58 protein-coding genes, 1 tRNA gene and 1 riboswitch (1 of these 60 only partly in view) are annotated in these 56,436 nt (G+C 60.2%); of the genes, 24 read left to right on the top strand and 35 right to left on the bottom strand.

What is annotated here, in order from left to right; translation table 11 throughout:
* Positions 1 to 261, top strand: partial view of an FAD-binding and (Fe-S)-binding domain-containing protein gene (locus tag VR71_RS18070; protein ID WP_045686030.1) — the final stretch only. Its footprint begins 2,670 nt before the window's first position; 261 of the gene's 2,931 nt are visible here — the last part of the coding sequence; its start codon lies off the left edge, out of view; its stop codon occupies positions 259 to 261.
* 19 nt (positions 262 to 280) lie between these two features.
* A complete protein-coding gene (locus tag VR71_RS18065; protein WP_045686029.1) occupies positions 281 to 946 on the top strand; it encodes a GntR family transcriptional regulator in 666 nt (221 codons plus the stop codon).
* 47 nt (positions 947 to 993) lie between these two features.
* Here VR71_RS18065 and VR71_RS18060 read toward each other — a convergent pair whose 3' ends face one another.
* Genes VR71_RS18060 through VR71_RS18020 form a run of 9 tightly spaced genes read right to left on the bottom strand, consistent with a single transcriptional unit; the run spans position 994 to position 9,838 of the window.
* The gene (locus tag VR71_RS18060; protein ID WP_296430560.1) at positions 994 to 2,100 is read right to left on the bottom strand and encodes an FAD-binding oxidoreductase; all 1,107 of its coding nucleotides are present in this window, start codon (positions 2,098 to 2,100) and stop codon (positions 994 to 996) included.
* Positions 2,097 to 3,119 carry a histone deacetylase family protein gene (locus VR71_RS18055; RefSeq protein ID WP_045686028.1) on the bottom strand — a complete coding sequence of 341 codons (1,023 nt, stop codon included), beginning with the start codon at positions 3,117 to 3,119 and terminating at the stop codon, positions 2,097 to 2,099. The genes VR71_RS18060 and VR71_RS18055 overlap by 4 nt, the downstream gene beginning before the upstream one ends.
* On the bottom strand, positions 3,116 to 3,595 hold the full coding sequence (locus VR71_RS18050) for a GNAT family N-acetyltransferase (protein ID WP_296430558.1): 480 nt from the start codon (positions 3,593 to 3,595) through the stop codon (positions 3,116 to 3,118). Before VR71_RS18050 ends, VR71_RS18055 begins: the two co-directional genes overlap by 4 nt.
* Positions 3,596 to 3,598: 3 nt before the next feature.
* Entirely contained in the window at positions 3,599 to 4,525 is a 927-nt protein-coding gene (locus VR71_RS18045) for a 3-keto-5-aminohexanoate cleavage protein (protein WP_009816684.1), read from the bottom strand.
* Positions 4,525 to 5,877, bottom strand: a complete 1,353-nt coding sequence (locus VR71_RS18040; protein ID WP_045686027.1) for an aspartate aminotransferase family protein — start codon at positions 5,875 to 5,877, stop codon at positions 4,525 to 4,527. Before VR71_RS18040 ends, VR71_RS18045 begins: the two co-directional genes overlap by 1 nt.
* Before the next feature lie 4 nt (positions 5,878 to 5,881).
* On the bottom strand, positions 5,882 to 6,952 hold the full coding sequence (locus VR71_RS18035) for an ABC transporter ATP-binding protein (RefSeq protein ID WP_009816686.1): 1,071 nt from the start codon (positions 6,950 to 6,952) through the stop codon (positions 5,882 to 5,884).
* A 56-nt stretch (positions 6,953 to 7,008) separates the two neighbouring features.
* Positions 7,009 to 8,151 (bottom strand): extracellular solute-binding protein, encoded by a 1,143-nt coding sequence (locus VR71_RS18030; RefSeq protein WP_045686026.1) that lies wholly within the window; start codon positions 8,149 to 8,151, stop codon positions 7,009 to 7,011.
* Positions 8,152 to 8,186: 35 nt separating this feature from the next.
* The gene (locus tag VR71_RS18025) at positions 8,187 to 8,972 is read right to left on the bottom strand and encodes an ABC transporter permease (protein WP_045686025.1); all 786 of its coding nucleotides are present in this window, start codon (positions 8,970 to 8,972) and stop codon (positions 8,187 to 8,189) included.
* Positions 8,972 to 9,838 (bottom strand): ABC transporter permease, encoded by an 867-nt coding sequence (locus VR71_RS18020; protein ID WP_009816689.1) that lies wholly within the window; start codon positions 9,836 to 9,838, stop codon positions 8,972 to 8,974. Before VR71_RS18020 ends, VR71_RS18025 begins: the two co-directional genes overlap by 1 nt.
* Positions 9,839 to 9,938: 100 nt before the next feature.
* Between VR71_RS18020 and VR71_RS18015 the strand changes: the two genes are divergently transcribed.
* The 5 genes from VR71_RS18015 (at position 9,939) to VR71_RS17995 (ending at position 16,758) form a co-directional block, all read left to right on the top strand.
* Complete coding sequence (locus VR71_RS18015; RefSeq protein ID WP_009816690.1) at positions 9,939 to 10,907, top strand: LysR family transcriptional regulator; 969 nt, start codon at positions 9,939 to 9,941, stop codon at positions 10,905 to 10,907.
* A gap of 132 nt (positions 10,908 to 11,039) precedes the next feature.
* A complete protein-coding gene (locus VR71_RS18010; protein WP_045686024.1) occupies positions 11,040 to 12,701 on the top strand; it encodes a Na/Pi cotransporter family protein in 1,662 nt (553 codons plus the stop codon).
* A 164-nt stretch (positions 12,702 to 12,865) separates the two neighbouring features.
* Positions 12,866 to 14,422 (top strand): NAD(P)-binding protein, encoded by a 1,557-nt coding sequence (locus VR71_RS18005; protein WP_296430555.1) that lies wholly within the window; start codon positions 12,866 to 12,868, stop codon positions 14,420 to 14,422.
* Positions 14,423 to 14,463: 41 nt separating this feature from the next.
* A complete protein-coding gene (locus VR71_RS18000; RefSeq protein WP_045686022.1) occupies positions 14,464 to 16,242 on the top strand; it encodes an adenylate/guanylate cyclase domain-containing protein in 1,779 nt (592 codons plus the stop codon).
* Between the two features lie 129 nt (positions 16,243 to 16,371).
* Positions 16,372 to 16,758: a DUF3307 domain-containing protein gene (locus VR71_RS17995; protein WP_009816694.1), complete on the top strand. Its 387-nt coding sequence runs from the start codon at positions 16,372 to 16,374 to the stop codon at positions 16,756 to 16,758.
* Between the two features lie 27 nt (positions 16,759 to 16,785).
* Here VR71_RS17995 and tenA read toward each other — a convergent pair whose 3' ends face one another.
* The 8 genes from tenA to thiD are packed head-to-tail and all read right to left on the bottom strand — an operon-like array spanning position 16,786 to position 22,704.
* Positions 16,786 to 17,469: a thiaminase II gene (gene tenA / locus VR71_RS17990; protein WP_045686021.1), complete on the bottom strand. Its 684-nt coding sequence runs from the start codon at positions 17,467 to 17,469 to the stop codon at positions 16,786 to 16,788.
* On the bottom strand, positions 17,466 to 18,398 hold the full coding sequence (locus VR71_RS17985; RefSeq protein WP_045686020.1) for an ABC transporter substrate-binding protein: 933 nt from the start codon (positions 18,396 to 18,398) through the stop codon (positions 17,466 to 17,468). The genes tenA and VR71_RS17985 overlap by 4 nt, the downstream gene beginning before the upstream one ends.
* Positions 18,395 to 19,378, bottom strand: a complete 984-nt coding sequence (locus VR71_RS17980) for a HesA/MoeB/ThiF family protein (protein ID WP_045686019.1) — start codon at positions 19,376 to 19,378, stop codon at positions 18,395 to 18,397. Before VR71_RS17980 ends, VR71_RS17985 begins: the two co-directional genes overlap by 4 nt.
* Positions 19,375 to 19,971, bottom strand: a complete 597-nt coding sequence (locus VR71_RS17975) for a thiamine phosphate synthase (protein ID WP_045686018.1) — start codon at positions 19,969 to 19,971, stop codon at positions 19,375 to 19,377. The genes VR71_RS17980 and VR71_RS17975 overlap by 4 nt, the downstream gene beginning before the upstream one ends.
* Complete coding sequence (locus VR71_RS17970; protein ID WP_045686017.1) at positions 19,971 to 20,741, bottom strand: thiazole synthase; 771 nt, start codon at positions 20,739 to 20,741, stop codon at positions 19,971 to 19,973. Before VR71_RS17970 ends, VR71_RS17975 begins: the two co-directional genes overlap by 1 nt.
* 1 nt (position 20,742) lies before the next feature.
* Positions 20,743 to 20,940: a sulfur carrier protein ThiS gene (gene thiS / locus VR71_RS17965; protein ID WP_045686016.1), complete on the bottom strand. Its 198-nt coding sequence runs from the start codon at positions 20,938 to 20,940 to the stop codon at positions 20,743 to 20,745.
* Entirely contained in the window at positions 20,924 to 21,913 is a 990-nt protein-coding gene (locus VR71_RS17960) for an FAD-dependent oxidoreductase (protein WP_045686015.1), read from the bottom strand. Before VR71_RS17960 ends, thiS begins: the two co-directional genes overlap by 17 nt.
* On the bottom strand, positions 21,910 to 22,704 hold the full coding sequence (thiD, locus tag VR71_RS17955; protein ID WP_045686014.1) for a bifunctional hydroxymethylpyrimidine kinase/phosphomethylpyrimidine kinase: 795 nt from the start codon (positions 22,702 to 22,704) through the stop codon (positions 21,910 to 21,912). Before thiD ends, VR71_RS17960 begins: the two co-directional genes overlap by 4 nt.
* 45 nt (positions 22,705 to 22,749) lie before the next feature.
* A riboswitch (TPP riboswitch) is annotated at positions 22,750 to 22,851 on the bottom strand.
* A 111-nt stretch (positions 22,852 to 22,962) separates the two neighbouring features.
* Here thiD and VR71_RS17950 point away from each other — a divergent pair.
* A complete protein-coding gene (locus tag VR71_RS17950) occupies positions 22,963 to 24,345 on the top strand; it encodes an MmgE/PrpD family protein (RefSeq protein WP_254656374.1) in 1,383 nt (460 codons plus the stop codon).
* Positions 24,346 to 24,428: 83 nt separating this feature from the next.
* On the opposite strand, the gene VR71_RS17945 is transcribed toward VR71_RS17950, so the two are convergent.
* The 4 genes from VR71_RS17945 to VR71_RS17930 all read right to left on the bottom strand — a co-directional run bounded on the left by VR71_RS17945 (position 24,429) and on the right by VR71_RS17930 (position 27,247).
* Positions 24,429 to 25,544: a site-specific DNA-methyltransferase gene (locus VR71_RS17945; protein ID WP_009816704.1), complete on the bottom strand. Its 1,116-nt coding sequence runs from the start codon at positions 25,542 to 25,544 to the stop codon at positions 24,429 to 24,431.
* A gap of 100 nt (positions 25,545 to 25,644) precedes the next feature.
* Complete coding sequence (locus VR71_RS17940; protein WP_045686102.1) at positions 25,645 to 26,265, bottom strand: ribonuclease HII; 621 nt, start codon at positions 26,263 to 26,265, stop codon at positions 25,645 to 25,647.
* A 76-nt stretch (positions 26,266 to 26,341) separates the two neighbouring features.
* On the bottom strand, positions 26,342 to 26,824 hold the full coding sequence (locus VR71_RS17935) for a hypothetical protein (protein WP_009816706.1): 483 nt from the start codon (positions 26,822 to 26,824) through the stop codon (positions 26,342 to 26,344).
* A gap of 27 nt (positions 26,825 to 26,851) precedes the next feature.
* Positions 26,852 to 27,247: a hypothetical protein gene (locus VR71_RS17930; RefSeq protein ID WP_296430553.1), complete on the bottom strand. Its 396-nt coding sequence runs from the start codon at positions 27,245 to 27,247 to the stop codon at positions 26,852 to 26,854.
* Between the two features lie 193 nt (positions 27,248 to 27,440).
* Here VR71_RS17930 and VR71_RS17925 point away from each other — a divergent pair, with 193 nt between their 5' ends.
* Positions 27,441 to 27,674: a hypothetical protein gene (locus VR71_RS17925; protein WP_009816708.1), complete on the top strand. Its 234-nt coding sequence runs from the start codon at positions 27,441 to 27,443 to the stop codon at positions 27,672 to 27,674.
* A 24-nt stretch (positions 27,675 to 27,698) separates the two neighbouring features.
* Positions 27,699 to 28,403 carry a histidine kinase gene (locus VR71_RS17920; RefSeq protein ID WP_045686012.1) on the top strand — a complete coding sequence of 235 codons (705 nt, stop codon included), beginning with the start codon at positions 27,699 to 27,701 and terminating at the stop codon, positions 28,401 to 28,403.
* Between the two features lie 6 nt (positions 28,404 to 28,409).
* Here VR71_RS17920 and VR71_RS17915 read toward each other — a convergent pair whose 3' ends face one another.
* Positions 28,410 to 29,282: a LysR substrate-binding domain-containing protein gene (locus tag VR71_RS17915; RefSeq protein WP_045686011.1), complete on the bottom strand. Its 873-nt coding sequence runs from the start codon at positions 29,280 to 29,282 to the stop codon at positions 28,410 to 28,412.
* A 96-nt stretch (positions 29,283 to 29,378) separates the two neighbouring features.
* Between VR71_RS17915 and VR71_RS17910 the strand changes: the two genes are divergently transcribed.
* The 4 genes from VR71_RS17910 to VR71_RS17895 all read left to right on the top strand — a co-directional run bounded on the left by VR71_RS17910 (position 29,379) and on the right by VR71_RS17895 (position 33,766).
* Positions 29,379 to 30,395 (top strand): D-cysteine desulfhydrase, encoded by a 1,017-nt coding sequence (locus tag VR71_RS17910; protein ID WP_009816711.1) that lies wholly within the window; start codon positions 29,379 to 29,381, stop codon positions 30,393 to 30,395.
* 111 nt (positions 30,396 to 30,506) lie between these two features.
* Entirely contained in the window at positions 30,507 to 32,906 is a 2,400-nt protein-coding gene (pheT, locus tag VR71_RS17905; RefSeq protein WP_045686010.1) for a phenylalanine--tRNA ligase subunit beta, read from the top strand.
* Positions 32,907 to 32,923: 17 nt separating this feature from the next.
* Positions 32,924 to 33,370 carry a YtoQ family protein gene (locus VR71_RS17900; protein ID WP_009816713.1) on the top strand — a complete coding sequence of 149 codons (447 nt, stop codon included), beginning with the start codon at positions 32,924 to 32,926 and terminating at the stop codon, positions 33,368 to 33,370.
* Between the two features lie 147 nt (positions 33,371 to 33,517).
* Positions 33,518 to 33,766, top strand: a complete 249-nt coding sequence (locus VR71_RS17895; RefSeq protein WP_045686009.1) for a type II toxin-antitoxin system Phd/YefM family antitoxin — start codon at positions 33,518 to 33,520, stop codon at positions 33,764 to 33,766.
* Between the two features lie 105 nt (positions 33,767 to 33,871).
* On the opposite strand, the gene VR71_RS17890 is transcribed toward VR71_RS17895, so the two are convergent.
* Positions 33,872 to 33,948 (bottom strand) — tRNA-Arg (locus VR71_RS17890).
* Between the two features lie 147 nt (positions 33,949 to 34,095).
* Between VR71_RS17890 and VR71_RS17885 the strand changes: the two genes are divergently transcribed.
* The 5 genes from VR71_RS17885 to pnp all read left to right on the top strand — a co-directional run bounded on the left by VR71_RS17885 (position 34,096) and on the right by pnp (position 39,990).
* On the top strand, positions 34,096 to 35,121 hold the full coding sequence (locus VR71_RS17885; protein WP_009816715.1) for a LacI family DNA-binding transcriptional regulator: 1,026 nt from the start codon (positions 34,096 to 34,098) through the stop codon (positions 35,119 to 35,121).
* A 107-nt stretch (positions 35,122 to 35,228) separates the two neighbouring features.
* The gene (locus tag VR71_RS17880) at positions 35,229 to 36,176 is read left to right on the top strand and encodes an NAD(P)-dependent oxidoreductase (RefSeq protein ID WP_045686008.1); all 948 of its coding nucleotides are present in this window, start codon (positions 35,229 to 35,231) and stop codon (positions 36,174 to 36,176) included.
* A 90-nt stretch (positions 36,177 to 36,266) separates the two neighbouring features.
* Positions 36,267 to 37,253 carry a calcium-binding protein gene (locus VR71_RS17875; protein ID WP_296430552.1) on the top strand — a complete coding sequence of 329 codons (987 nt, stop codon included), beginning with the start codon at positions 36,267 to 36,269 and terminating at the stop codon, positions 37,251 to 37,253.
* 154 nt (positions 37,254 to 37,407) lie between these two features.
* Entirely contained in the window at positions 37,408 to 37,677 is a 270-nt protein-coding gene (gene rpsO, locus VR71_RS17870) for a 30S ribosomal protein S15 (RefSeq protein WP_009816718.1), read from the top strand.
* A gap of 171 nt (positions 37,678 to 37,848) precedes the next feature.
* Positions 37,849 to 39,990 carry a polyribonucleotide nucleotidyltransferase gene (gene pnp, locus VR71_RS17865; RefSeq protein ID WP_045686006.1) on the top strand — a complete coding sequence of 714 codons (2,142 nt, stop codon included), beginning with the start codon at positions 37,849 to 37,851 and terminating at the stop codon, positions 39,988 to 39,990.
* A 325-nt stretch (positions 39,991 to 40,315) separates the two neighbouring features.
* Here the strand turns inward: pnp and VR71_RS17855 are convergent, their stop codons facing one another.
* On the bottom strand, positions 40,316 to 40,834 hold the full coding sequence (locus VR71_RS17855; protein ID WP_045686004.1) for a glutathione peroxidase: 519 nt from the start codon (positions 40,832 to 40,834) through the stop codon (positions 40,316 to 40,318).
* A gap of 122 nt (positions 40,835 to 40,956) precedes the next feature.
* Between VR71_RS17855 and msrB the strand changes: the two genes are divergently transcribed.
* Genes msrB through VR71_RS17840 form a run of 3 tightly spaced genes read left to right on the top strand, consistent with a single transcriptional unit; the run spans position 40,957 to position 42,886 of the window.
* Entirely contained in the window at positions 40,957 to 41,406 is a 450-nt protein-coding gene (gene msrB / locus VR71_RS17850; protein WP_045686003.1) for a peptide-methionine (R)-S-oxide reductase MsrB, read from the top strand.
* Positions 41,403 to 41,915 (top strand): peptide-methionine (S)-S-oxide reductase MsrA, encoded by a 513-nt coding sequence (msrA, locus tag VR71_RS17845; protein ID WP_045686002.1) that lies wholly within the window; start codon positions 41,403 to 41,405, stop codon positions 41,913 to 41,915. Before msrB ends, msrA begins: the two co-directional genes overlap by 4 nt.
* A gap of 50 nt (positions 41,916 to 41,965) precedes the next feature.
* Positions 41,966 to 42,886, top strand: a complete 921-nt coding sequence (locus VR71_RS17840) for a DMT family transporter (RefSeq protein ID WP_009816724.1) — start codon at positions 41,966 to 41,968, stop codon at positions 42,884 to 42,886.
* Between the two features lie 2 nt (positions 42,887 to 42,888).
* Here VR71_RS17840 and VR71_RS17835 read toward each other — a convergent pair whose 3' ends face one another.
* The 5 genes from VR71_RS17835 to VR71_RS17815 all read right to left on the bottom strand — a co-directional run bounded on the left by VR71_RS17835 (position 42,889) and on the right by VR71_RS17815 (position 48,196).
* Positions 42,889 to 44,214, bottom strand: coding sequence for an FAD-binding oxidoreductase (locus VR71_RS17835; protein ID WP_045686001.1), 1,326 nt, complete (start codon positions 44,212 to 44,214; stop codon positions 42,889 to 42,891).
* Entirely contained in the window at positions 44,211 to 45,026 is an 816-nt protein-coding gene (locus tag VR71_RS17830; RefSeq protein ID WP_009816726.1) for an ABC transporter permease, read from the bottom strand. The genes VR71_RS17835 and VR71_RS17830 overlap by 4 nt, the downstream gene beginning before the upstream one ends.
* Positions 45,023 to 45,913, bottom strand: coding sequence for an ABC transporter permease subunit (locus VR71_RS17825; RefSeq protein ID WP_045686000.1), 891 nt, complete (start codon positions 45,911 to 45,913; stop codon positions 45,023 to 45,025). The genes VR71_RS17830 and VR71_RS17825 overlap by 4 nt, the downstream gene beginning before the upstream one ends.
* Positions 45,914 to 45,917: 4 nt before the next feature.
* Positions 45,918 to 47,042 carry an ABC transporter ATP-binding protein gene (locus VR71_RS17820; RefSeq protein WP_045686101.1) on the bottom strand — a complete coding sequence of 375 codons (1,125 nt, stop codon included), beginning with the start codon at positions 47,040 to 47,042 and terminating at the stop codon, positions 45,918 to 45,920.
* Positions 47,043 to 47,110: 68 nt separating this feature from the next.
* Complete coding sequence (locus VR71_RS17815) at positions 47,111 to 48,196, bottom strand: polyamine ABC transporter substrate-binding protein (RefSeq protein ID WP_296430550.1); 1,086 nt, start codon at positions 48,194 to 48,196, stop codon at positions 47,111 to 47,113.
* 144 nt (positions 48,197 to 48,340) lie between these two features.
* Between VR71_RS17815 and VR71_RS17810 the strand changes: the two genes are divergently transcribed.
* Positions 48,341 to 49,036, top strand: a complete 696-nt coding sequence (locus VR71_RS17810; protein WP_045685998.1) for a GntR family transcriptional regulator — start codon at positions 48,341 to 48,343, stop codon at positions 49,034 to 49,036.
* 85 nt (positions 49,037 to 49,121) lie between these two features.
* Positions 49,122 to 50,519: an aspartate aminotransferase family protein gene (locus tag VR71_RS17805; protein ID WP_045685997.1), complete on the top strand. Its 1,398-nt coding sequence runs from the start codon at positions 49,122 to 49,124 to the stop codon at positions 50,517 to 50,519.
* A gap of 7 nt (positions 50,520 to 50,526) precedes the next feature.
* Here the strand turns inward: VR71_RS17805 and VR71_RS17800 are convergent, their stop codons facing one another.
* The 6 genes from VR71_RS17800 to soxC form a co-directional block, all read right to left on the bottom strand.
* A complete protein-coding gene (locus VR71_RS17800; protein WP_045685996.1) occupies positions 50,527 to 51,591 on the bottom strand; it encodes a YeeE/YedE family protein in 1,065 nt (354 codons plus the stop codon).
* Positions 51,592 to 51,692: 101 nt separating this feature from the next.
* Positions 51,693 to 52,124: a DUF302 domain-containing protein gene (locus VR71_RS17795; protein ID WP_009816733.1), complete on the bottom strand. Its 432-nt coding sequence runs from the start codon at positions 52,122 to 52,124 to the stop codon at positions 51,693 to 51,695.
* A gap of 37 nt (positions 52,125 to 52,161) precedes the next feature.
* Positions 52,162 to 53,430, bottom strand: a complete 1,269-nt coding sequence (locus tag VR71_RS17790) for an NAD(P)/FAD-dependent oxidoreductase (protein WP_045685995.1) — start codon at positions 53,428 to 53,430, stop codon at positions 52,162 to 52,164.
* 28 nt (positions 53,431 to 53,458) lie between these two features.
* Positions 53,459 to 54,163 carry a c-type cytochrome gene (locus VR71_RS17785; RefSeq protein WP_045685994.1) on the bottom strand — a complete coding sequence of 235 codons (705 nt, stop codon included), beginning with the start codon at positions 54,161 to 54,163 and terminating at the stop codon, positions 53,459 to 53,461.
* 9 nt (positions 54,164 to 54,172) lie between these two features.
* Positions 54,173 to 55,240 carry a c-type cytochrome gene (locus VR71_RS17780; protein WP_045685993.1) on the bottom strand — a complete coding sequence of 356 codons (1,068 nt, stop codon included), beginning with the start codon at positions 55,238 to 55,240 and terminating at the stop codon, positions 54,173 to 54,175.
* Positions 55,224 to 56,436 (bottom strand): sulfite dehydrogenase (gene soxC / locus VR71_RS17775; protein WP_045685992.1); only part of this gene is annotated, 1,213 nt, incomplete at its 5' end. The genes soxC and VR71_RS17780, both read right to left, overlap by 17 nt.

The following is a 56,436-nucleotide window of genomic DNA, read 5'->3' as shown; positions in this document are numbered from 1 at the left end:
AAGACCATCGAGAGCAGTTGTTGCGGCATGGCGGGGGCCTTTGGCTATCAGGCCGAGACGATCGATATCTCGCTCAGGATGGGGGAATTGACGCTCTTGCCCGCTGTGCGCGCCGCTGCCCCCGATGACCTTTTGATTGCCAATGGCACCTCTTGTCGTCACCAAATCTTTGACGGGACCGAACGTCGCGCGCTGCACATTGCAGAAATCTTCGACAGAGCGTCGGAAACTACTGTAAGGGAGGGCCGAAATGATGGATGACCATAGTCAAGAGCCCCCCATGACCGCCCTCAAACCCGATCCAATCGGACGAACAGCGCTTGCCGTCGAGATTTCCAACCGCCTGCGCCAGATGATCCTCGAGGGTCAATTGCAGCCCGGTGAGAAGATCAACGAGAAAGTTTTAACCGAGCAATTTGGCGTATCGCGCACGCCGCTGCGCGAGGCGCTAAAGGTGCTGGCCGCCGAAGGTCTGCTCGACCTCATCCCGCATCGCGGCGCGGTCATCACCCGGCAGAGCGAGGCTGAACTGGCCGAGGTATTCTGCGTGCTGGCCGCTCTGGAAGGGCTGGCAGGGGAATTGGCGGCCGAGCACGCCAGTGAAGACATCCTTCACGAGATCGCAGATATGACACGGGCGCTGCGCCGCACCTTTGACGAGGCAGACCGCCCCACTTATTTCCGGATCAATCAGGCAATCCACAAGACGATCCTCGCTGCTGCGGGCAATGATATGCTGCTGCGCTCGCATGAATTGCTGGCCTATCGCGTGCAGCGGGCGCGCTATCAGGCCAATCTGACTGCGGAACGCTGGCGCGCGGCAGTCGAGGAACATGAGGCCATCCTAGAAGCGCTGAGCAGGCGGGATGCCGAACGCTGTGGCAAGCTGATGAAGGACCACCTCTTGCGCAAGTTCGCCTCGATCAAGGCCAAGACGCAAGGATGAGCGCAAAGTGTTTGAGGGGGAGCGATGCCTGCGCGCCACTTGCCCCCTTAGGCCGATCTGAACCGTCCCGGCGCCATGGCTGCCAGAACATGATCCGGCACCTCGGGTGCGTTCCCTGCAATCAACGCCGCCGTCAGCCGTGAGAGCGCAGGCGCGGTCTGCACACCGTAGCCGCCCTGACCCGCAAGCCAGAAAAACCCGTCCGCCTGCGGATCAAACCCCACCACCGGCGTGCGGTCTGGGGCAAAAGTGCGCAGGCCCGCCCAACTATGTTCAACCCGTGTCACCGGCATGCTGACCGCCTGCTCGAACCGATAGAGCCCCTCGGCCAGCACCATGTCATCAGCCCAGGCATCATGGGGTTCGACCGGGTCTTCATCGGCGGGGGACACCATCAGCTTGCCGGCCTCGGGTTTGGCATACCATGTCTCTGCGATAGAGCCGAAGATTGGCCAATGTTCTGTTGCATATCCCTGAGGTGCCGGAATGATCGCGGCTGAGCGCCTGTAGGGTTGCAATCCTGCGCGCGGCACCCCAGCCAAGGCTGCCACCTCATCCGCCCAGCCACCCGCCGCGTTGACGATGATCGGCGCGCAATGCTGTCCCTGTGCGGTTTCGATCTGCCATAACCCGGCGCTCTGCGACAGGGCTGTGACCTCAGCGTTGGTCACGATCTGTCCGCCCCGCGCCCGCAGCATGCGCGCATAGCCTTGCAACAAGAGGTCCACGTCGATGCCACGCGCGCCGCGTTCGATCATCGCACCCGCGATGCGGTCAGCGCGCAGAATTGGGACGATTTCGGCGGCCTCTTTGCCGGTCAGACGGTCGATGCCGGTCGAGCCGTCGAGATAGGCGTCGAGGATCGGCAACTCTTCCTCGGTGGCGACCATCAATTCGCCGCGTGGGCTGAGTAAAGGTTTATCGCTGATCTCGCCCGGCTGCTCGAAAATCGGTTCGGCCACGGCGTTGAGTGCGCGCAGGGTGGCATTGCCGTAATTGCGGATAAAGATGGCGGCAGAGCGGCCAGTGGCATGATAGCCAATCTGCGGTTCCATCTCGAGCACGAGCACAACCGCACCGCCGCGCGCAAGCTCTGCCGCCGCGCTGATTCCGGCGATGCCACCGCCGATCACGATCACATCGGTCACGGTCACGCCCCCTCAAAGCCTGTCAGGACCGAAGTCAGATTCTGACCCAGCTCCGCGCAGAGATACCCGCCCTCTTGCACAAAGAGGGTGGGCAACCCAAGCCCAGAAATCGCCGCGCCAATACGCCCAAATCCGGGCGTGGTGATTGCCAGTCCCTGAAACGGATCGCCCTCATAGGCATCAAGACCAAGGGCCACGACCACCACATCGGCCCCGAAATTCGCCACCCGCTCCAGAGCGATGTCGAGTGTCTGCAGATAGGCATCGTCATCGGTGCCACGCGGCAGCGGCAGGTTGAGGTTATAGCCCATGCCGCGTCCCGTGCCGCGCTCGTCCGCATGACCCCAGAAAAAGGGATAGAACCGCGCCGGGTCGGCATGGATCGAGACGGTCAGCACATCGTCGCGGTCGTAAAAAATGCCTTGGGTGCCATTGCCGTGATGCACATCGACATCGAGGATCGCCGCGCGCAGGCCATATGCGCGCAACCGCTCTGCCGCGATCCCGGCGTTGTTGAGAAAGCAGAACCCCCCTGCCAGATCGCCAAAGGCATGATGCCCCGGTGGGCGGCAGAGCGCATAGGCGGACCGCTCTCCGTCGACCAGCAGATCCGCACCAGTGACAGCGGTTTGTGCCGACCAGTATGCAGCCTCCCATGTGCCTGCCCCAATGGGGCAGGCGGTGTCAGCCTGATGGTAGCCCGCCTGCCCTACTGCAGATTTGGGGTAATTATCGCTGCGGTTGGCGGGATGTATGTTGGGGATCACCTCTTCTCCCGCGCCGTCGATATGCTGCCACCGCGTGTGGATGTTGCGCAGGAAGGTAACATACTCGGGCGAATGGATTGCCGCGATGGGGCCAAGCCCGGCATCGTCGGGCAACACAAAGTCACAGCCAGCCGCCTTGGCCCCGTCCGTCAGGCGCGCGATGCGCTCGGGCTGTTCCGGGCTGGGTTTGATTACTCCGTTGGCCATGAAATGCTTGGGATCGTGCTGCCATTGCCGCGCGTCAAAGATTGCCTTCATCCGTCCTCTCCCATCAATCTGCGCATGGCCGCCTGTGGCAGGCGCATCTGTGTCACGTGATCTTGTGCTTCGAAGCCCAGCCGTTCGTAGAACCGGCGCGAGGCGGGCGTATGGGCATAGACCGCCAGCATCATCCATTCCGCGCGCCAGAGTGCGCCCGCGCGGCGCGCCACCTGAGATAGGAGTGCGCGGCCCAACCCCTTGCCGCGCACTGCCTCCGTAACCCAGAGGTCAGAGACATAAACGCCCGCCGCCCCGCGTACGGTGGAAAACATCGGACCAAAGAGGGCCGCGCCGATTAGATCGTGCTCTAGCGCAAGCAAGCCGTAAGCCGCCGGAATCTCGCCCGTCAGACCGGCGCTTAATGCCTCCAGCCCAGCGCTATGCGGGTCGCCCAAATCCGCACTCAGTTCGCGCAAGGCCGCGTCCAGCAAGGCCAGATCATTCTCAGTTTCGACCATCCGAAATTCTACCATTGCTCAGATCGCCACCCGGTCAGCGCCCTTGAGGCCCAGCAGCGCGCGCGCCTCGTCGGGGCTAACCACTACCCGGCCCAACGCCTCGACGATCCCGCGCACCTTGGCGACCTGTTCGGCGTTGGAGCTTGCCAGAGTGCCACGCGCAATGGTCAGGCTATCTTCAAGCCCCACACGCACATGCCCGCCCATTGCTGCCGCCTGTGCCGCCATAGGCATCTGATGCCGGCCGGCGGCCAGCACGGAAAACATATAGTCGCGACCAAAGAGCTTGTCCGCGATGCGCACCATATGCGTGAGGTTCTCAGGGTCCGCGCCCATGCCGCCCAGAACGCCAAAGACGAATTGAATGAAATAAGGCGCGCGGATCAGCCCGCGATCCGCGAAATGCCGGAGCATATAGAGATGGCTCAGGTCGTAGCATTCAAATTCGAACCGCGCACCGCGTTCCTGGCCCAATTCGGTCAGAATTCGGGCGATGTCACGAGGGGTGTTCTTGAACACGAGATCGTCAGAGCCTTCGAGAAACGGTTTCTCCCAATCATACCGCCAGTCCGTGATACGTTCGGCCAAGGGGTAGAGGGCGAAATTCATCGTGCCCATGTTGAGTGAGGCCATTTCTGGGGCTGCTTTCTTGGGTGCTGCAAGCCTTTCATCGAGGGTCATTGTCGCACTGCCCCCGGTCGAGAGGTTTAGCACCGCATCGCAGCCCTGCTTAAGGCGAGGCAGGAAGGCGCGAAAATGCTCGGGATCAGCCGAGGGCCGCCCGGTCTGAGGATCACGGGCGTGCAGGTGAAGGATGGCCGCCCCGGCCTCGGCCGCCTCGATCCCGGCACGGGCGATTTCGTCGCCGGTGATCGGCAGGTGTGGCGACATGGAGGGGGTGTGGATCGAGCCTGTGAGCGCGCAGGTAATTATGATCTCGCGCATTACACGGCTTGCTCCAGCGCGGGGCGGATTTCGTCGGTAAACTCTGCCAGCGAGGCATCCAGCATTTCGGTGATCTCGTCCAGATGCGTCTCGGTCACGATCATCGGGGGGGCAACGATGATGTGATCCCCCTCAATCCCGTCACGGGTGCGCCGCGCATAGACGATCAGTCCCTTGTCATAGGCGATCTGCACAAAACGGTCAAAGGCGCGCAGGGATTTGGGCAGAGGGGCCTTGGTGCCGCGATCCGCCATGAATTCGAATGCCGTCAGCAGCCCCTTGCCGCGCACGTCGCCGATGATGGCATAGCGCTGCATCAGGCCGCGCAGGCGCTCTTGCAGCTGGTCCCCCATGCGCGCGGCATTGCCCACCAGATCCATGCGCTCGATCTCGTCTATCACGGCTAGACCGGCGGCGCAGGCCAGCGGATTGCCAGCGTAAGTAAAACCATGCAAGAAGCCGCCCGCGTCCAAGACCGGCTCGACCAGTCGCTCATGCGCCACCATCGCGCCAAGCGGCACATAGCCAGCCGCAAAGCCCTTGGACATGACGACGATATCAGGGGCGAGGTTCCAATGCTCTGAGGCGAGGAACCTGCCGGTGCGCCCGGCCCCGGTCATCACCTCGTCCAGAATGAAGAGCACGCCGTATTTGCGGCAAATCTCCTGCACCCTTTCCATATAGCCGCGCGGCGGCACCAGCGCGCCCGTTGAGGCACCGCCGATGGGCTCAACCACGAAGGCCAACACGCTGTCGGGGCCTTCCTCCAGTATCTTCGCTTCCAGCATGTCTGCGTAATGATGGCCAGTGGCCTCATCCTCGGGGTCCAACCCATCAAGGTAAGCGCGTGGCGCGGGGACTTTCGGCATCGCCTGCATCATTGGCGCGAAGGGTTCGGTCAGTGGGGCGTAGGAGGTGATGGCGAGCGCGCCGAGGGTGCAGCCGTGATACGACGGTGCGCGGCTGATGATTTTCCAGCGGCTGCCTTCTCCGATTGCCAGCGCATATTGCCGCGCCAATTTGATCGCCGATTCCACCGCCTCGGACCCGCCCGAGACAAAGAATACCCGGTTCAGCCCCTCAGGGCAGAGTGCGGCGGTCTTGGCGGCAAGTTTCTCTGATGCCTCGGTCTCGAAATGCAGGCGGTAGCCAAAGGTGGATTTCTCCATCTGGCGGCGCATCGCCTCGAGCACATTCTCATTCGAATGCCCGATGTTGCAGACCATCGCGCCCGATGACCCGTCCAGATAGCGTTTGCCATCCACGTCCCACATATAGACGCCGCGCGCCTGATCGAGCACCGGCTTGCGCTCGCGCCCCTGATAGAAAAGGTGTGAGGGTTTCACGTTCATAATCTTACCCCGGTAACGCCGCACAATCCTGCGGGCGCAAATGCAGATGGACCGCCTCACCCGCTGCAAACGGGTGGTCGTCGATCATGTTGATGGCTTGTAACTGCACCTCACCCGCGCGCACGAAATACCGCACCGCCTGTCCCTGATAATCCACCGTTTCCACGGTGGCGGGAACAGAGATTACACCCGCAGGTGCGGGCGCTTTTGAAAGCAGAAGCTTTTCAGCACGCACCACCAGCTTAGCCTTGCCAGTGCCGGTCAGGTTGGGGGCCTTGGCGGCAGGGACGGTGACACGACCAAAAACGGCATCCTCAACCACGATCGTCGCGCCGTGCTCGATGCAACGTCCCTCGGAGATGTTGGATGCGCCGAGAAAGTTCGCCACGAATTCCGAGGCGGGGGTGTTGTAGACCTCTTCAGGCTTGCCCACCTGTTCGACGCGCCCCTCGGACATCACGACGATCAGATCGGACAGTGCCAGCGCCTCGGATTGGTCATGGGTGACAAAGACCGTGGTCACGCCGATGCGTTCCTGAATGCGTTTGAGTTCTACCCGCATATCCTCGCGCAGATTGGCATCGAGCGCCGAAAGCGGTTCGTCCAAGAGCAAAACGTCTGGCTCGATCACGATGGCGCGCGCGAGTGCGATGCGTTGTTGCTGCCCGCCCGACAGTTCCTTGGGGTAGCGGTCGCCGACATGGGGCAGTTGCACGAGGTCGAGGGCGTCGCGCACCTTGGCCGCAATCTCGGATTTCGTCACATTGCGGTATTTGAGGCCAAAGGCCACGTTCTCGGCCACGGTCTTGTGCGGGAAAAGGGCGTAGTTTTGAAAGACGAGACCCAGATTGCGCTTGTGGATGGGCACATCGTTGACCCGCTTGCCGCCAATGAGGATCTCACCTTCGGTGGGATCGAGAAGACCGGCGATCATCCGCAGATTGGTCGTCTTCCCACAGCCAGAAGGGCCCAAAAGCGTGACAAATGCGCCCTCCGGGATTTCCAGCGTGGTGCGATGCACGGCAGTAAAGGTGCCGAACCGCTTGACGATGTTCTTCAGGGTGACGGCGCTCATTGGCGGGGTCCTTTTGAGTCACGGGCCGCGCCCCGATAAAGGGGCGCGGCAAGGGGTTAATACCCGCGTTGGACGCGGCTGAAGGTTTCGGACCATTCGGCCTCGTTGCCATTCCAATAGGCCGGGTTGGCAAAGGTCAGCGACGCGAGTGTGCCGGTGGGGTCATAGGCGGGCAGGGTCGGGATCTTGGTTCCCAGATCGACCTTGGTGCCGTCGAGCGCAGGTGGATAATTCTGTCCCTCGGCCACGGCGATGGAGGTCTCGGGGGCGAGCATGAAGTTCAGCAACTCCTCGCAAGCCTCGACCGGGCTGCCTTTGAGCACGTGCAGGCATTCTTGCCACGCGAAGCTGCCCGGCGCGTCGTAATAGCCGATATCGTGGCCTTCCTGTTGCAAGGCGGCGATGCGGCCCGACCAGCCTTCGGTGACGTAGATTTCCTCTTCTGCCAGAAGGCTCATCAACTCTGCGCCCGAGGACCAGTATTTCAGTGCCAGATCGCGGTGACTGCGGATCGCATCCCAGACCGCTTCCATATCCTGAATATTGTTTGGGTCTTGCCCGGTCTGCAACGCGCCATACCAGACCCGCGTGCGCCAATCCGTCCAGCCGCCGATCTTGCCTTTGTAGGCCTCGTCGATCAGGATCTTGGCACCCTTTTCCTTCATCTCTTCGTCGGAGATATACTTGCGGTTATAGGCAAGACCTGTGGTGCCGTAGTCGTAGGGCACCGCCGAGAGGTAGTCCGGCGTGACGCCGCGGAACGCGTTGGTCAGCGCATCCATCACCAGCGACATGTTGGGAATGTTGTCGAGGTTCAACTCGACCGTCAGGCCGAAATTCACATAACGGGCATAGTCGAACACGCCCGACAGATGCGCGATGTTGTACTCACCCTCCTGACTCGAGCGGACCTGGGCCAGATATTCATCGCCGCCTGCAAATGTGCCATCGACCACGGTGATCCCGGTCTCTGCGGTGTAGGGGTCAAACGCATATGTACGGAATGCTTCGGACACGACACCGCCCCAGCCGTCAAACCGGACCTGTTTCACATCCTGTGCATGGGCGAATTTGGCAAAGGGCGTCTGCACGCCGTAAGCAAGGCCCGCAGCACCGATCAGGCCCAGAAAATTGCGCCGGTCCAGATCACCATTGCGAAAGCGATCCAGCAGTCGTTCGTAACGTTTGGTATTATCCATTTCTCAGGTCTCCTTGTTGAATGTTGGGGCGGTTCTCAGGTGCCGCCTTTCATGGCGAGTTTGCGGGCTACCGCTGCTCCCAGCAGCGGCAGGCCCACGGTCATCACGATCATCACCGTGCCCAGCGCGTTGATTTCCGGGCTGATCGAATTGCGCAGCATCGAGAAAATCTGCGTCGGCACGGTCTCGACCCCACCGGGTTTCCAGAAGAGTGTGCCGGTGATGTCATCAAAGCTGATAGTAAAGGCAAAGAGTGCGCCTGCCGCGACGGCGGGCAGCATAAGCGGCAGGGTGATGGCAAAAAAGGTCTGTACCGGCGATGCGCCGAGGCTGAGCGCGGCCTCTTCCACATCCCGCTTGATGCTGACCAGCCGCGCTTGCACCACGAGGATCACGAACGGCAGGGTGAATATCACGTGGCCAGCGAGCAGCAGCGCAAAGCTCTTGCCGATGCCCAGCCAGTTGAGAAAGAGTAAGAGCGCCACCGCCAGAACCACCTCTGGCACAAGGATGGGCGCGATCAGCAGCGTGGTGATCGCGTTGCGGCCGGGGATGTTGTAGCGCACCAGAGCAAGGCTCGCCAAAATCCCCAGCGTGGTGGAAATCACCGCCGTCATCAGCCCCAGCACAAGCGAGGTGCGAAAGGCGCGCATCACCGCGTCATTGTTCCACAATTCCTGAAACCAGTGCAGCGAGACGCCGGTCATCGGAAAGCTGCCGAACTGATTGGCGTTGAACGACAACAATACCACCACTGCCACCGGCAGGAACATGAAGCCATAGACCACAATGGTCCAGGCACGGATGATCTGCCAGCCCATCAGCCTAGTCCCTTGGCCAGTTGCGCCATGCCCAGGTAGCGGTTGTAGATCGCCACCAAGAGGCCCAGCACGATCAACAGCAAGAGTGACAGCGCCGAGCCGAGTGGCCAGTTCAATTGTGTGATGATCGCCTCGAACACAAGATTGGCGAACATCGCATCGCGCGGCCCACCGAGGATGACGGGCGTGATATAGGTGCCCGCGCCCAGCACGAAGCACAGCAATCCTCCAGCCGCGAGACCAGGTAGAGACAGGGGCAAGGTGACTTGGGTAAACGCCTGCCACCGGGTTGCCCCGAGGGAATTGGCGGCATCCTCAAGGTTGGTGTCGATGCCCTCAAGGCTGACGTAGACATTCAGCACCATGAAGGGCAGCAGGAAATGCACGAGACCGAGGATCACCGTGGCCTCGTTATAGAGCATCTGGATCGGCTCGCTGATGATCCCAAGAGACATGAGCAAGGAATTGAGCGCACCCGACGTGCCCAGAATGTTGATCCAGCTCATCGTGCGGATGATATAGCTGATCCAGAACGGCAGCATCAGCAAGAGCAGCAACACCATCTTGTTGCTGCGTGACCGGGCGATGAAATAGGCCGCCGGATAGCCCATCAGGGCACAAATCACCGTGGTGATCGCCGCTATTTTCAGGGTGTTGAGCAGGATGTCCCGGTAAAAGCGATCGGTGAGCGTCTTTTGCCAGTTGTCGAGGTAGAACCCAACCGTATCTGCGCCCATGGCCGAGCGGAGCCAGAACGAATAGACCACGATGAACATCAGTGGCACGAGCAAAAGCAGCGCCACCGCACCTAAGGCGGGTGACAACAGAATCCACGGCTGCCTCGCTTCGCGGGCCTCGACCGACATGCATCGTCCCTTCACGCTTTGCCCATGATGTCCGGGCTTGCGAGCAGGGTGCAAAGCAGGCAATCATTAATCAAATAGATAATAGGAATTGTGACAATAGATGCAGCCTATAGAGGATCGCAACAGCCCCGAACGCATCATGCGCGAGATGGATTGGAATCTCTTGCGCACCTTTGTCGTGCTGGCGCAGTCCACCTCAGTCACAGACGCCGCGCACCGCTTGCGTCTCACGCAGCCTTCTGTGTCTACGGCGTTGAAAAGGCTAGAGGATCGGGTGGGTAAGCGCCTTATCCATCGCGCGCCGGGGCATTTCGCCCTGACCGAGGCAGGCGAAGTTCTGTATCGCGAGGCGCTGGATATCCAAGGCTCTATCCTGCGCCTTTCGACCCTCATGCGCGATATGACGGATGAGGTGACGGGTCACGTGCGGCTGTCGTTGGCCTCTCACGTGATCTGCCCGGTTTTTGATCAAGTGCTGGCGGAATTTCACGCCGAGAACCCGCGCGCGACGCTCGCCATTGAGGTGCATTCCTCGGCGCAGGCGATTGAAACGGTGTCGGCGCGTTCGGCCTCCTTTGCCATCTGCCTCGTGCATCAGCGCAATCCCAAGCTGGAGTACATGCGGCTTTATCGGGAGTTCTTTGGCCTCTTTTGCGGGCCGCGCCATGCGCTCTTTGGCCAGCGCGATCTGACGCGCGCAGATCTTGCCGGGCGTTCTGCGGTCAGCTTTGAGACGGACCGTTTGCAGGACGCGCTGAAACCCGTGACCCTGATGCGGGCGCAGGCGGAATTGGGGGATCAGATCATCGCCACCTCCAGCCATCTGGAGGAAGTGCGCCGCATGATCATCGCGGGGATCGGTGTGGGTCCGCTACCCCTGCATGTGGCGGCCCGCGATGTTCAAGACGGGCTCTTGTGGCAATTGCCGCCCTATGACCAGACGGCGGCGGTGGATGTGCATGTGGTCTGGAACCCGCGCGCCGTGCTCAATCGTGCGGAACAGAGCCTGCTTGACCGCCTGCTGGCCCGGATCGACGCGACGCCCATAGAGGATCGGACCTATCGTTGATCGGCCATCTGTCATAAAAAATTCACAAAACTGTCACACTTCACGAATCCTGCCCAGCGCCCCCTTGCGCCGCTTGGCCTCACAGGTCACTCTCGGTGCTTTCAGAGTCCAGCCGGAGCATGAGCCACAGCCGTGGAAGATCCCAACCTTACGCTTTTCTTTCTTCAGATCGCCGGGGCGGCGGCGCTTCTGATTTGGTCTGTGCGCCTCGTCCGCACTGGCGTGGAACGTGCCTTTTCCGCTCAGTTGCGCCTTTGGCTGCGCCGTTCAGGTCAGAGCCGAATTCTTGCGGCCTTGACCGGCTTGACCTCGGCCATGGCTCTGCAAAGTTCGACCGCCGTTGCCGTTCTCACGGCCAATTTTGTATCCTCAGGCGGCATCGCTGTAGCGGCAGGGCTGGCAATCCTTTTGGGCGCTGATCTGGGCTCGGCCTTGGTCGCAAAGCTGCTTTTGGTACGCCAGACTTGGCTCATCCCGGTTCTCTTGCTGGCGGGAGTGGTGATGTTCCTGCGCGGGCATCAGAAACGTGTGCGACAAGGTGGACGCATCCTGATCGGGCTGGCGCTGATCTTTGTCTCGCTGGACATGCTGCGCGCTGCAACTGAGCCGTTAACCGAGAGTACAGCAGCGGTCGCAGCCATGCAGTATCTCGGGCGCGACACACTCACCGCTTTCGTAATCGGCGCTATTTTCGCGTGGATCGTCCATTCCTCAGTGGCCGCCGTGCTTCTGTTTGTAACCCTTGTGCTTCAAGGGCTGATGCCGACCTCTGCCGCGACCGCGCTGATCCTTGGGGCAAATCTTGGCGGTGCCTTTATCGCCTTTGCGTTGACACTTGCCGCCGATGTCGAGGCGCGTCGGTTGATCCTCTGCAATCTTATATTGCGCGGTGGGGGTGCAGCACTGACGTTGGCTGCCCTTACGGCCCTTCAGCCACCGATGGGCTGGCTCGGGGCAACTCCGGCAGCGCAGGCTATTCACCTGCATATCCTGTTTAACCTTGCGCTGCTTTTATTGATCCTGCCGTTTACAAGCACAGCTTCGCGGGCAATCGGTGCATTTATTCCCAACCCAAGCACAGCTTCAGCACTTGATCACATCACCGCGCTTGATCCCGGCGCGCTTGGCGCCCCGGACCGAGCCCTGTCCTGCGCCACGCGCGAGGTGATCCGTATCGGCGAGTTGGTCGAAGCGATGCTACGACCGATCCCGGCACTCTATGCGCAGTGGGACGACACCACAGCCGAGGCCATCACCGAAACCCATGGTTCTCTGCGCAAACGCCACTTCGACACCAAACTCTATCTTGCGCAACTCAACCGCAACGGTCTGAACGAGGAGCGAAGCCAACGCTCGATGGACCTTTCTACGATCGCCACCAATCTTGAAGCTGGGGGGGACGCCATTGCGACCACCATGTTGAGCCTCGCCCGTCGCCTGAACAGCGAAGGCGTGCAATTCTCGCGCCCCGGATGGCAAGAAATCTGCGATTTCCACGACCGGGTTCTGGCCAATGCACAGCTCGCGCTCAGTGTGATGATGACCCAGCATCCTGACGATGCCCGCGAATTGGTGGCCGAAAAGGACAGTATCCGCACGCTCGAACAAGAATTGCAACGCGCCCATCTCGGCCGCCTGCGCGAAGGCTTGGCCGAGAGCATTGAAACCAGCAATATCCATCAAGAGACGTTGCGCGCGCTCAAACAGGTGAACACCAGCTTTACCATGGTTGCCTATCCAATCCTGACAGAAACGGGTGATCTGCTCTCCAGTCGGATTTCCTCGCGCGGATGATCCTTTCTCCTGACCCGGAAACTCCGGGGCCACTGCCGCCTGACGATGCACGCGGAAAAGGCGTGGTCAGCAAAATTGATTCAACCAATTGGAAAATTGGTGTACGCTTCGACCTGCCCCTTATTCCGGGGATACGATCCATCACCCAATTCAGGAGACCGGTTTTGAACCCAGATAAATCCCCCGGCACACCGGTCACCCTAACCCTGTCGATTGACGGGGCCGCGCCCACGACGAAGACCTGTGATCTTCTGGTCATTGCCTGCGAGCCGCGTAACCTGAGCAGTATCTGCGATTACACCGCGACGGAACAAGCCGTGTTTGGAAAGCTGTGCAATTTCACCTTTCACACCACGTTGGTGCGCGTAACGGTCCCCAATCCTGCCCCGACGTATGGCATCATCCTCGCCCCCACGGAAATTAGCGCGATGGCGGGACATGTCAGCGGCTTTCGTAACGAGACAGCCAAGCAATTCTCGCTCGAGACCGCAAACTCCATGACCGAGAACCTTGTCACCGTCTATCAGTTGCAGGGGCCTACCGATACGCCGATGACCGAAGCCGAGTTTCTCGCAAATCTGGAACAGACCCTGCCCACACTCGACTGGTGGCCCTATCCCGATTTCGAGATCGTCACCGACAGCGCGGGCGCGACGGTTGATCTGCGGACGCCCTATTTCGACCATTTCGACATTGATGGGCTGCGCGCGGGCGGGCCTTGGAATTACCTGAGCCTTCAGGGCAAGAACAACACCCTCTTTGTGCATGGCTCGACCTGTTTTGAATCCGTGCTGCAATGCTGGCAGTACGGCGGGCTCTTACTGGATCACCAGGAAAAGCTTGGCTGGTCGCTACCCACAGACAAGACGGCACCGATCATCGTGCTGGGGGCCGGTCCCTCTGGGATGATGTTCGCGCATCGTCTGCAAGGGTTGGGATACACCAATGTCGAAATCCTCGAGTCCTCAGCGCGTTTCGGTGGTAAGACGCACACTGTCACTTTTGATGCCCCCTCGCCCGATGGTCAGCCGACGGCCTGCGAATTAGGCACCTGCTATCTCTCGCCTGCCTATGATCATATGGCGGCAGATTTCGCCGCCAGTGGGTTCATGGAGGGCAATATCCGCGAGGGCATGTATCTGACCGCCGACCATCAGGACCCGGCGGGCCACACCATCCGCGCCATGGTGACGACCGGACAGTTTCCCGGCGTGCCTGCCCCGGCGACGTTGATGGATTATGACGAGTACACCCTGCTCAAGGGGTATTACGAGGCCAATCAACCGTTTGCCGATCCCGAAACCTGGATGGCGGGGTTCGATGCGGACAAGGTCAAGGCCGAGATTTTCGTGCGCCTCGCGGAATATGACGTCTTGCTGGCGCTCTATCGTGGCCTGACCCTGCCGATGCCGCTGAGCGCGCCGACCGAGTTGCTACAGTACGACAGCTTTTACGACTTTCTCGCCAAGAATGATCTGCTCATCCTCACCGGCATGTTGGAATACGCCTATTCCGTTCAGGGATACGGCCCGTTGAAACAGATTCCTGCCTATTATGGTATGATCTGGATTTCACTTCCTTTGACGCTTGGGCTGATCTTTAGCGACAAACCGGCCGTAACCGTCCTGTCAAAAGGTTGGCTTGATATCTGGACTCAGATGGCACCCACACTAGCTATCACTTTAAATGCTCAGGTGACAAAGATCACCCGCATGGCCTAGAGATAGGACGCGGAAAGGGCACCGCGACAAAGGGGACAAAGGTGAAGACGCTGGAGCGCAGGGCGACAACCATCGCTGCCGCTGATGTGGTGGGGTTCTCTCGTCTTGTTGCGATGGACGAAGATGCGGTATTTGACCGCCTTCGGCGGCTGCGTCAGAACATAATCGACCCGGCTATTGCCACGCATGGCGGACGCGTCGTCAAATCCATGGGTGACGGTCTGCTCGTTGAATTTCCGGGTCCGACCGCTGCGGTATATGCCTCTCTTTCGGCACAGCGTGCGATTGCCGCACATGAGCTGACTCAGTCAGAGGATCTGCGCATTCGTTTGCGGGTGGGCATCAATCATGGCAGCGTTCTGATAGACGGATCTGATGTCTTGGGCGATGTGGTCAATATTGCGGCCCGGCTCGAAACACTGTCGTCCCCCGGCGGCATCTGCGTGTCACGCACGGTGCGCGATATGCTGGCTCAAGATGCCAGTCTGAGCATCACTGGACAGGGCATGCAATATGTCCGAAACATCCCAACACCAGTCGAGGTCTGGCATATCGCCACAGGGGTCGAGGCAGAGAGCCGCAGCACCGTAACCCAGAGCGCTGATCGTCCTTCGGTCATCGTCCTGCCGTTTGATAACTTGTCGTCTTCCGTCGAGGACGGCTTTCTCGCCGATGGGATCGCCGAGGATCTGATCAATGAGCTGTCGCGCTTTCGTTCGCTCTTTGTGATCGCTCGCGGGTCCTCCTTTGCCTACAAGGACCGGGCACAGGACATGCGCCAGATCGCGCAGGACATGCGTGTGCGTTACGTGGTCAAAGGGTCCGTGCGCCGCGCGGGCGCTCGTCTGCGTGTCACCGCGCAACTGATCGAGGCCGAGACAGGCCATCAGATCTGGTCTGATCGTTATGACCGTGACATGGCCGATCTCTTTGCGCTTCAGGATGACATCACGCGCTGTATCGTCACCGGACTTACCCCCGAAATCGGTGCGCATGAACGCGCAATGTCCCGCGCCAAACCGACCGAGAGCCTTTCGGCCTGGGAAATGTGCCAGCGTGGATTGACCGAGATCGACATGCGGACCACCGGCGGCATTCGCAATGCGACCGCCCTTTTTCACGCTGCAGCCGAGGCCGATCCGACCTATGCGCTGCCGCATGCGTTGATTGGTCGGGTGCATGCGGTGCGCATCTATTCCGGCCGGAGCCGCAATCCCCGCGAGGATGTGATCAAGGGTATGTATCACGGCAATCGGGCCATCGAACTCGATGATCGGCTTGAACTGGGCCACATCACCCTAGCACAGCTCTTGACCCTACAAGGGCAAGAGAAGGACGCCCGCGACGCCCTGGCCCGCGCGCGCGCCCTCAATCACAATGACGCGCTGGTTTATAATGCGCAGACCTTTATCAACCTCTTTCAAAAGACCCCCGACACCGCAGAGATGGAAGAGGCTGGGTTGGAGGCCATTCGCCTCAGCCCGCAAGACCCGATGCTCTGGTCGTTTTACTGGATGCTCGCCGTTGCGATCTGGATGCGCGACATGACCTTGGGTGAGAACATGCGCAAATATCTCGAACCAGCGGCGCGCAATCCAGGGGCCGAGGCCTTTGTGCATTCGGCCTATGCCGTCCTGTCCCTGCGTGCGGGCGACCGGGGTACCGCTCAACGAGCCTTGGAGCAAGCGCTCACTGTGCGTCCTGATTTCACACTTGAGGTGATCAAATACGGTTTTCACTTTCCAAAGTGGCCCGCGCTGGTCGCAGGTATCAAGACCGATTTGGAAACCCTAGTCGCCATGGGACTCCCGCGGCGTTGATGCATCAGCCTGTACGATGTGCTAGACTTTCGGAATTACCGCTCGACCCAATTTGGTTCAAATCGCGTTTCTGTCGGAGAACCGTTGCACTGATAGCTCCGCCTACACGCCCGCGCCGCCAGGTGTCACATGACGAGCATTTTCAACCTAAGTCTTTTTTTGATCTTGTTTCAGATCAAGCATTACCTTGCCGATTTTCAGCTTCAGACCGGGTGGATGGCTGCCAACAAGGGACGCTATGGTCATCCTTCCGGTGTCCTTCACGCCGGATTGCATGGCGCATTCAGCCTGCCCATCCTGCTCTGGTTCGGTCTGACTTGGAAATTTTCTCTTGGACTCGCAATCGCGGAAACGGTCCTGCATTATCACATCGACTGGGCAAAATCCCGCGCTGTTCGCCAGAACGGTGTTGATGATGCTGACCCGCGTTTCTGGCATTACCTTGGTCTCGATCAGGCCGCGCATCAGCTCACTTATGTGGCGCTCTTTGCCATCGTCGCCAGCCGCGCAGCCTGAGCATGTCAGGCCGCGCGGCAGTCGAACTTAGTGGCCAAAGGACAGACCCATATCCCAGAAACTCACCTCAAGCCGCGTGGCGGTGGTGAAGCGTTGGCAGAGGCGCGCCCAACCCGGCGTGCTCTGCGCTCCTGCACCCAGACGGCGGGCCACAGCCCCATCGAAAAGCGCGCCCGCATCACCGCACACCTGTTGATAGGCGTCGCCTGCATAGGTGTTGATCCACTCGGCATAGGGATGATCCGCCGCAACCGGACCCACCCGCGTGCCAATCTCGCCGTAACCCATGACACAAGGGGCAAGCGCCGCCAGCAGATCGAGGAAATTGCCGGAATGCCCGGCATCGAGCACATAGCGCGTATAGGCCAGATTAGCGGGATGCTCTTCGGCGCTATAGAGGTCTGCCTCGCTCAGCCCCGCCTCGGCACAGGTTTTCACATGCAGGCTGAGTTCGTGATTGACCAGCGCATTCACCGTGGCGGCACAGGCGCGCATTTCCTCGAGAGCATCAGCCTTGGTTACGGCCAAGGCCCAGGCCCGGGCGAAATGGATGAGAAACACGTAGTCCTGCACCAGATAGCCCAGAAACGCCTTGTGCGGCAGCGTGCCCTCGCGCAGCCCCTCGACAAAGGCGTGATGGGTGTAATCCTGCCAAACCGTGCCCGCCGCATCGCGCAGGCGGGGAAAGGTCACTCCGTATCCTTGGGTCATTCTGCGTTCAGGTCCATGGCCAGCCCGGAGACAGGCGTTGCGTTCTCGATCATCCCGGTGTCGAGCAGGAATTGTTCGAACCGTTTGTAACGCGCATGATCGAGTGCCGCGGGCCGGGTGGCAAAGCGCGGAAAGGTGTCAACCCAGGCCTTTTCGTTCAACTCGTCCTGCAATTCGGGCGACGTGCTGGCGAAAATCTCCCAGCTCTCTTGCGGATGGTTCATGATGTATTGCGTCGCACGCTCTGTGGCATGGAGAAAGCGGCGGATCATGTCGGCGTTCATCGTGTCGGGATTGGCGACATAGATCAGCTCGTCATAGGCGGGTACGCCCTCTTCCTCGATGTAGAAACAGCGCCCCGGAACGCCCTCGATCTCCATCTGATTGAGTTCAAAATTGCGATAGGCGCCGATGACCGCGTCCACTTGGCCAGACATAAGCGAGGGCGAGAGTGACCAGTTGACGCTGACCAGTTCAATGTCGCTCAGGCTATGGCCATGCTGCGCGAGAATGGTCGAGAGCAAAACCTCTTCGACACCCGCCACCGAGAAGCCCACCTTGCGACCTTTGAGATCGGCCGTGGATTTGATCGGCCCATCCTCGAGCACCAAGAGGCAGTTGAGCGGCGTGGCGACCAACGTGCCAACGCGGCGCAGCGGCAGCCCGTTCTCGATCTGCATATGCAACTGCGGCTGATAGGAAATCGCCAGATCAGCCTGGCCGGCAGCGACCATCTTGGGCGGGTCAGAGGGATCGGCAGGGGCGATCACCTCGACCTCAAGTCCAGCGTCTTGGAAATAGCCCAGTTCCTCGGCCACAATGATCGGGCCGTGATCCGGGTTTATGAACCAGTCGAGGATCAGCGTCATCTTGTCCTGCGCCAAGGCTGGACTCGCCATCAGGGCAAGGATCAGGGTGAGGTGTCTCATGTGTCAGTCTCCTGTTGAACGTCGCCAAGGGCGATCAAGGCAATCTCTCCGTCCCAATAGGCGCGCAATCGCGTCGCGGCCTGCCAAGACCGCAGGCCGGAACGGCAGGCGAGCACGGCACGCGCGCCTTGGGGGCGGGTGTCGGGGTTATTGAAGTCGGGGACGCAGCGGCGGATGGCGTTTGGCAGCGCGGGACCGCTCTCAGTCTCGGCGCGCAGGTCGATCAGCCAGTCGTCGTGTGTGATCTGACCGGTCGCGATAAAGCGGAAACCGGTCTCTGGCTCGGGCGCACCATCAAAGCGGAAACCGCCAAAGCGATGGCCAATCGCCTCGAACGTCACGAGTTGACCAAGGGGATCAGGCTCTATTCCCGCCAAAACCGCCAGTGCCATCTGCGCCTGAAGGCTACCTATGACGCCAACCGACGGGCCCAGCACGCCATCGGCATCGCAACTGCCCAGCCGGTCGGGCAAATCCGGGAAAAGCGCGCGCAAAGAGGGCGCGCCAGCGCAGAAGCCGCCCACATAGCCAGAGGTGCCAACGATGGAGGCGCTGATCAGCGGCTTGCCTTGCGTCAGGCAGGTGTCGGACAGCACATAGCTCGCCGCGAAACTGTCAGCGCAGTCGAGAACCAGATCGGCGGCAGTGACATAGCGGGGAGCGTTTAGCGGATCAAGCGGCTCTAACACGGCGGAAATCGTGCAATCCGGGTTGAGAGCGGTCATATGTGTGGCCGCAACCCGTGCCTTGTGTTTGCCGATATCCGCCATGCGAAACAGCGTCTGACGGTGCAGGTTGCTGAGGGAAACGTGGTCACCATCCATCAACGTGATCCGCCCGACGCCTGCACCCACGAGGTAGTGCAGCACCGGCACCGCCAGCCCGCCTGCGCCCACGACCAGCACATGCGCCGCGGCCAGCCGGTCCTGCCCCACGGTCCCGAACTCGGGGAGGGCGATCTGACGCGCATAACGACTCATCCAGTCACGTCCAACCATTGCCGCACCCGAGCTTCGGGGTCAGGGTTGAGGGTAATGTCCGTCACGGCAGAGACCACATCCGCCCCGGCGCTCAACGCGCCTTGCGCACGCTCCACCGACATGCCGCCGATTGCGATGAGGGGGATATCACCGATCAGGTGCTTCCATTCCGTCAGCTTGCCCAGCCCTTGTTCGTGCCACTTCATCTTTTTCAGGATGGTCGGATAAACCGGACCAAGCGCCACGTAATCAGGGGCATAGGACAGCGCGCGGTCCAGTTCGGCATGGTCATGGGTGCTAAGCCCGATCTTGATCCCGGCGCGGCGGAGCGCAGGGATATCGGCGGTATCGAGATCCTCTTGCCCCAGATGCACCCAAGTGCAGCCTGCATCAATCGCCGCCTGCCAGTGATCGTTAACCACGAGAATTGCACCATGGGCGCGGCACAGACCCTGTGCCAGCGCGATTTGCTGTTTCAGCATGCCGTTGGGAACATCCTTGATCCGCAATTGGACCAACCCCACGCCGAGCGGCAGCAGACGGCGCAACCAGTCGGCGTGATCGAAAATCGGATAGAAACGCGGCAAGGTCATCAGGTAAAGGCCCTCCCCAGAACGGGGGTCGAAGGTGCCGCCATGTCGCGCGGCTCCATCGGGTCGGCTTCAAAGGCCAGCCGCCCGGCCTCTAGCGCGCGTGCGAACCCTTCGGCCATCATGGCCGGATCGCCAGCCTTGGCGACGGCGGTGTTCAGAAGAACGGCGTCATAGCCCAGTTCCATCGCGTGCGCCGCCTGTGAGGGAAGGCCAAGGCCAGCGTCGATCACCAAGGGCAGATCGGGGAAATGCGCGCGCAAACTGCGCAACCCATAGATATTGTTGAGTCCCAGCCCCGTACCAATGGGTGCGCCCCAAGGCATCAGAACCCGGCACCCGGCCTCGACAAGCCGCTCGCAGAGCACGAGATCCTCGGTGCAGTAAGGGAACACCTGAAACCCGTCCTCAGACAGGACTCGGGCCGCCTCGACCAATCCAAAGGGGTCGGGCTGCAGGGTGTCGGCATGGCCGATTACCTCTAGTTTGATCCAGTTGGTGTCAAAGATCTCGCGCGCCATTTGCGCCGTGGTCACCGCCTCGCGCACCGAGTGACAGCCGGCCGTATTGGGCAGGACGTGCACGCCTAGTTCGCGGATCATGTCCCAGAATGCCTGTCCCGCGCGGTCGCCCCCGGACTCCCGGCGCACCGAAACGGTGGCGATGCCCGCGCCAGAGCGGCGGAACGCCTGCGCGAGGATCGCCGGCGACGGGTATTGCGCAGTACCCAACATCAGCCGCGATGCGATCTCGGTCTCGTAGAAAACAGGCATCTCAGCCCCCTTGCCTTGGTGCGACGATCTCGATGCGGTCGCCGTGATTCAGTCTCTGTTTCGGCCTTTTTATAGCAGGAACAAAACTTTCATTCACCGCTGTGGCCACCTTGGCCTCGCCATAGCCCAACTCGGTCAGCAGCGCGTCGAGCGTTGTGGCTGCGGTATCCTGCGTGGTGCCGTTAACCGTGATATTCATGGGCCAAAAACTCCGGGTTTGTATTGTCGCCTGTCACCAAACCGGCCACCATCCGTGCCACGATAGGCGACAGAAGAAAGCCGTGACGAAAGAGGCCGTTGGCATAGATCGTGTCCCCTTTGCGGATGATGCGCGGCAGGTTGTCGGGAAAAGCTGGGCGAGCGTCTGCACCGATCTCCATCACCTCCGCCTCGCCAAAGGCCGGGTGCAGTGCGTAGGCAGCAGAGAGCAACTCCATCACAGACCGGACCGAGGTGCGCCCGCGTTCCTCACTTTCGATCTGCGTCGCGCCCAGCATCAAAACTCCGTCCCCACGCGGGACGATATAGAGCGGAAAGCGGGGATGAAGTAGACGGATGGGCCGATTTAGGGTCACATCCGGGGCGCGCAGGATGACCATTTCGCCTTTGACGCCCCGCAGTTCAGGCAATGCATCTTGCGCCGCAAGTCCGCGGCAATCGATCACAGGGCCATGCGGGGTCTCAGCGCTTTGCTCGAATACGACGCCAGAGAGAACAAGCCGATCCCGCAACTGCGCGAGGGCCATGCGCGGGTTAATATGCGCCTCATCTTTGAAATACAGCGCACGAGCGTGATGCTCGGCCAAATGCGGCTCTAACTTGGCCAGTTCCTCACTTGATACCAGCCGGTGCCCCTTGGTCCTTCGGGCAAATTGATCCAGTTCGCGGCGATCACGTTGCAACGTTACCACAAGAGTGCCTTTACGCTCGACTTTGACGCCCTGTGCTGACCACCAATCCGCCGCCTGTTGACCCAGGCGGACTACGGGTTCTTCTGCACTGAATCCTTCACAAAAAGGCGCAAGCATACCCCCCGCCCACCAAGAACATGCGGTTGGTCCCGGCTCTGGCGCAGGATCACGCAGGATCACGCGCGCGCCTTGTGCGATCAACTCTGTGGCAACGCAGAGGCCCACGATCCCCGCCCCTCGTATGGTGATCGCCTTGCTCATGTCCAGATCTCGTGAAAATGATGCACCGGGCCATGTCCTTGGCCGATCTCCAACATGTTGGCGGCCAGAATCGCCCGATGCAGCCAGATATGTGCGTTCTCTACCGCTTTGTGCAATGTTAGGCCCTTTGCGAGCCCCGCCGTGATGGCAGAGGACAGAGTACATCCCGTCCCATGGGTGTTGCGCGTGGCGATACGGGGCGCGTCGAACCTCACCACCCCGTCAGAGATCAGCCAATCGCTGCAAGTGTCGCCGCGTCCGTGTCCACCCTTCATCAGTACCGCTTGAACACCCATGTCGCGCAGGCGCTGACCTTGAGCTTGCATCTCAGCGTCATCCTCAGCCTCTGAGGCGCCAAGAAGGCTCGCGGCCTCGGGTAAATTCGGGGTCATTAGATCGGCACGCGGCAAAAGTAGCGCGATCAAAGCCTCTCGGGCTGCATCCGGCAAGAGCTTTGCTCCGGATTTGGCAACCATGACCGGATCAAGCACGATCGGTCCAGAGTACGCCACCAGAGCCTCTGCCACGGTCTCGATCAGGCTGGCATCGCCCAACATGCCAATTTTGATACAATCGACCCTGATATCGCCCAAAACAGCAGCGATCTGAGCGGCAACAACGGCATTCGGAACGGGATGCACATCGGTGACCGCACAGGTGTTTTGTGCGGTCACGGCGGTGATCACACTGGCGCCATAAACACCCAGGGCCGAAAAGGTCTTGAGGTCCGCCTGAATCCCCGCACCTCCGCCGCTATCGGAGCCCGCGATTGTCAATGCCGTTGCCACCATCGGCCAGTCCTCTCATGTCGAGCGAAACGGACTTGGGACGCGTGTTGCGTGCTGATGTCCGTTCCCTACGCCGGTATCAACCGGATCAGGTTCGATGGGTTGACGTAATGTCTCTCAGCCCGAAAACGGGCACCCCAACGGATGTTGCCAATAGCTAACAGCCGATTTCTTATGCTGCAAGAGGAGATTGCGGGATAGGACATGTCGCAAACAGGACTCAAGGCTTCGCGTAATCGCGTCAGGGTGAGGAAATGTTCCTTGCAGAAAGATGCCTTGATGTCCTTTGCTCCGGTGCCTCATCAGTTTGATAAGATCGCTGACTTTTCGCTTGATCCTTCGGTTTCCATTCCTGAGGCGGTGCTTGAACGGGCCGCATTACTGCTTGTCGACACACTTGGAGTTGCGGCGGGGGCGGCATCGCTCGACGTGAGTAGGATCGCGCGCGAGTTTGCGGTCGATTTTCACGGTGCGAGTAGTGACAAACACAGCGCAACTTTGCTCTTTGATGGTCGGCGCTGCGCGAGGCCGGGGGCGGCTTGGGCCTTGGCCACGCAGATTGACAATCTCGATGGGCATGATGGCTACAACCCGACCAAGGGACATATCGGCTGTGCCCTGGTGCCAGCGCTCTTTGCCTATGCCGAGCAATCCTTGGATCTGACCGGGCGGCAGGCGCTCACAGCCCTTGCCGTGGGCTATGAGATAGCCGCACGGGCGGGCGTCGCGCTGCATGCCACCACCGCTGATTACCACACGTCGGGGGCATGGAATGCATTAGGGGTCGCGACACTGGGGGCACATCTTCGGAGGCAAACGCCCGAGGTGTTGCGTCAGGCCATGGGTATCGCCGAATACCATGGGCCGCGCAGTCAGATGATGCGCGAGATCGCCAATCCCACCATGCTGCATGATGGGTCAGGAATGGGCGCATTGGTTGGGATTTCGTCTCTGATACAGGCCGAGCGTGGCTTTATCGGCGCGCCCGCCATCACGGTCGAAGGGGCCGACGTGACGCATATTTGGGGAGATTTGGGACAGGATTGGACGCTCTTGCGGAACTACATTAAGCCCTATCCAATCTGTCGTTGGGCCCATGGTGCGCTCGAAGGCGTTCGCGTGCTGATGGTCGAGCACGCGGTTACTGGACCCGAAATCGAGACGCTTGAGGTTGCAACCTTTGCTGAATCTGCTGCGCTTTACTCCGGACTTCCCACCACCACCAGCGAGGCACAGTATTCGCTTGGCTTTGCTCTCGCGTCCTTGTTGGTTCATGGGCGGATCGGCCCGGAACACATAACCGGCGCAGGACTTCGGAATGCAGACGTTGCCAAGATACATGCCCGTATCACCGTGCGCGAAGAACCGCGCCATTCCGCCCGCTTTCCCGCCGGGCGCTGGTCGGATGTCACGGCCATCCTGCGGGACGGGCGGCGGCTTTCCTCAGGCGATGTCAATGCGCGCGGCGGACCTGAGGCCCCGATGCCCGAGGCGGACATAAGAGCCAAGTTAGATGCAATGGCTGGTCATGTTCTGTCCGCAGGGCGCATCTCCGCGCTCTGGGATATGAAAGAGAGACTATTGCAGCCCAATACACTCTTTTCCGAGCTGACCGCTCTTGTCACTCGTGCCCCGGACCAGTGACGAAAAAAGCCCCGCCATGAAGGCGGGGCAGGTCAATGGTGCCCGAGAAAGTCAGGCCTTGGGCACCGGCGGTGTCTTGGGGATCAGTTGGGGCGCTCTTCCATTTCCGAGCGTATTTGCTGGCGTAGCACGTCGATAGGCACAACCTTGCCCTCGCGCTTGAAGCACCAATAGGTCCAGCCATTACAAGAGGGCGCGCCTTCGAGATGTGCGCCGACCTGATGGATCGAGCCCTTGATACTATCAGCCACCAAAGTGCCATCAGCGCGCACCTTTGCGGCGCATTTCCCGTTCATGGATGTGAGCATTTCACCGGGACGCAACATGCCGCGCTCAATCAACTGACCAAAGGGCACGCGCGGCTCTGCCCGTTTCGAGGTCGAGACCTGAAGCGCGTCGCGGTCAAATTTGCGAATGCTTGCCAGCCGCTTTTCCGCGACCACGCGATAGGCGGCCTCACGCTCGATGCCGATGTAGTCGCGGCCCAGCATCTTGGCAACGGCCCCTGTGGTGCCCGTGCCAAAAAATGGATCCAGAATGACATCTCCGGGGTTGGTGGACCCGACCAAGACGCGGTGCAACAGGCTCTCGGGTTTTTGCGTCGGATGCGCCTTGTCGCCCTTGTCATCCTTGAGCCGCTCATGCCCGGTGCAGAGCGGGAGCACCCAATCCGAGCGCATCTGCACGCCATCATTCAGCGATTTCAGCGCCTCGTAATTGAATGTGTATTTCGCGCCCTCTGATTTCGAGGCCCAGATCATCGTTTCATGCGCGTTGGTCAGGCGCTTGCCGCGGAAATTCGGCATCGGGTTGGACTTGCGCCAAATCACATCGTTCAGGATCCAATAGCCCGCGTCCTGCAACGCCGCCCCTACCCGAAAAATGTTGTGATAAGATCCGATGACCCAGATTGCCCCATGGGGTTTAAGCAGTCGGCGCGCCGCTTTGAGCCAGTCATGGGTGAACTTATCATAAGCAGCGAAGCTGGCAAACTGGTCCCACGCATCATCGACCGCATCCACCTGGCTATTGTCAGGACGATGCAGATCACCCTTGAGTTGGAGATTATAGGGTGGATCGGCAAAAATGAGATCGACGCTTGCCTCTGGCAAGCTGTTCATCACCTCGATGCAATCACCGGCAATAATCGTATTGAGAGGGAGCGCAGGCGCGCTCTTGGCTTTGGTCATTGTTGTCATCTTCTGCCTCTGTCCCGGCGCTTTTGCGCTCTGGTGGTTGGGGACCAAGATGAGTCAAAGCTGATTCGCCGTCAATTTCTTTTTTGAATCATAGGGTTAGTTATTCTTCTTGATACAATATATTGTGGACTGGTTTGAATGAACGTCTATGGTGTGGGGTCACCCCAAGATTTAGAAGCGCTTGCTTGTGGCTTTTCGACGGGTATCCTGCGTTTCGCTCCCAGCCATAACCGGGAAACTGTTGCGCCAAATCCCACATGATCTGATCGCGCCTGATTTTCGCGACAATTGAGGCTGCCGCAATAGAGAGTGAAATGGCATCGCCGCGCACAATGGCGCGGGCTGGCAGGGTCAGACCGCGTGGGATCAGGTTGCCATCAATCAGCGCGAGGTCAGGCGCAAGTCCAAGCCCCGCAATTGCACGCTCCATCGCGAGATGTGAGGCGCGCAGGATATTAAGCCGGTCAATCTCGTCTACGCTGGCATGGGCGACACTGACATGTGCCGTCGCGAGGATTACGCCACAGAGCACCGCGCGACGGGCAGCACTCAGCGTTTTGGAATCATTCAGGCCTTCGGGAATATTGCCCGGATCCAGGATCACGGCGGCGGCGGTCACCGGCCCCGCCAGCGGTCCGCGCCCGACCTCGTCAACACCGGCAATGCGCCGATAGCCCTGTGAATGGGCGGTGTGTTCATGGCTGAAATCAGGACCGGACATGGCCCGCAAATACACAGGGCGGCGGCAAATGCAAAGGGAGGGGCAAGCCCCTCCCCCTCCCGTCTGCTCGAAGGGTTCAGTAATAGCCGTATTGGTTCAGACAATTGTCGCGATAGATCACCTGATGATGCCCGCCTACGCGCACGGCACAGGCTGACGGCAGGGCATTGTAAGAGCCGTAACGCTGGTTCAGGCAGCGGCCAGAATATCCAGCCCGGTTGCCCGCGTAGACACGACAGGCCCCCGGCAAGTTGACGCGCTGCGCCCGGCCATAGGTGTTGCCATAGCCTCCGCGACCGTTGCCATGGCCGCGATCGTCATAGGCGTTGTCATGGCGACGATCATGGTTGTAGTCATTTCGACCATCGTAGTCCCGATACCCGCCGTTGTTTTTCTGCTTGTTGTTGCTGGCAATCGCCGCGCCAACGATTGCGCCCAAGGCAAGCCCAACGGCGAGGTTGCGATTGTCGCTTTTATCGCGGGCAAGCGCAGGCGTTGCGGTGACCGTGGTCAGCGCAAGAGCGCCGATCATAAGGACTGAGGTGAATTTGCTGAACATCGGACGCTCCTTTCAGATGCGACGAGTTTAGTTGCGATGATTGTCCCGGTGGTAAGGAACGTGGTTGCCATACCCGCGCTGATAGACCGGGCGGCCTTGGTGTGGACGCCCATAGCCACGCTGGGGTTGATAATAGCGCTGCTGGTTGTAGTGATGCCGCTTGGGGCTGTGCTTGTAGACCTGCTTGTGATGTCTTTTGGGGGCATAGTAGGGTTGCTGATATCCGTGACCACGTGTGACATAATCCTTGCGGCGGTCGCGGTTACGGTCGTCGGAAATCGCGGCGCCGACGATGGCCAGCGCAGCCACACCGGCGATGATGGCGGCGGTCTCGCCCCGGTTCTGCGCTTGGACAGGTGCGGCGGTGAGGCTGGTCACGGTCAGAGCCGCGCCGATGATGAGAGCGATGAACTTGCGATGCATGGTCATTCCTTTCAGGATGCTGACGGTCGTTACTCTGCGTCGGCCCACATGACCGGACGCTGTAACCCAAGGGTGAGGGCAGGCTGTCCAGACAGGCAATAACGCCCAGATGATATCAGATAACACGCCGTTTCGCGGTCACTCCGTCGCACAAGTTATTGAATAGCTGCTGGCCTTGGCGCATCTTCGCCGAATGACACAAAGCATACGCCCCCTCATTCTTGCCTTTGGCCTCGTCCTTGCCGCATCTTCGGCGCATGCGGCCTGTCAGGTGGAATACAAGGCCAAGCGCGACAAACCGCTTGAGCTTTATTACGACGTGACCGTCGTGAACGCGCCCTGCGCCTCGGCAGAGGCGGCCCTTCGAGCGCAATTGGCACAGCAAGGGCTGACCTTGCTCAAGGTGCTGTCGAAGAAGGAAAACTAAGGTGACATTTTCACAGGCGCGCCGATGCGCGGGATAACCACCACCGCCGCCGATGCGCGCCGATCTGGCAACCGCGTGGTGATTGCTGGAGTGGGTGGCATTGTGGCGATCCTCACGATTGCGGCCATTTTCCTGTTTCTCAGCCTGCCGGACGCCAACGCCTTTAATGCGCGGGTCGAGCGGATATTTGTCGAGAACGACGCACTGACCGGTCAAGGCGAAATCAAACTGCTGGAGATCCTTGCTCTTTCTGGCACGGCATTCTCAGAAACATTGGTCAGTTACAGGATGGTCATCTTTGTACTGCTGGTCTTTGCAACAGCGCTCCTCGTGGCCTCACTTGTGTTTCTGGTGATGCTGATTACCCTCAACCGCCGGATGGCACAAATCGAGCGGTCGGGAATTCAGGTCAGTTCGCTGTTGATCAGCCGCGATGAAAAGACGGTCTATCTCAACGATATGGGATTCAAGCTGACCGATGCCGCCATGGAAACCCTCAGCGTTCTGGCCGAGGCGCGGATGGATGATGACGTGATGACCGGAGCAGAGATTGAGGCGGTGATTTCAGGCCGCAAGCCCGAGGATTGCGAAGAGGCGGCGGGCGCCACACGGATCAAACGCCTTCGTGATACCTTGGGCAATCAGTTGGTGAGCGAGCTTTTGGTCAAGAATATCGCGCGTCATGGATATATGCTCGCCATCGACAAGGATGTGATCCGGGTGGTCTGAGCTGGCTCAGACACCCAATGCCGCGACCAGCCTCGACCAATCATGCGCCCAGCCATCATCGCTGCGTTCACTGAGCCGGATCATCCAAAGCTCCATTTCCTGCCCCGGTAGGGTCAGATCGAGCGGCACCAGACGCCCCTCATCCAGATCGCGTTGCACCATGCCTTCGGGAAGCCATGCCACCCCGATTCCCCGGCGCGCATATTCATGGGCTGCCAGCGTCAGGGCGGTTTCGGCCCGACGGCGCAGGATACGGTTTGCGGGAATCCGTGGCAGGATCGCGCGGGCCATGATCTGACCCAGAAACACGTCTCCCGGATAGCCGATGAACGGCAGATCGTCACCCTGCGCAAGACGCGGGGCCGCCACGGGCCTCAGCCGTTCGCGTCCCAAGAGCACCTGCTCGAAACTTCGGCTGAGCGTGAGCGGCGCAATCTCGGGCACGGCATAGACCACGGCCAGATCGGCCTCGCCGGATAAAAGGCGCAAGAGACATTCCTCGCGGTTGTCAGAGCGCACCCGCACGGGTCGCCCGCCTTGTGCGGTCAGGATGCTGACAATCGCGGGGGAATGGGTGGTGGTGATGGCATGCTGACAGGCGAGCGTGAGGCCGCGGGCGCCGGAGCTCTGCATCAGGTTCTCGCGTAGGTGGCGCAGTTGCGTGGCCAGCGCCCGCATCTCGCCTGCCTGCGCCTCGATATCGGGTAAAAGCACCACGGGTTTGCGCCGCCTGTCAAAGAGCGGCACGCCGAGCGCCTCTTCAATGGCACGCAGACGTCGGGTGAAGGCGGATTGACTGACATGCCGTATCTCGGCGGCGCGTGCGAGTGATCCCGCATCTGCTACTGCTAGAATATCATCCAGCCATTCCAGCCGCATATTGCACCCCTTGCATTATAGGTGACGATAATAGCATTAGACGCGGCCAATGTCCCGCCTTAGCCTACAGAAAACGCATGTTAATGGAGGACACCCATGCATCTTGCCCGCTATCCCCGCCGATTTCTCGCCCATCTGCCAACGCCACTTGAGCGACTGGATCGTTTGACCAAGGAATTGAACGGGCCGGAAATCTGGATCAAGCGCGACGATTGCACCGGCCTCAGCACCGGTGGTAACAAGACCCGCAAGCTCGAGTTCCTGATGGCCGAGGCCGAATTGCAGGGCGCGGATATGGTGATGACCCAGGGCGCCACCCAGTCCAACCACGCGCGCCAAACGGCGGCCTTTGCGGCCAAGCTGGGCATGGATTGCCACCTGCTACTTGAGGACAGAACCGGCTCCAACAACGCCAACTACAACAATGGCGGCAACGTCCTTCTGGACCATATGCACGGCGCGACCACGGAAAAGCGCCCCGGCGGCGGCGATATGAATGCCGAGATGGAAAAGGTCGCGGACAAGTTCCGCGCCGAGGGGCGCAATGTCTATACCATCCCCGGTGGTGGGTCGAACCCGACGGGCGCGCTAGGCTATGTCAACTGCGCCTTTGAGATGCTGGCGCAGTTCAATGATCGGGCGCTCAAGGTGGATCACATTGTCCATGCCACCGGAAGTGCAGGCACGCAGGCGGGGCTGATCACCGGGCTCAAAGCGATGAATGCGCAGATTCCGCTCCTCGGAATTGGCGTGCGCGCGCCCAAGGCAAAGCAGGAAGAGAACGTCTATAACCTCGCCTGTGCCACTGCTGAAAAGCTGGGCTGCGCCGGTGTGGTCAAGCGCGAGGATGTGGTCGCCAATACCGATTACGTCGGCGAAGGCTATGGTATTCCTACAGAATCCGGCATCGAGGCAATTCACATGTTTGCCGAGTTGGAGGCGATCCTGCTCGATCCGGTCTATTCGGCCAAGGGGGCTGCGGGCTTTATCGACCTGATCCGCAAGGGTCATTTCAAGAAAGGCGAGCGTGTCGTGTTTCTGCATACCGGAGGCTCTGTCGCGCTCTTTGGTTATGACAGCGCCTTTGATTTCTCGGGCCGCTGGAAGAAGTAATCCGCCTGAACCGGCGACCAAGACAAAGCCCCGCAGCAATGCGGGGTTTTCCATGCCCGACATATCCGGTAAAGCCCTCTGTAACCCATATTTGCAGGCGGAAAAGCACGCATGAAATTCACACTGTCCTGGCTGAAAGAGCACCTGGAAACCACGGCCTCGGTTACCGAGATCGCCGAGACCCTGACCGATCTGGGGCTGGAGGTAGAGGGGATCACCGATCCCGCCGCGCGGCTGCGTGAGTTTACCATCGGCAAGGTGCTCAAGGCGGAACCGCATCCCGATGCGGACCGGCTGCGAGTCTGTCAGGTGGCCACGGCGGATGGCGAGACACAGATCATCTGCGGCGCGCCCAATGCACGTGAAGGGATTACCGTAGTGATCGCCAAGCCGGGCGTCTATGTGCCCGGGATCGACACCACCATCGGCGTGGGCAAGATCCGTGGTATCGAGAGCTATGGCATGATGTGTTCCGAGCGCGAGATGGAGTTGAGCGAAGAGCACGACGGCATCATCGAGCTGCCCTCGGGCGAGGTGGGCGAGCGGTTCACTGATTGGTTGGCCACACATGACCCCGCCAAGGTGGACCCGGTGATCGAGATTGCGATTACCCCAAACCGTCCCGATGCGCTTGGCGTGCGCGGCATCGCAGTCGATCTCGCGGCGCGGGGGCTGGGCACGATGAAACCCGCTAAAACCGTTGATATTGAAGGGCAATTCTCTTGCCCCATTGGCGTGACGATTGACGAAGATACCGCGACCGGCGGCTGTGAGGTTTTTGCCGGACGACTGATCCGGGGAGTCAAGAACGGCCCCTCGCCCGAGTGGCTGCAACAGCGGTTGCGGGCCATCGGGCTGCGCCCCATTTCAACGCTTGTCGATATTACCAACTTTTTCACCTATGACCGCAACCGCCCCTTGCATGTGTTCGACGCTGACAAGGTGAGCAGTGATCTGCGCGTGCATCGCACGACGGGCGGCGAGACGCTGATAGGCCTCGACGAAAAGGAATATACCTTTGGCCGCGGTCAGGTGGTAATTTCCGATGACAGCGGCATCGAGAGCATTGGTGGCATCATGGGCGGGCTTCCAACGGGATGCACCGATGAGACCGTGAATGTGTTTCTGGAAGCGGCGGTCTGGGACACGGTGCAAATCGCCACGACCGGCCGTGCCCTGCGGATCAACTCCGACGCGCGCTATCGCAACGAGCGTGGCATTGATCCCGCGTTCAACATGGAGGCGCTGGATCTGGCGACGCAGATGATCCTGGATCTTTGCGGTGGCGTTCCGTCCAACCGCGTGGTCGCGGGCAAGGTGCCGGATGTGAGCCGCGCCTATCGGCTAGACCCGGCTCGGGTGCAATCTCTCGTCGGGATGGACATTCCAGAAAGCGAGCAACGTCAGACACTTACGGCGCTTGGGTTCAAGATAGAAGGCAGCATGGCCTATGTCCCTAGCTGGCGACCGGATATTCTGGGCGAGGCCGATCTGGTGGAAGAGGTGGCGCGGATTGCGTCGCTGACCAAACTGAAAGGCCGGCCAATGGCGCGCGCGCTGCCGGGCGTGCCGAAGCCAATTCTGAGCCCGATGCAAAAGCGCGAGCAGATCGCTCGGCGTACGGGGGCGGCGCTTGGCTATAATGAATGCGTCACCTACAGCTTTATCGACCATGCGGCGGCGACGCTGTTTGGCGGTGGAGATGATGCGACAATGCTGGCCAATCCGATCAGTTCGGACATGAGTCATATGCGCCCCGATTTGCTGCCCGGTCTGTTGCAAGCGGCAGCGCGCAATCAGGCGCGAGGGATCATGGATCTGGCCCTATTCGAGGTGGGGCACGCATTCCATGGGGGTGAACCGGGAGAGCAACACCTACAGGTAGCGGGTCTGCTGGTTGGTCGCACCGGACCGAAGGACGTGCATGGGAGCGCGCGGGCGGTTGATGTGTTTGACGCCAAGGCGGATGCAGAAGCGATCCTGTCAGCGATTGGCGCACCGTCCAAGGTGCAGATCCTGCGGGATGGTCCGGTCTGGTTCCATCCGGGCCGGCATGGGCGGATTTGTCTTGGCCCGAAGAAGGTTCTGGGCGTGTTCGGAGAGGTTCATCCGCGTATTTTGCAGGCGCTGGATGTCAAAGGACCTGCCGTGGCCTTTACCCTGTATCCGGCTGATATTCCCCTGCCGCGCAAGAGCTCGGCGAGCAGAGGTGCTCTGGATATCAGTGACTTGCAAGCCGTTGAACGGGATTTCGCCTTTGTCGTGGATGCGCAGATCGAAGCGCTCACCTTGATCAATGCGGCGTCCGGCGCAGATAAGGCGTTGATCGAGGATGTGCGTATCTTTGACGCGTTCATCGGCGGTAATCTGGGCGAGGGCAAGAAATCTCTGGCCCTCACTGTGCGGCTGCAACCGCGCGATAAAACGCTGACTGAGGCCGAAATAGAGACTGTTTCGGCCAAGATAATCGAGAAAGTGACCAAGGCCACCGGCGGGGTGCTGCGGGGCTGAGACAAGAGGAGGACACCATGCTGACGGTTTATCTGTCGGGAGAAATCCACACCGACTGGCGGGATCAGATTATTGAGGGATCTCAAGGGCTTGATGTCAAGTTCTTGAGTCCGGTCACCGATCACGCGGCCTCGGACGATTGCGGTGTCGCGATTTTGGGGGAAGAACCCAACAAATTCTGGCACGATCACAAGGGGGCGATGGTCAATGCGATCCGCACCCGCAAGGGTATTGCAGACGCAGATGTTGTGGTTGTCCGCTTTGGTGAACACTACAAGCAGTGGAATGCCGCTTTTGATGCGGGCTATGCGGCCGCACTTGGCAAGTCGCTGATCATCCTGCAACGCCCGGAACATGACCATGCGCTCAAGGAGGTGGATGCCGCAGCACTCGCCGTGGCGCGGGAACCGGCGCAGGTGGTGGATATTCTCAAGTATGTCCTGAACGGCAGCTTGCCGGGCTGACCATGTGTACAGCAGGTACATTAGATACGCGCGTTTTGTACACGCCATCCAAGCGGCGTGGATGGCGGGCGCACGGCGCGTCAAGGTGACGTTAACCGGGATCAAGGCAGGGTGACATCAACCCGCCAAAGCCCCGGAGTGCCAGCCATGTTCGTCAATGCCAACACCCGCAAGATCCGTGCGAATTTTCGCAACTACCTTGATCACGTCATGACAACGGGAGATCGGGTGCTGATCTTTCGACACGGCAAAGAGGTGGCGGCGCTGGTCTGCCGCGAGGACTTCAACGCGCTCGAGGAGGTCTCGGGGCGGACTGAACGGCTGATGGAACAGCGCCACCGCGAGGCTCTGGAGCGGATGCGGGTGATGAAGGGCAGAATGCGGCAGGATCTGTAAGGCGGGCCTGCGGTGCTATGGGAGAACGCTGAAACCAAGGCGATTCCTCCCCTCGCTCAGCGCAAGGCCAAATGCCCCGCGATTACTGCGTAGTCTGAACACTCTTGGTGACCCCGGCAGGATTCGAACCTGCAACCTGCCCCTTAGGAGGGGGCTGCTCTATCCTGTTGAGCCACGGGGCCACGCGGGGACTTGATTAGCGCGCGCGGGGGCGTTTGTCATCGTCCGATTTCTATGACGGGACGTTTTGGTGTGGGGATGCGCAGCATGCTTGATCCTGTCCGGGCGTTCGCGGTAACAATGGGCATCAGACTTTGTGGATATTTCCCGTGACACAACATGACCGACACCCCCTAACCCTGCGCGATGTGTCCGAAGCGGCGGGCGTGTCGGAGATGACGGTCAGTCGGGTGCTGCGCAACAAGGGCGATGTGTCAGACGGCACCCGGCAGCGCGTGCTCGAGGCGGCCAAGCGGCTGGGATATGTGCCAAACAAGATCGCGGGCGCCTTGGCCAGCCAACGGGTCAATCTGGTGGCCGTGATCATTCCGTCGATGTCCAACATGGTGTTTCCCGAGGTGATGACCGGGATCAGTGCCGTGCTGGAGGAGACCGATCTTCAGCCGGTGGTTGGATTGACCGGATACCGACCGGAAAAAGAGGAAAAAGTCCTCTATGAGATGCTGTCGTGGCGGCCCTCTGGGGTGATCATCGCGGGACTGGAACATTCGGATGCCAGCCGCGCCATGCTGCGGGCGAGCGGGATTCCCGTGGTCGAGATCATGGATGTGGACGGCACGCCGATTGACTCGGTCGTGGGAATTTCGCACCGGCGCGCCGGGCAACAGATGGCGCAGGCGATCATCAAGGCGGGCTATCGGCGGATCGGGTTCATGGGCACCAAGATGCCGCTCGATCACCGGGCGCGCAAACGGTTCGAGGGGTTCACAGAGGCGCTGGCCAAGGCCGGTATCGAGATGGCGGATCACGAGTTTTATTCGGGGGGATCGGCGCTGCTCAAGGGGCGGGAAATGACCGCTGAGATGCTGCGGCGCACGCCGGATCTGGATTTCCTCTACTACTCGAATGACATGATCGGGGCCGGCGGTTTGCTCTATCTGCTGGAGCAGGGAATCGACATTCCAGAACAGATGGGGCTGGCCGGGTTCAACGGCGTGGATCTTTTGAAAGGGTTGCCACGCGAGTTGGCGACGATGGATGCCTGCCGGCTGCAAATCGGGCGTAAGGCGGCCGAGATCATCGCAGCGCGGGCCGTGAGCCCCGGTGAAGTGGAGCCGGTGCGCATCACGCTGGAACCGACGCTGAGCCTTGGTGACACGCTGCGCCGTCGCTGAACATCTTTTCCCTGTTTGTGTCGCAAATGGCTTTGCATTTCTGAGGCGAATCGCAAAAGGCTGCGCTCAGCCGTCCAAAGAGCGGTGCAGGGAAGGACTTGAGAGACATGAGAATCGGTTTCATCGGGCTGGGGAATGTTGGTGGCAAGCTGTCGGGCAGCCTGTTGCGCAACGGTCACGATCTGACGGTGCACGATCTGAATGCGGAGCTGGTGCAATCCTTCGTGGTGCGTGGGGCCAAGGCCGCCGCAAGCCCGGCGCAGATGATGGGCGATTGCGAGATCGTGATCACCTGCCTGCCGTCGCCCGCCGCCTCGGATGCCGTCATGCAGCAGATGTTACCCGAGGTTGCCCCCGGCAAGATCTGGCTGGAGATGTCGACCACCGATGCGGATGAGATCCGCCGTTTGGGCGAGCTTGTGATCGCGCGGGGGGGCGCGGCAGTGGATTGCCCGGTCTCGGGCGGCTGCCACCGGGCCGATACCGGCAATATCTCGATCTTTGCCGGATGTGACCGGGCCACGTTCGAGCGTATTCTGCCGCTTTTGACAACCATGGGGCGGCGCGTTTTGCATACGGGCGATCTGGGCAGCGCGTCTCTGCTCAAGGTGATGACGAATTATTTGGCGACCGCCAATTTGCTGACGCTCTGCGAGGCGATGGTGACGATGAAGGGGGCCGGGCTTGACCTTGCGACGACCTATGAGGCGATCAAGATCAGTTCGGGCACGTCTTTTGTGCATGAGACCGAAAGTCAGGTGATCCTCAACGGGAGCCGCGACATCAGTTTCACCATGGATCTGGTCAAAAAGGATATCGGGCTGTTTCAGAAGATCGCCGATGATGCGGGCGTGCCGCTGGAAATTTCGCCACTGATGATCTCGATCTTTGACGACGGTATTCGGCGCTATGGCGCGCGGGCGCAATCGGATGATATCATCCGGCGACTGGAAGAGGCGACCGGCCTTGATATTCGCGCCCCGGGGTTTCCGGCGGAAATGGTTGATGATGAGCCCGAAGAACAGGGCTATGAGGTTGTCCCGCCGGGGCGCTAGGCCGTTAACCACGGAGTCGGGAAAGATTTGCCAGACAGGCGCGTTGGGCCTTTAATCATCGCGGGTCAATGTGAGTGGCGTGCGATGCTGATGTTTGCGAGTCTTCTGGGAATGGTCGCCGTTGGCGCGGCGGCGTTTGTTGGATTTCAACCCGTGGCGGAGGAGGTTGAGACCGACAGCGGCGAAGATGAGGGCAGCAATGAGGGGCCTGACCTGATCGAGAGCGTGTTTGGTCCGCAGCCGCCTGTCGGCGCGGGCGAGGTCGTCAGTGGGACACCTGAGGCAGAGGAGATCACCGGGACCGACGGGGACGATCAGATCAACGGTCTGGAGGCAGATGATACGATTTCCGGCGGAACCGGGAATGACAGTCTGCTTGGCGCTCAGGGTGATGATCGGATTTCCGGCGAGGGCGGCGACGATACCCTGCATGGCGGCGATGGGGCGGATGTGCTCGCGGGGGGAGAGGGGCGCGACGCGCTCTATGGCCATAATGACGCGGATGATCTGTCTGGTGGCGTGGGCGATGACAGCCTTGTCGGCAGCGCCGGAAATGATCTCTTGCACGGGGATGCGGGCGACGATGCGCTGCACGGCGATCTGGACGATGACACGCTGCACGGGGGGTTGGGGCGTGATACGCTGTTTGGCGGCTGGGGCGATGATGTGGTCGTTGGGCTGGTCGATGATCCGGCGACCTTTGGTCTTGATGACATCGACGGTGGTGATTTCCTCAATGGCGGCCCCGGTGACGATCTGATCCTCGCCGGTCATGACGATCTGGTGGATGCGGGGGAGGGGGCCGATTTGATTGTGCTGGGGGATTGGATTTCGGCGGGTCATGCGGCGGAGATCGTCGATTTTGATACCGAAGAGGACCGGCTCTTGGTCTTTTATGATGCGTTGAGCGGTGGTGATCCCACGCTCAGCCTTGAACCTGATGCAGAGGGCGGCCCGGTCCAAAACCTGCTGTTGAATGGTGTTGCCATCGCAACGATCGCCAATGCATCCGGCCTGACGCTGGATCACATCGCGCTGATACCGCAGAGCGCAATGGCCGAAATCAGCGGCCTCTAGCCACAGGGCGCAGCCGCAGCGATTCGCGCTTTCAATTCCAGAGATTTTCTCCTATACGCGCGTATCCTTTGGGCATGGTCCCGAGGGCTTTCCATGGACCTTGCTGGACGACATCCCGGCTTGTGCCCGACACACTTTATGCAAGGAGACCCCGATGTCGATTACCGCAGAAGAAAAAGACCGCGTCATCAAGGAATTCGGAACCAAAGAAGGCGACACTGGTTCGCCGGAAGTGCAGGTTGCCATTCTGACCTCGCGGATCACCACGCTGACCGAGCATTTCAAGACCCACAAGAAAGACAACCACGGTCGTCGTGGCCTTTTGATGATGGTCGCACAGCGCCGCAAGCTGCTGGATTACCTCAAAGGCAAGAACGAGGGCCGGTATCTGGACCTCATCAAGCGCCTCGGCATCCGCCGCTAAGACAAAATACCGCGCCTCCAAAAGGGCGCGGTTTTCGTATGATCCGATTGCTGTCTCGGTTTGGCTTTGCCGGGATAGCAGGATGAAGACCAAAAAGCCGCGGGGCAATGCGGCCCCGGATGCAAATGGGCCCGACGGGATACGCCCGGATCGGCCAAATTAGGAAACGTGATGTTTAAAGAGACGAAAAAATCGATGCAGTGGGGGGAAGAGACCCTCACTCTGGAAACTGGCAAGATCGCCCGTCAGGCGGATGGAACGGTTATTGCCACCCTTGGCGAGACCTCGGTCATGGCCAATGTGACCTTTGCCAAAGAGGCAAAGCCCGGTCAGGACTTTTTTCCGCTGACCGTTCATTACCAAGAGAGATACTATGCCGCCGGCAAAGTGCCCGGTGGCTTTTTCAAGCGTGAAGCACGGCCCTCTGAGAAAGAGACGCTGACCGCACGCCTGATCGACCGTCCGATCCGCCCGCTGTTCGTCCCAGGTTTCAAACATGAAACGCTGGTGATGTGCACCGTGCTCAGCCACGATCTGGTCAATGACCCCGATATCGTGGCCATGATCGCAACCTCTGCGGCGCTGACCATTTCGGGCGCACCCTTCATGGGTCCGATCGCGGGTTGCCGGGTGGGTTTTGTGGATGGGGAGTATATCCTCAACCCCGAAATCGACGACATGCACAATCTGCGCAACAATCCCGAGCAGCGGCTCGATCTGGTTGTCGCGGGCACCAAAGATGCCGTGATGATGGTCGAATCCGAGGCCTATGAGCTGACCGAAGAGGAAATGCTGGGCGCCGTTACCTTTGCGCATGAGCAAATCCAACCGGTCTGTGACCTGATCATCTCGCTCGCCGAAGACTGCGCGAAAGAGCCGTTCAACTTTACCCCGCCGGATTATTCGGAGCTCTACGAAGCGGTCAAATCCGCTGGTGCAGAGCACATGCACGCCGCTTTTGCCATTCGCGACAAGCAGGAACGCACCCATGCGATTTCCGCAGCCCGTGAGGCCATCAAGGCCAAGCTGAGCGAAGAGCAGCTTGCCGATGAAAACCTTGGTTTGGCGTTCAAGAAGCTGGAATCGAGTGTTCTGCGCGGCGACGTGGTCAAGAATGGCAACCGGATCGACGGGCGTCGTCTGGATGAGATCCGTTCGATCGTTTGCGAAACGGGTCTTTTGCCGCGCACCCATGGGTCGTCGCTGTTCACACGCGGCGAAACGCAGGCGCTGGTCGTGACCACGCTGGGCACCGGCGATGACGAGCAGTTCATTGACGCGCTGCACGGGAATTTCAAATCGAACTTCTTGCTGCATTATAACTTCCCCCCGTATTCGGTGGGCGAAGCTGGGCGCGTCGGCCCTCCGGGTCGTCGTGAAATCGGCCATGGCAAGCTCGCTTGGCGTGCGCTTCAGGCGGTTCTGCCGCCCGCGACCGATTTTCCCTACACGATCCGTCTGGTGTCGGAGATCACCGAATCGAACGGCTCTTCGTCCATGGCTTCGGTCTGTGGCGGGTCGCTGTCGATGATGGATGCGGGCGTGCCTCTCAAGACGTCTGTGGCCGGTGTGGCCATGGGTCTCGTGCTGGAAGAAGACGGCTCTTTTGCGATCCTGTCGGATATTCTGGGGGATGAAGATCACCTCGGCGACATGGATTTCAAAGTGGCTGGCACCGCGGATGGCATCACCTCGCTGCAGATGGATATCAAGGTTGCGGGCATCACGCCTGAGATCATGAAGAAAGCTCTGGAGCAGGCGAAAGCCGGTCGTTTGCACATCCTCGGCGAGATGGACAAGGCGCTGTCGGGTGCGGCAGAGTTCAGCGTTCATGCGCCGCGCATCGAGACCATGCAGATCCCCACCGACAAGATCCGGGAAGTCATCGGATCGGGCGGCAAGGTGATCCGCGAGATCGTCGAAGTGTCCGGGGCCAAGGTCGATATCAACGACGAGGGCATCATCAAGATCGCCTCGCCGAATGGTGAATCGATCAAGAAGGCCTATGACATGATCTGGTCGATCGTGGCAGAGCCGGAAGAGGGCAAGGTCTATGACGGCAAGGTCGTCAAGCTGGTGGACTTTGGCGCTTTCGTCAATTTCTTTGGCAAGCGGGACGGTCTGGTGCATGTCAGCCAGATCGAGAACCGTCGTCTGAACCATCCGAGCGACGTGCTCAAGGAAGGCCAGGACGTGAAGGTCAAGCTCTTGGGCTTTGACGACCGCGGCAAGGTGCGTCTGTCGATGAAAGTTGTCGATCAGGTCACTGGTGAAGAGGTCGCGCCCGAGAAGGGCGATAAAGACGCCGACTGAAACGCAGTCGCCGTTTGATATTGGCCCCGGTGGAAACGCCGGGGCCTTTTTCATGCCGTGGGTGACGCGACGTCATGCGCTCATTTGGTCCTAAGGTAAGGTTTTCCATACGGGACAAAAGCCCGGTTATTCCCCATGAAGACAAGGTTGATTTCTGCGACATCTACCCGAGTGATCAGGTTGACGAGTTGCGCGCAGTGTACGATCAAATTGGCAGCGCCATCACTCACGAAAGTGCTTGCCAGTTGGCCCCGGTGGAAACGCCGGGGCATTCTTCTAAGATCGCTGGCGTTTCTGCCGCCAAAAGCAGCCGGGAATCCCAGACTTAGTTGATCAACGCCTCGATCTTTTGCGTGATCTGGCCAGAGGTTGGGCGAGTGGTCGACCCCCAAGTGCCGATAACGCGGCCATCGGGCGCAATCAGAACCTTGTTGAAGTTCCAGGATGGTGCAAATCCGGTCTCAGTGCGGAGGGACGCATAGAACGGATGCGCAGCATTGCCGCTCACGGACGTAATGGTGGTCATGGGAAGATCGAGGCCAAAGTTGACCTCGCAGAATTCCTTGACCTCTGCCTCGCTGGACAGTTCTTGGCGGAAGTCGTCCGAGGGCACGGCAAGCACGACGAGACCCCTGTCACGGTAGCGGTCATAGAGCGTCTGAAGCCCGTCATACTGTGGGGTAAAGCCGCAGCGTGACGCGGTGTTGACCACAAGCACGGGCTGGCCAGACCAATCCGACAGCCTGATCTCACCGCCGTCGATATTGCCAAAGGGCGCGGTGAGGTCGAGCGCTGCGGCGGGCAGCGCGAAGAGGGAAGAGAGAATGAAAACGAGCAGGCGTATGAGATCCTCCTGTCAACCTTTAGAGATACGCCGTGGCAGCCATTGCGGATCACGTCACGCTATTTGATTTTTGCCGCGCCACCCCATCTGTTAACATAGAATGATCACAGGAGGTGTCTACCGTGACCCAGTACAGCAAAACCCCGGAGAAACTCGCAGCGCTCAGCCGCGAAGAATTCCGGGTGACGCAGCAGAGCGGAACAGAACATCCCGGCACCGGCAAGTATCTGCACAACAAGGAGCCGGGGATCTATGTGGATATTGTCAGCGGCGAGCCGCTCTTTGCCAGTTCGGACAAGTACGAATCGGGCTGCGGCTGGCCGAGTTTCACCAAGCCGATTGAGCCTGCGCATGTGAAAGAGTCACATGATTTCACGATGGGCATGATCCGGACGGAGGTGCGCAGCGCGCATGGCGATAGCCATCTTGGCCATGTTTTTCCGGATGGGCCGCCGGATCGGGGCGGGTTGCGCTATTGCATCAATTCAGCGAGCCTGCGATTCATACATCGTGATGACATGGAAGCAGAGGGATACGAAGCGTATCTCGATCAGGTGGAGGATGTAGCATGAGCGAACGTGCCGTACTGGCAGGGGGCTGTTTCTGGGGTATGCAGGATCTGATCCGCAAGATTCCGGGCGTGATATCGACCCGCGTGGGCTATACCGGCGGCAATGTTCCCAATGCCACCTATCGCAATCATGGGACGCATGCCGAAGGAATCGAAATCCACTTTGATCCGGCCAAGGTCACCTATCGACGGCTGTTGGAGTTCTTCTTTCAGATCCATGATCCGACCACGGTGAACCGGCAGGGCAATGACATGGGTATGAGCTATCGCTCGGCGATCTACTTTTGCAACGAAGCGCAAAAGGCCGAGGCGCTGCGCACGATTGCCGATGTCGAGGCGAGTGGGCTCTGGCCCGGCAAGGTGGTGACAGAGGTGGAGCCGGTCGGGGAGTTCTGGGAGGCGGAGCCGGAGCATCAGGATTATCTCAAGCGGTTCCCGCAGGGCTATACTTGCCACTTTCCGCGGGCCGATTGGGTGTTGCCACGCAAGGCGGCGGAAACCGACGCCTGAGGCGGAACAGAGACTGAGTTTACAGATCATAGGGCGATGGACCCAAGAACATGCGCCCTCTGACTGGAATATCGCTCAAGCTCATTTCGGTGATGCTCTTCATCACCATGTCATCGCTGATCAAGGCCACGGCGGCGCATGTGCCGCCGGGCGAGGCGGTGTTTTTTCGCTCGTTCTTTGCGATTCCGGTGATCCTGATCTGGCTGACGCTGCGTGGGGATCTGCGCACGGGTCTCAGGGCCACCTCTCCGATGAGCCATTTCTGGCGGGGATTCGTGGGCACGGCGGCGATGGGCCTTGGCTTTGCCGCCTTGGGCATGTTGCCGCTGCCAGAGGTGACGGCGCTCAGCTATGCAGCGCCGCTGTTGGTGGTGATCTTTGCGGCGATGTTCCTCAATGAACAGGTCGGCGTCTTTCGGATTGGCGCGGTGGCGCTTGGCCTTGGGGGTGTGTTGATCGTTCTGGCACCGCGCCTGACGGCGCTGAGTGGGCCGACCGTGGAGACCATGCAGGCGGTGGGCGCGATGCTGGCCGTGACAGGGGCGATCTGTGCCGCGCTCGCGCAAATCTATGTCCGCAAATTGGTGCAGACCGAGGAGACCAGCGCGATTGTGTTCTATTTCTCGGTCACGTCGACGGTGCTGTCGTTTCTGACGATCCCGTTCGGATGGGTCATGCCGACCGGACCGGAGCTTGGGCTGCTTGTTCTGGCGGGCCTGCTTGGCGGATTGGGCCAGATATTTCTGACGTCTTCGTATCGCTTTGCTGATGCCAGTGTGGTGGCCCCGTTTGACTATGCGTCGATCCTCTTTGCCTTGGGGATTGGCTATTTCATCTTTGATGAGGTGCCGACTCGCGCGATGCTGACAGGGGCGTCGCTGGTCATTCTGGCGGGCATCATCATCATACTGCGTGAGCGGCAGTTGGGTATCCAGCGCAATCGCGCACGTTCGGCCCGGACGCCGGAGTAGGATCAGCCTCCGGTCAGTGTGGCCAGGGCATAGGGCGGCCACAGCATCGCGCGCCGGAATCGGCCCAGAGGCCAGCGGCGCGGCGGTTTGCGCATGATCTCAGGGTAGAGGGCACGTGGGGTGCGGTCCAGCGCCAGGTCGGCAAGGATCGCACCGGCATAGCTCGCCATTGCGACGCCATTGCCGTGATAGGAGAGGCCAGTGAAGGCGCCCGGCATATCCGGGATCGGCCCGGCATAGGGGGTCAGATCTGGGGCAAGAGACAAGAGGCCATTCCAGCTATGCGGTGTTTCGACATGCGCCCAAGCCGGAAACATCGCCTCGAAATGCCGCCGGATCGTGCGGTGCATCCGGGCATCAAACCCCGGCGAGCTAAAGAGCCCGCCACGCATACCAAAGAGCATGCGATTGTCGGGCATCAAGCGGAAGTAATGCAGAAAAAAGCGGTCGTCATAGCACATCTGCCGCGTGGTCCAGCCCTGGGCGGCCAGCTCATCGTCGGTCAGGGGGCGGGTGACGATGACGTTGGATTGGGTGGGAATATACCGCGCGCGCATCCAACCCGGCAGATCATCCGACGAATAGCCGTTGGTGGCGACGATCAGGCGGCGGGCTGTGATGCGTGCGTTGGGTGTGGTGAGAGTGAAAGGTCCGGTCTGTTGGATCGCTGTAACGGGCGTGTTGGCATGGATGCGCACGCCCGCCCGGCTTGCGGCCTGTGTCAGACCAGTTGTGTATTTGAACGGGTTGAGGGCCACGCCAAGGGGCGTGGTGAGCGCCGCGTAGAACGGGCCTTTCATCCCCATCTGGGACAGTTCGGAGCCGGGGATGAAGGTGGGCGTGAGCCCGTAATCGGATTTGATCCGTATCGCACGGTCGGCAAAGCTGGCGGCGGCCTTGGGCGTATGGGCGAGCACGGTTTCGCCATCGGAATGGATGTCGGGGGCGATGCCGTGGGAGTCGATCAGGGCGCGGGTGAAATTCACCGACTCGACCTCGGTGCGGCACCATTCGCGCCGGGCGGATTCGCCGTGCATCTTGCGCAGCATCGCGTCGGAGGCGGCGGAGCCACCGAGGCAGCAAAAGCCACCATTGCGGCCCGATGCGCCCCAACCGGGTATCTGGGCCTCGAACACCCGGACATCCTGCCCCGCCTCTGCAAGATGCAGCGCAGTGGACAGGCCGGTAAAGCCAGCGCCGATTACGGCGACATCACAGGTGATGTCCCCCTCTGCTGCGGGGTAATTGGGCGGCGTCGCCGTGGTCGGCCAATAACAGCGCTCGCGCGGGCCTTCCCCATAGGCATGGGCGGGGAAAACACGGGTCATGCGTGCACGGCGGCGCGTTCGTCAGCCTGTTGGCGCAGCGAGGCGCGTTTCGTGATCAGCGAGGCGGAGATGACCCCAACCGCAACGATCCCGATCATGATGGTCGAGAGCGCGTTGATTTCCGGCGAGACGCCAAGACGCACCGCCGACCAGATCTTGATAGGCAGGGTGGTGGCCGAGGGACCGGCGGTGAAGCTGGCGATCACGAGGTCATCGAGCGACAGGGTGAAGGCCAGAAGCCAGCCGGAAATGACCGCGGGTGCGATGATGGGCAGGGTCACGAGGCGGAAGGCATCGAAGGCCGAGCAGCCCAGATCGAGCGCCGCCTCTTCGAGCGAGCGATCAAAGGTGGCCAGGCGCGACGACACAACGACCGAGACGAAACACATCGAGAACGTGGTATGCGCCAGAATGATGGTGAAGATCCCGCGATCCAGCCCAATGCCGATGAAGAGCAGAAGGAGCGACAGGCCGGTGATCACCTCGGGCATGACCAGCGGCGCGTAGATCATGCCAGAAAACAGCGTGCGACCATAGAACCGCCCGGCGCGCACCAGCACGAGGGCCGCCATGGTGCCCAAGATCGTGGCGATGGTCGAGGAGGCCACCGCCACCTTGACCGTCACCCAAGCGGCATCGAGGAAGGACTGGTTGCTGAGCAATTCGCCATACCATTTGGTCGAGAACCCGGCCCAGACCGTCACCAGCTTGGATTCGTTGAAACTATAGGTGATCAGGATGATCATCGGCAGGTAGAGAAAGGCGAATCCAAGCGTGAGCGAGGTGGCGTTGAACCATGTGAGCCGTCTCATTCTTCGGCCTCCCGCTGTTTTTGCTCGTTGCGTTGAAAGAGCACGATGGGGACGATCAGGATCAGCAACAGGACGACGGCCACGGCGCTGGCCACGGGCCAATCCCGGTTGTTGAAGAATTCTTCCCAGAGCACCTTGCCGATCATCAGGGTTTGCGATCCGCCCAAGAGCGAGGGAATGACGAACTCGCCGATAACCGGGATAAAGACCAGAAAGCATCCGGCTATGATGCCGGTTTTCGATAGGGGGACCGTGATCAACCAGAATGCCTTGATCCGCGAACAGCCCAGATCCTCGGCCGCTTCGAGCAGAGAGCCATCCATCCGCTCGAGCGCGGAATAGATCGGCAGGATCATGAACGGGAGGTAGGTGTAGACGATGCCGATATAGACCGCCGTGGGCGTGTTGAGGATGATCAGCGGCTCGGAAATCAGACCGAGTTTCAAGAGCAGCTGATTGAGATAGCCTTCGGTCGAGAGGATGCCCATCCAAGAGTAGACCCGGATGAGAAAGCTGGTCCAGAACGGCAGGATCACCAGCATCATCAGGGTCGGGCGCCAGTGATCCGGCGCATTGGCCATGCCATAGGCGATGGGATACCCCACCAACAGGGTCAGGAAGGTGGCAAAGAAGGCGATCTGGAGTGAGGAGACATACGCCTTCCAGTAGAGATCATCGGTCGTCAGAAAGGCGAAATTCTCTAGGTCCAACGCGCTGAAAAACGCCTTGATCCCCTGCCAGCCCTCGGTGAAATCCAAGGTTGGCGTATAGGGTGGAATGGCTGTGGCGATATCGCTGAGGCTGATCTTGAAAACGATCAGGAACGGCACCATGAAGAGGGCTAGAAGCCAGATATAGGGCAGGAAAATCAGGGTAAAGCGGCGCATCACGTCACCCTTTCAACAAAACGGCGGCGGTGTCGGTCCACGATAGCCAGACGATGTCTTCCCAAGTGAAGCCGCGCCGGGACAGGCGGCGGGTATTGGCGGTCTGCGCCTTGATCATCTGACCATTGGGCAAGGCAACGTGATAGGTCGAGAGGTTGCCAAGATAGGCGATGTCGATAATCTTGCCCTGTACGGCGTTGCGACGGTCTGTCGGTTGCTCGGCGCTGATCACCACCTTTTCCGGGCGCAGCGCAATGTGACAGGTCTCGCCATTGTCGAAATTGGTCTCGCTCTCGGCATAGAGCGGCGGCATGCCTTCGGCATAGGCGATTTCATATCCCTCGCCGGATTTACGGGCGGTGCCGGGGATGATCGTGACCTCGCCGATGAAGTCGGCCACATAGACGGAATTGGGTATTTCGTAGATGCGCGCGGGCGTGTCGGCCTGAATGATGCTCCCGTTGTCCATCACCGCGACACGACTGGCCACGGTCATCGCCTCTTCCTGATCGTGGGTCACGATCACGAATGTGGTGCCGGTTTTCTCTTGAATATCCATCAGTTCAAACTGGGTCGCCTGCCGCAATTTGGCGTCGAGCGCGCCAAGCGGTTCGTCGAGCAGCAAGAGTTTGGGGGCCTTGGCCAAGCTGCGGGCAAGAGCAACGCGCTGACGCTGACCACCGGAAATCTGGTGCGGCTTGCGTTTGGCGAATTGTTGCAGGCGCGTGAGCTTTAGCATTTCGTCGACGCGGGCGGCAATCTCGTCCTTGGGTTTGCTATCGCGTTTGAGACCAAAGGCGATGTTCTCCCAGACTGAGAGATGCGGGAAAAGCGCATAGGACTGGAACATCATGTTCACAGCGCGCTTGTTGGGCGGGATCGGTGCAAGATCCTGACCGGCAAGGAGAATCTTGCCCTCCGTCGGCTTTTCAAAGCCTGCCAGCATACGCATCATCGTGGTCTTGCCGCAGCCTGAGGGGCCCAGCAGCGCGAAGAACTCGCGCTCGTAGATGTCGAATGTCTGATTGTCGATCGCGGTAAATTCACCAAACCGCTTGGTCACGCCTTTGAACTGAATGAGTGGCTTTGCCTCTGGATCATTCCAAGGCTCGAAAACAACTTGCGCCATACCTGCCCCCGACTGTTTGAGATCGCCCGCGCATGGATTGGCCATGCGCGGGTAACTGTCTGTCCGGGTCAGGTGCCGGATTTGATCTTGGTCCAGAGACGGGTCACGACGCGCTGAACCTTGGCGTCATAGGGTGTGGTGGTGAAGAGATTGTTCAGAGCCTCTTCCGACGGATAAATCGCCGGATCGCCGATCACGTCCTCAATGAGAAACTCCTGGCTCGCCTTGTTGCCATTGGCGTAATAGACATAGTTCGACGCGGCGGCCATGTTTTGCGCGTCCATGATATAGTTCAGGAACACATGCGCGCCGTCTGGATTGGGGGCATCGACGGGGATCGCCATCTGGTCGAACCACATCTGCGCGCCTTCCTTGGGGGCGTTATAGACAATCTCGACGCCATTGTCGGCCTCTGCGGCGCGGTCACGGGCCTGAAGAATGTCACCGGACCAGCCCACAGCCACGCAGATATCACCATTGGCGAGCGCGTTTATATATTCCGAGCTGTTGAATTTCTGGATATATGGGCGCACCGCCATCAACACCGGCTCGATCTTGGCGATCACGTCGGGGTCATGGCTGTTGGGGTCTTCGCCGATGTATTTCAGCGCCATCGGGATCATTTCGGCGGGGGCGTCGAGGAAATGCACACCACACTCGCCCAGCTTGGCCATGTTGTCCGGGTTCAGAACCAGTTCGAGACTGTCGAGCGGCGCATCCTCACCCAGCAGTTCCTTGACCTTGCCGACATTGGCACCGATGCCGGTGGTGCCCCACATGTAGTTGATCGAATAGGCGTTGTCGGGGTCATACTGCGCCGTGCGGCTGCTGACGACGTCCCACATGTTCTCGTGATTTGGCAGTTTGGACAGGTCCAGCTTCTGGAAGGCGCCAGCTTCGATTTGCCGCTGGAGGAAGGTGCCCGACGGGACAACCACATCATAGCCGGAGCCGCCCGCGAGCATCTTGGTTTCCAGAACCTCGTTGCTGTCAAAGACGTCATAGATCAGCTTGAGCCCGGTATCCGCCTCGAAACTGGTCAGCAGTTCCTCGTCGATATAGTCGGACCAGTTGTAGACCCTTACCTCTTGCGCCTGCGCGGCAAAAGCGCCGAGCGCGATGGTGGCTGTCGTCGTCAGTATCAGATTTCGCATCATGTTCTCCCGTTGGTCGGCATGTGTCTGCCTTAAAGCGGATTTGATCAAAAAATACCGCTCATGGCAATATGGTAATGTTTTCATGCAGAAGCTAAACTCGCAAGGCCAGACGTAGACCTGCCTGATCGGAATGCTTTGCAGATGAACACCGCCGCACAGAAATTCAGCACCGACGGGGACGATATGCCCCGCCTGCCCGCGCATGAGTTGATTTATCGACAGCTTCGCGATTTGGTTCTGTTCGGGGATCTTGCGCCCGGTCAGGCCGTGACAATTCAAGGGCTGTCGGAGCGTCTGGAGGCGGGCATGACCCCGGTGCGCGAGGCAATCCGCCGCCTGATTGCAGAAGGCGCGTTAGAGTTTCAGGGCAATCGCCGGGTCTGTGTGCCCCTGTTGACGGCCGATAATATCAGCGAATTGATCTATGCAAGACAATGGCTTGACCCCTATTTGACGCTGCGCGCCACGGAGCGGGCGAGTCTTGCGGATCTGGATCAACTGGCAGCGTTGGATGATGAATTGGATCGCGCAATCTTGCGGGGGGATCTGCGGGCCTATCTTGAACTGAACTACCGATTTCATAAGCGGCTCTATGAGATTGCACAGGCGCCGATCCTTGCGGATGTCGCGGATGGGCTCTGGCTTCGGTTCGGGCCATCGCTCCGGGTGGTCTGTGGACGCATGGGCACGCAGAACCTGCCGGACAAGCACAAGGACATGCTGGCCGCGATGCATGCCCATGATGCAGAGGCCGCAGCGCGCGCCATTCGCGAGGATGTGATTCAGGGAATGGAGCAAGTGCGCCATTCTCTTGAGCGATCTGGTGCCGCTTACTGATTCGATTGACACCAGATAATTTGATCATATTTTGGGTGCATCGGCTGCGCTTGCGCAGTTCAACCGACTCTGGAAAGGGAATGCCATGACGATGATCACCAATCACATGCCGACTGCTGAATTGCAGGCGCTGGATGCCGCGCATCACATGCACCCCTTTACCCATGGCAATCAATTGGGGAGCAAAGGCGCGCGAATCATCACCCGCGCCAAGGGTGTGACCCTGACGGATAGCGAAGGCAATATGATCCTCGACGGGATGGGCGGTCTCTGGTGTGTCAATATCGGCTATGGGCGCAAGGAGCTGGCGGACGTGGCGGCCCGGCAGATGCTGGAACTGCCGTTCTACAACACGTTTTTCCAGACCAGCCATGTGCCCGCCATCGCACTGGCTGCAAAACTGGCCGAACTGGCGCCGGGTGATCTCAACCATGTGTTCTACGCCGGGTCGGGGTCTGAGGCGAATGACACCAATATCCGCATGGTCCGCACCTATTGGGCACAGTTGGGCGAACCCGAGCGCAATATCATCATCAGCCGCAAGAATGCCTATCACGGGTCGAGCGTGGGCAGTGGCAGTTTGGGCGGCATGTCGGGTATCCATGCCCAGGGCGGGTTGCCCATTCCGAACATTCACCACATTGACCAGCCGCATTGGTATGCCGAAGGCGGCGATAGCGACCCCGAGGCGTTTGGGCTGGAGCGCGCGCGGCAGCTTGAGGCCAAGATCGAGGAACTGGGCGCGCACCGTGTCGCGGCCTTTATCGCAGAGCCGGTGCAGGGCGCGGGCGGCGTGATCATCCCGCCCGACAGCTACTGGCCCGAGATTCAGCGGATTTGCGACAAATACGGCATCCTGCTGATTGCCGATGAGGTGATCTGTGGGTTTGGGCGCACCGGCAATTGGTTTGGCAGTCAGACCTATGACATTCGCCCCGATATCATGACCATCGCCAAGGGGCTGAGTTCTGGGTATGCGCCGATTGGCGGCTCTCTGGTGTCGGACCGGGTGGCCAAGGTGATCAACGACTGTGAGTTCAACCACGGTTACACCTATTCCGGGCATCCGGTGTCCTGCGCCGTCGCGTTGGAAAACCTGCGGATTCTCGACGAGGAAAAGATTGTCGAGCGCGTGGCGCAGGATACCGGACCTTATCTGCAAGAGAAATGGAACACGCTGGCCGAGCATCCGCTGGTCGGCGAAACCCGGATCATCGGTATGATGGGATCGCTGGCGCTGACCCCGCACAAGGCGAGCCGCGCCAAGTTTGCATCCGAGCCGGGCACGGCGGGCTATATCTGTCGTGAGCGGTGTTTCGCGAACAATCTGGTGATGCGCCATGTTGGCGACCGGATGATCATCTCGCCGCCGCTGGTGATCTCGAAATCCGAGATCGACACGCTGATCGAGCGGGCGTGGATGTCGCTTGATCAGGCGGAGAAGCAGATCCGCGACGACGGCTTGATGAAGGCCGCCGTCTGAGGCGGAATTACGGAGCAACCGGGCGCAACGCGCGCCCGGCCAGCATGAGATGTGTGGTCATTGCGCCGATCCACATGCAGGTCACCGCCACCCATGCGGTCAGGGCAAAGATCGCACCGCCAGACATGCCCGCGCCGACGGCACAGCCGCCTGCGAGCATGCTGCCAAAGCCCATCAGCGCCGCGCCGATCAGGTAGCGCTCCATCGGGGTGTCGGGGCCAAAGCGCTCGATCTTCCATTCACGGGTCAGGATGGCCATGGTGGCCGCACCCGTAAAGACCCCCGGCACAAGGCCCACACCAAAGCCAAGGGGTAGGCTGGTGCTGTTGACCAATCCCATCAGCGTGTCGGTGGACGGGCCGGTAAACGTGACGGAAGAGATCTCGACCACCTCGAACGAGGTCTGGGCAATGGCATAGGTCAGCAGCCAGCCAAGGCCTACCGCACCGCCAACCAGAGCGGCGGCAATGGCGTGGCTGGGGCGCACCTCGCGTCGAAAGGCGAGGAGAAAGCCGCCTGTCAGACCTAGCCCGGCGATCAGCGCCGCCATGCCCGGCCCCATGCCGAGATAGGACAGGATATTGCGTGCCTCGCCCCCCGGGAGGAGCCAGAGGCTTGCCAATCCCTCACGCGAGGGGGCCAGAACACCGCGCAGCGCCGATTGCGCCACAAGCGTCAGGACAAGCCCGGTCACGATGGCGCGTAGGTTGCCGGTGGCCGAGAGCACGAGCAGGCGGCTGGCACAGCCGCGCGCAAGGATCATGCCGGCCCCGAACATCAGCCCGCCGATTATGGCCCCCGACAGGCTGCCTGTGGCCGCCAATGGGCGCGCCTCGGACACATCGAGTAGGCCCAGGGCAATGGCGCCCTGAACCGAGGCGACACCGGCGGAAAAGGCGATGAGCCAGATCGAGAGGCGCGGGCCAAAGCCCCGTTCAGCCACTTCGATCGTGGCGGCACGCAGACAAAAGCGGGAATGTTGGGCGGCGGCCCCAAAGAGCACGCCGACAAGGGCACCCGCCATCGCCAGAACCGCCCCATCGCCAAATCTGTCTATCAAGGATTCAAGCATACGCCGCCCCGCGATGAAAGATGCGACTGGATATCAAGGCAAGGGTTTGAGCGCCTTGATATGGGTCAACCGGGCCACCGCAGCGGCCCGGTTGCACTGGTTTATTGCAAAGCCTCTTGAACGATCTCGTCCAGCATGGCCTGCACTTTCTGCATCTCGCCCTCGGGGTAATTGCGATAGCCGATCAAGACCTCACCGCCTTGATCGGCAACGAAGATACCATAGGGGCAGTGGGCGATGTTCATGGGATCTGCCTCCATCACCTCGCGCGAGAGGGTGGCGGAGCAGAACAGAAAGATATCCGCCGCGTCGAAGATTTTGACATCGCTGCCAACATCCGCGCCGGTGCGGTTCAACATCTCGCCGACATGGCTTTGCAGGTCGATCACCAGACCGCGACCGACAATCGCGCTCTCGACGGCAAAGGTGGCGTCGTCAAAGCTGCCGTCATAGGGGTAGGTGGTGGCCTGCTCTGCCGCCGCAACAGGCAGGGCCATCAGGGCCAGAGCACCGGCCAGAACTGTGCGTTTCACTGGAAATCTCCTCTTTCAGACTGGGTGGTGCGCGTTTTCAATTGAACATGTCCGCGATGATTCCGGCATACCAGCCGACGGATTCCTCATAGGTCGCCTTGCGGGTTGCGGCGTCTTCGCCGGTCTGCGAGACAAAGCCGTCGACCTTGGCGATCTTTTCCGCCGTGGCCTCGTAGGTGGCCCCCACCTTGACGCCATCGTCGGGGGCGATGAGCGACCAGCAGGTGTTGGTGAACTTGGCCGGAAAGACCTTGGAATCGGTCAGCGCACCGCGCACCGCCATGGCGCAGACCTTGGCCTGTGAATTGGCGGCAAAGCCGGATTTGGGCATATCGCCCTGTTGCGCCGCATCGCCCAGAACATGCACATCCGGGTCAGCCTTGGACGACATATCGGCGGCATTGACCGGCGCCCAATTGCCATCGGTGACGCCCGCCATATCGGCGATGCGCCCGGCCTTTTGCGCGGGGATGACGTTACAGACATCAACATTCTCGACCGATCCGTCGATGTCCACGGTCATCGCCTCGGGATCGACGGTCACGTTTGTTGCCCCGAAATCCGGGCCGACCCGTTCTATCATGCCGCTGTAATGGCGTTCCCAACCTTCCTCGAACAGACCCTGTTTCGAGAATGTCTCCTTGGGGTCGACCAGCAAAATCTTGGCGGTCGGGTTGGTCTGCTTGAGCACATGCGCCACCATGGAAATCCGCTCGTAGGGCCCCGGCGGGCAGCGGAATGGGTCGGGCGGGGCCACCATGGCAAAGCGTCCGCCCTGCGGCATCGCCATGATCTGCGCCTTGAGAAGTTCGCTCTGCGATCCGGCCTTGTAGGCATGGGGCATCTTGTTCTGCGCGGCGACAGACCAGCCGGGCACAGCCCCCTCGACGAAATCAATGCCGGGGCTGAGGATCAGCTTGTCATAGGGCAGCACGGAACCACCTGCGAGGCTGACGGTCTTGGCGTCGCGGTCCACGTCGACGGCCCAGTCATGCACGACGTTGATCCCGTATTTGGCCGCAAGTGTGCCATAGGTATGGGAAATATCGTCTAACTCGGTGAAACCGGCGATATAGAGGTTGGAAAAGTAGCAGGTGAAATAGGTGCGCGAGGGCTCGACCAGAGTCACGTCAATCGCGCCCTTGCTGTCCTTGGCGATATAGCGCGCGGCGGTGGCCCCGCCCGATCCGCCACCAATCACCACGACACGGGGTTTGCCGTGGTTATCGGCCAGCACGCGCGGTGCCGAAAGGGTCGCAGCCGTAGCCGCGCCCACGGCAATAAACTTGCGTCGGTTGAATGTCATTTTCCGTCCTCCCTGGATGGACCCCGGTTCAGTCGAGGTCCTTGAAATAGGCCGCCAATGCCGCAATCTCCTCGTTCGACAGGCGTCCGGCCATCATCTGCATCACCGGATGGGGACGCAGTTTGTCTTTGTAAGCGTGCATGGCGACCACGAAATCCTCTTGGGGCCAGCGGGTGATCGAGGGGATACCTTCGGTCGAACCATCTGCCTGATGACAGCTTACGCATTCACTCGAGAGGTATTCGCCATATTCGGGATCACCCTGGATCGCCAGAATTGCGGGATCGACGGTGTGATCGGTGCCGCGCGCGGTTGGCGCGGCCTCGGGGATATTCGCGGGGTTGGCGGAAAAGCGGCGCAGATAGGCCAAGAGGTCCGCACGGTCCTGCACGTCCTTGATGCCCCGAAAACTCATGCGGGTTTTGGACACGAGGGCGCGGGGATTTTCGATATAGGCGTCGAGCGTATCAAAGCCCCAGATCAGGCCATCGACCCCGGCGCGCTGCATCGAGTCGGAATAGGCAAAGCCCGTATGCGATGCGGCTCGCCGCCCGAAGAGGCCATTGAGATGGGGGCCAATACGGTCCTCGGCCCCCTGTCCAATCTCGTGACAGCCCTTGCACTGCCCATAGAGCGCCTCGCCTGCCGCTGTGTCGCCTGCCAGTTCGGCGCGCACGGCACCTGCCGCCAGTATCGCGGTCAGGGCAATCGGCAAGAGGAGGCGCGCTGTCATGGCCGCATCTTACTGGCTGAAGTTTGAAAGATAAGCTGAAATTGCCGTGAGATCCTCATCCTTTTTGAGGCCTGCAAAACTCATCTTAGTGCCCTTCATAAAGCCGCGCGGATTGGCGAGGAACTCTTTCAGAGTTTCGTCGGTCCAGACCAGACCATCGCCGGCCATGGCTTGCAGAGCGTCGGAATATTTGAAGCCCTCAGCCGATCCCGCCGCGCGCCCCATCACCCCGTTGAGTACCGGGCCAACACGGTTTGTGGCCCCTTCGCCGACCTGATGGCAGGCGCTGCATTTCTTGAACACCTTTTCGCCAGCGGCGATCAGGGCCGGATCAATCGCCGCCACCTCTGCGGCGGGGGCCGCTTTCGGTTCTGCGGCCGGTTCAGGCGCGGCCACGGCCACATCGACAGGCTCTGCCGCGCTCGCCTCTTCGGTGGCGGTCTGTTCGTCTGGCGTCACATCGAGAACGGTGGCGTGCATCGTGATCTCGACGCTGTCCTTGCAATTTTCCATGCAGGGCTCGCCATGCCAGATTGCATATTCGGTCACGGCGCGGTCATCGACGATGAAGCCACCCGCATTGGGCAACACCACGTCCATGAAGTTCTCATGGCTCAGCTCGAAATCGTCCTCCACGAGATTGTTGGAATAGAGGATATAGGCGACGATGGCATAGACATCGTCCGGCGTCAGGCTTTGGGCGTTGCCAAAGGGCATCGAGCGGTTGACGTAGTCGAACACCGTCGAGAGATGGGGCCAGTAGGACCCCACCGTCTTGAGCGGGTCGTCACGGTCGAGCGTGTCGGCGCCGCCGGCCAGTTTGGGCCAGTTGCCGATGCCTTCGGCGAAATCGCCATGGCAGACCGCGCAATGCTCGCCAAAGACCTCATCCCCGGTCCAGACATCGCCCGATCCTTCGGGGAGGCCGCGCCCATCGGGCATCACCTTGACATCCCACGCGGCGATCTCCTCGGGCAGGGCGGGGCGGCCAAGGCCGTAGTCGCCAGCCCAAAGCGCGGTTGCGGTAGCGCTGAGAGCAAAGCCTGTGATCAGCGTAAACTTAAGAAACTTCGACATTTTCTGCCTCCCCGTTGGGCCGCACCCACCATGTCTGAATACAGTTGTTGTGATAGACCGAGTTCAAGCCGCGCACCTCTCGCAGTTGCGCCTTGGTGGGCTGAATATAGCCGGTCTCGTCCATAGCGCGGCTCTGAAGCAGCATCTCTTCGCCGTCCCATGTTGTGTCGAGGTAGAAGCGGGTCAGCGCCTTGGCCTCGCCCGGTTTGGCAAGACGGGCGGTTTCCCATGTCTTGCCACCGTCCTTGGACACATCCACGCGGGTGATTGCGCCATGACCGGACCATGCGAGGCCCGTGATCACCAGCGGGCCCTTGCCATGCTTGATGGGCGATTGCGGGCTGGGCGCGGTGATGACCGATTTGGCATCCATCACCCAAGTCCATTTGCGGCTGGTGCCATCCGCCAGCGTGTCGGTGTATTTGCTGGTCTCTTCGCGGCTCTCGACGGCGGCGTCGGTCACTTCGATGCGGCGCAGCCATTTGACCCACATGTTGCCTTCCCAGCCGGGCACGACAAGGCGCACGGGGTAACCGTGTTCCTTGCGCAGCGCCTCTCCATTGGCCTTGAACGCGACAAGGCAGTCGCCAAGCGCCTTGGCCATCGGGATCGAGCGGCCGTTGGACGAGGCATCGGCCCCTTCGACATAGACCCATTTATCCTTGAGCTCACCCGCTGCGTCCAATCCCGCCTCTTCCAGCAGGGTGCGCAGGGACACGCCGGTGTATTCCATGTTGTGAATCATGCCATGGGTGAACTGTGCGCCGTTCAACTGCGCGCCCGCCCATTCCATGCCGGTGTTGGCCGCACATTCGCAGAAGTAAATGTGGTTTTCGCGCGGAAAACGCTCGAGATCTTCGTAGGTAAAGACCAGCGGCGTATCGACGAGGCCGTTGATCATCAGGCGATAGTCCTCTTTCTTGAGGTCGATCGCGCCGGAATGGTGCCGCTCGAACGCGCAACCCTGCGGCGTGATAGTGCCGTCGAGCGCGTGAATGGGGGTAAAGTTGATCGAGCTGATCGGATCGGCGGTGAGCCAAGGCACATTGCGCCGCACCACGTCCGCCTCATAGTCGATGGGCAGACCGTAGGGGGTGGCATCCACACCGTCGCCCAGACTGATGGCCCAGTCCTGCACTTCGGTGATCAGCGGATCGGGGGTGGCGGCCTGTGCCGCGCCCGCCGCGACGGCCCCG

It is taken from the genome of Roseovarius sp. BRH_c41, assembly GCF_000961715.1.
Lineage (GTDB): Bacteria > Pseudomonadota > Alphaproteobacteria > Rhodobacterales > Rhodobacteraceae > Roseovarius.
Note: the sequence above shows the minus strand (reverse complement) of the source record. Positions and strands in the feature narration are given on the sequence as shown.

Coding starts and splice junctions, on each gene's coding strand:
- VR71_RS17940 (WP_045686102.1), bottom strand. CDS start 26,265: ATGTCCGGTCCTGATTTCAGCCATGAACACACCGCCCATTCACAGGGC.
- VR71_RS17805 (WP_045685997.1), top strand. CDS start 49,122: ATGACGATGATCACCAATCACATGCCGACTGCTGAATTGCAGGCGCTG.
- VR71_RS17880 (WP_045686008.1), top strand. CDS start 35,229: ATGAGAATCGGTTTCATCGGGCTGGGGAATGTTGGTGGCAAGCTGTCG.
- VR71_RS17910 (WP_009816711.1), top strand. CDS start 29,379: ATGCATCTTGCCCGCTATCCCCGCCGATTTCTCGCCCATCTGCCAACG.
- VR71_RS17780 (WP_045685993.1), bottom strand. CDS start 55,240: ATGTCGAAGTTTCTTAAGTTTACGCTGATCACAGGCTTTGCTCTCAGC.
- VR71_RS18045 (WP_009816684.1), bottom strand. CDS start 4,525: ATGCGCGAGATCATAATTACCTGCGCGCTCACAGGCTCGATCCACACC.
- VR71_RS18055 (WP_045686028.1), bottom strand. CDS start 3,119: ATGAAGGCAATCTTTGACGCGCGGCAATGGCAGCACGATCCCAAGCAT.
- VR71_RS17920 (WP_045686012.1), top strand. CDS start 27,699: ATGCGCGGGATAACCACCACCGCCGCCGATGCGCGCCGATCTGGCAAC.
- VR71_RS18015 (WP_009816690.1), top strand. CDS start 9,939: ATGCAGCCTATAGAGGATCGCAACAGCCCCGAACGCATCATGCGCGAG.
- thiD (WP_045686014.1), bottom strand. CDS start 22,704: ATGGTGGCAACGGCATTGACAATCGCGGGCTCCGATAGCGGCGGAGGT.
- VR71_RS17995 (WP_009816694.1), top strand. CDS start 16,372: ATGACGAGCATTTTCAACCTAAGTCTTTTTTTGATCTTGTTTCAGATC.
- VR71_RS17900 (WP_009816713.1), top strand. CDS start 32,924: ATGCTGACGGTTTATCTGTCGGGAGAAATCCACACCGACTGGCGGGAT.
- VR71_RS17785 (WP_045685994.1), bottom strand. CDS start 54,163: ATGACAGCGCGCCTCCTCTTGCCGATTGCCCTGACCGCGATACTGGCG.
- VR71_RS17815 (WP_296430550.1), bottom strand. CDS start 48,196: ATGCGAAATCTGATACTGACGACGACAGCCACCATCGCGCTCGGCGCT.
- VR71_RS18065 (WP_045686029.1), top strand. CDS start 281: ATGACCGCCCTCAAACCCGATCCAATCGGACGAACAGCGCTTGCCGTC.
- VR71_RS17875 (WP_296430552.1), top strand. CDS start 36,267: ATGTTTGCGAGTCTTCTGGGAATGGTCGCCGTTGGCGCGGCGGCGTTT.
- VR71_RS17930 (WP_296430553.1), bottom strand. CDS start 27,247: ATGCATCGCAAGTTCATCGCTCTCATCATCGGCGCGGCTCTGACCGTG.
- VR71_RS17835 (WP_045686001.1), bottom strand. CDS start 44,214: ATGACCCGTGTTTTCCCCGCCCATGCCTATGGGGAAGGCCCGCGCGAG.
- VR71_RS17935 (WP_009816706.1), bottom strand. CDS start 26,824: ATGTTCAGCAAATTCACCTCAGTCCTTATGATCGGCGCTCTTGCGCTG.
- tenA (WP_045686021.1), bottom strand. CDS start 17,469: ATGACCCAAGGATACGGAGTGACCTTTCCCCGCCTGCGCGATGCGGCG.
- VR71_RS17825 (WP_045686000.1), bottom strand. CDS start 45,913: ATGCGCCGCTTTACCCTGATTTTCCTGCCCTATATCTGGCTTCTAGCC.
- VR71_RS18035 (WP_009816686.1), bottom strand. CDS start 6,952: ATGAGCGCCGTCACCCTGAAGAACATCGTCAAGCGGTTCGGCACCTTT.
- VR71_RS17960 (WP_045686015.1), bottom strand. CDS start 21,913: ATGAGCAAGGCGATCACCATACGAGGGGCGGGGATCGTGGGCCTCTGC.
- VR71_RS18050 (WP_296430558.1), bottom strand. CDS start 3,595: ATGGTAGAATTTCGGATGGTCGAAACTGAGAATGATCTGGCCTTGCTG.
- thiS (WP_045686016.1), bottom strand. CDS start 20,940: ATGAATATCACGGTTAACGGCACCACGCAGGATACCGCAGCCACAACG.
- pheT (WP_045686010.1), top strand. CDS start 30,507: ATGAAATTCACACTGTCCTGGCTGAAAGAGCACCTGGAAACCACGGCC.
- VR71_RS17945 (WP_009816704.1), bottom strand. CDS start 25,544: ATGACAACAATGACCAAAGCCAAGAGCGCGCCTGCGCTCCCTCTCAAT.
- VR71_RS17800 (WP_045685996.1), bottom strand. CDS start 51,591: ATGCTTGAATCCTTGATAGACAGATTTGGCGATGGGGCGGTTCTGGCG.
- VR71_RS18030 (WP_045686026.1), bottom strand. CDS start 8,151: ATGGATAATACCAAACGTTACGAACGACTGCTGGATCGCTTTCGCAAT.
- rpsO (WP_009816718.1), top strand. CDS start 37,408: ATGTCGATTACCGCAGAAGAAAAAGACCGCGTCATCAAGGAATTCGGA.
- VR71_RS17895 (WP_045686009.1), top strand. CDS start 33,518: ATGTTCGTCAATGCCAACACCCGCAAGATCCGTGCGAATTTTCGCAAC.
- VR71_RS17925 (WP_009816708.1), top strand. CDS start 27,441: ATGACACAAAGCATACGCCCCCTCATTCTTGCCTTTGGCCTCGTCCTT.
- VR71_RS17915 (WP_045686011.1), bottom strand. CDS start 29,282: ATGCGGCTGGAATGGCTGGATGATATTCTAGCAGTAGCAGATGCGGGA.
- VR71_RS17970 (WP_045686017.1), bottom strand. CDS start 20,741: ATGCCTGTTTTCTACGAGACCGAGATCGCATCGCGGCTGATGTTGGGT.
- msrA (WP_045686002.1), top strand. CDS start 41,403: ATGAGCGAACGTGCCGTACTGGCAGGGGGCTGTTTCTGGGGTATGCAG.
- VR71_RS17985 (WP_045686020.1), bottom strand. CDS start 18,398: ATGAGACACCTCACCCTGATCCTTGCCCTGATGGCGAGTCCAGCCTTG.
- VR71_RS18020 (WP_009816689.1), bottom strand. CDS start 9,838: ATGTCGGTCGAGGCCCGCGAAGCGAGGCAGCCGTGGATTCTGTTGTCA.
- VR71_RS17980 (WP_045686019.1), bottom strand. CDS start 19,378: ATGAGTCGTTATGCGCGTCAGATCGCCCTCCCCGAGTTCGGGACCGTG.
- VR71_RS18040 (WP_045686027.1), bottom strand. CDS start 5,877: ATGAACGTGAAACCCTCACACCTTTTCTATCAGGGGCGCGAGCGCAAG.
- VR71_RS17810 (WP_045685998.1), top strand. CDS start 48,341: ATGAACACCGCCGCACAGAAATTCAGCACCGACGGGGACGATATGCCC.
- VR71_RS17975 (WP_045686018.1), bottom strand. CDS start 19,971: ATGACCTTGCCGCGTTTCTATCCGATTTTCGATCACGCCGACTGGTTG.
- VR71_RS17790 (WP_045685995.1), bottom strand. CDS start 53,430: ATGACATTCAACCGACGCAAGTTTATTGCCGTGGGCGCGGCTACGGCT.
- pnp (WP_045686006.1), top strand. CDS start 37,849: ATGTTTAAAGAGACGAAAAAATCGATGCAGTGGGGGGAAGAGACCCTC.
- VR71_RS17830 (WP_009816726.1), bottom strand. CDS start 45,026: ATGAGACGGCTCACATGGTTCAACGCCACCTCGCTCACGCTTGGATTC.
- VR71_RS18025 (WP_045686025.1), bottom strand. CDS start 8,972: ATGGGCTGGCAGATCATCCGTGCCTGGACCATTGTGGTCTATGGCTTC.
- VR71_RS17820 (WP_045686101.1), bottom strand. CDS start 47,042: ATGGCGCAAGTTGTTTTCGAGCCTTGGAATGATCCAGAGGCAAAGCCA.
- VR71_RS17840 (WP_009816724.1), top strand. CDS start 41,966: ATGCGCCCTCTGACTGGAATATCGCTCAAGCTCATTTCGGTGATGCTC.